Below are 57182 nucleotides of genomic sequence, written 5' to 3'. Positions count from 1 at the left end.
GGTCAGCCTGAACTCGGCGAACTTCCAGTCCGCCCGCCTGATCGGTCCCGCCGTCGCGGGGCTGATGATCACCGGCGTCGGCACCGGCTGGGCGTTCCTCGCCAACGGCCTGTCCTTCGTCGCCCCGATCGTCGGCCTGCTGCTGATGCGCGCCCGTGAGCTGCACGTGGTCGAGCGTGCGCCGCGCGGCAAGGGCCAGCTCCGTGAGGGCCTGCGCTACGTCGCCGGACGCCCCGACCTGATCTGGCCGATCGTCCTGGTCGGCTTCATCGGCACCTTCGGCTTCAACTTCCCGGTGTGGCTGTCGGCGTACGCCGACGACGTCTTCCACGCCGGCGCCGGCGCCTACAGCCTCTTCAACACCGTGATGGCGGTCGGCTCCCTGATCGGCGCCCTGCTCGCGGCCCGCCGCGGCACCGCCCGGCTGCGTGTGCTGATCGCGGCGGCCGCCGCCTTCGGCGCCCTGGAGATCGTGGCCGCGCTGGCCCCGTCGTACTGGCTGTTCGCGCTGTTGATGGCCCCCATCGGCATCTTCGGCCTGACGGTCAACGTCACGGCGAACACCGCGATCCAGATGTCCACCGACCCCGCCATGCGCGGCCGGGTGATGGCCCTGTTCATGATGGTCTTCGTGGGTGGCACACCGCTGGGCGCCCCCGTGGTCGGCTGGGTCACCGACGCCTACGGCGCCCGGACCGGCTTCGCGCTCGGCGGCGCCGTCTCGCTCACCGCTTCGGTCACCATCGGTATGGTCCTGGCCCGCGTGGGCGGCCTGCGCCTGGCCGTCGGCTGGCACCGCGGACACCCGCGGGTGCGGTTCGTCCCCAGGGAGGAGCTGGCCCCGGCGGCGTGAGGCCGCCGGGTGCCCCGGCTTCCCTCAGCGGGCGAGTACAGCCGCAAGCAGTACGACGATAGGCACGGTGCCAGGACGCGCGTCTTCCAGGCGCCCGGCGACGGACACTGGCCCCATGAGACTCTTCGCCGCCGTACTGCCCCCCGAGGACGTCCTCGGCGCGCTCGCGCAGGAGATCGACGCCCTGAAGAAGCTGCCCGGCGCGGACCGGCTGCGCTGGACCGGGCGCCCGGGGTGGCACTTCACGCTCGCCTTCTACGGCGAGGTCGGCGAGGAACTGCTGCCGGAGCTGTCGGAGCGGCTGGGCAGGGCCGCGCACCGCACCGAACCCTTCAGACTCGCGTTGCGCGGCGGCGGCCAGTTCGGCCGCGGCAAGGTGCTGTGGGCGGGCGCGGACGGCGACCTGCGCACCATGGGGTTCCTCGCCGAGCGCGTGGAGGCCGCGGCGCGCAGGGCAGGCGTGGAGATGGGGGAGCATCGCCGCTACCAGGCCCACCTGACGGTGGCGCGCGGCCGGTACGTCACGGACGTACGGCCGCACGTCCAGGTGCTCACGGCGTTCACCAGCCGCACCTGGACGGTGGACGAGTTGCTCCTCGTCCGCAGCAACCTGCCGAAGTCGGGCATCGAGGGCGAGCGGCCCCGCTACGAGGCGGTCGCCCGCTGGGCACTCGGCGGGGCCGGTTAGTCTCGATACGTGGACCCGAAAACCCGGAACCGGATCATGGCCGTCACGCTCGTGCTGATGCTCGCCGTCGTCGCCGTGGCGGCCGCGCTCGGCAAGTGACGCCGAGCACACCCGGCATCCCGAGCACGGCCGCCGCGGTCGGTCGGTGACCGGCCGGTCTCACCAGGCGAAGGCCTCCGGGGACGGCCCGGTACCCGGGAAGATCTCGTCCAGCTCGGCCAGCAGCTCCGCGCCCAGCTCCAGCTCGACGGCGCGCAGCGCGGACGCCAGCTGCTCGGCGGTGCGCGGGCCGACGATCGGACCGGTCACTCCGGGCCGGGTGAGCAGCCAGGCCAGCGCGACCTCGCCGGGCTCCAGCCCGTGCTTGTCGAGCAGGTCCTCGTAGGACTGGATCTGCGCGCGGGCGGCGGGGTCGGCCAGCGTGGTGGCGGCCCGCCCGGACGCGCGGCGCCCGCCCTGGACCTCCTTCTTGATGACCCCGCCCAGCAGCCCGCCGTGCAGCGGAGACCAGGGGATGACGCCGAGGCCGTAGTCCTGGGCCGCCGGGATGACCTCCATCTCGGCGCGGCGCTCCGCGAGGTTGTACAGGCACTGCTCGCTGACCAGGCCGATGGTGCCGCCCCGGCGGGCCGCGATCTCGTTGGCCTGAGCGATCTTGTAGCCGGGGAAATTGGAGGAGCCGACGTAGAGGATCTTGCCCTGCTGGACGAGGACGTCGACGGCCTGCCAGATCTCCTCGAAGGGAGTGCTGCGATCGATGTGGTGGAACTGGTAGACGTCGATGTAGTCGGTCCGCAGCCGCTTCAGGCTGGCGTCGACCGCGCGCCGGATGTTGAGGGCCGAGAGCTTGTCGTGGTTGGGCCAGGCCTCGCCGTCGGGGCCCATGTTGCCGTAGACCTTGGTGGCGAGCACGACCTTGTCGCGCCGGTCGCCGCCCTTGGCGAACCAGTTGCCGATGATGGACTCGGTACGGCCCTTGTTCTCGCCCCACCCGTACACGTTGGCGGTGTCGAAGAAGTTGATCCCGGCGTCCAGCGCCGCGTCCATGATGGCGTGACTGTCGGCCTCGTCGGTCTGCGGCCCGAAGTTCATCGTCCCGAGGACGAGTCGGCTGACCCTGAGGCCCGTGCGTCCGAGCTGTGTGTACTTCATGGTCTCCAAGCCAACGGCGTGGAGTGCGCTCTAGGCAAGGGGGATCGGGCCGGTACGCCGTCAGTCGCGGGGGAAGCCGTCCGTCTTGAGCACGAGGTCGACCACGGTGCCGGTGAGATCGATGGCGCTGCCGAAATCCACCCTCGTCGGCTCGTCGTAGTCGCCCTGCTTGGGGTCGGTGTAGACGTGGCACCGGCCCTGGTAGGGATCGGCGACGACGTAGAGGGGGACCTCGGCCTCCGCATAGGCGAACCTCTTCGGACCGTAGTCGTTGGCGGCGGTGCCCTGGGAGATGACCTCGGCGACGAACACGACGTCCTGGTAGCGCCAGTGGCCTGTTCCGTCCTTCTTCGCCGAGTCCTTGAGCAGGACGACGTCGGGGCAGAGGCCGTTCTCGTGGCCCGGGAAGTCGATGCGGACGTCCGAGAACACCCTGTCCATCCCGAACTTGGCCGCGACAGCTGCTGCGATCCGAAAGGTGATGTTCCAGTGAGTGTCCCGCTGCGGCGTCATGTGGACGTTGCCCCCGACGATCTCGACCTTGTATCCCTCGGGGACGGGCATGCGCTCAAGACGTTCGAACCACTCGTCCAGACGCTCGGTGTTGGCGTCGGCGTCGGCCATCTCGATCCTGTCTTCAAGGACGGTCACGGTCGCGCTCCTCCCCGGCCGCACCACGGTCAGGTGCAGCCGCGCAGTACAACGATACGCACAGTGACCAGGACACGCCGGAATTCGGTCAGCACGTTCCGGCCGCGTACGGCTGTCCGACCCCCCACGCCTCCCACATCGCCCCCGCGAAGGCCCCCGCGATCCGGTGCTCGCCGCGCGCGTTGGGATGCGTGCCGTCGTAGGTGTCGGTGTGGATGTCGTACGGCTCGGGAGGGGAGGCGAGCAGGACGGGCGAACGGGGCTCGTCCAGGTCGGCGGCCGCCTTCGCGAGCAGGGCGTTGAAGAGGTCCACCTGGGTGGCGAAGAGCTGGTCCGCCTCCGCCCGGATGTTCGGGATCACCGGCAGCAGCACCATGCGGATGCGCGGGTTCGCCTCCCGCGCGCCCGCGACGAACACCCGTGCGTTCTGTGCCGTCTGCTCGGCGTTCGTGTAGAAGCCGAGGTCTATCAGGCCCAGCGAGACCAGCAGCACGTCCGCGCGGCACTCCCGCACCGCCCCGCCGATCAGCGGCGCCATGTGCAGCCAGCCCTCGCCCCAGCCGGCCAGATGGGCGCGGGGGAAGCCGGGGTCGGCGTAGGCGTACGAGGTCGGCGCGTCGGCCGTCTTGTCGTAGAGCGTCTCGCGCGGCCCGACGAAGGTGAACGGGCCGCCGTACGTCGCGCACAGGTGCTGCCACAGCCGGTGACGCCATGTGTGTTCCCCCGCACTGCCGATCGTCATGGAGTCGCCGACGGGCATGAACCTGAGCATCCGCTCATGATGGACGATCGGCGCGGCGCGTGCGATGTGAGGCCTGCCACCTCATGTGAACGGGCCTGTGCAATGGCAGGCTTGAGGGATGCGCCGACCGTTCGCCCTCCTCGCCGGAGCCCTCCTCGTGGGCGCCTTCGCCCTGCCCGCCGCGCCCGCCTCCGCCGCCGACGGGGACGGCGGCTTCACCATCAAGGACCCACGGATCAAGGAGTCCAGCGGGCTGGCCGCCTCACGCCTGCACCCGGGCGTCTACTGGACGCACAACGACAGCGACGACGGCCCCTACCTCTACGCCGTGGACTCCAGGACCGGCAGAACGGTCGCCACCGTCACGCTCAGCGGCATCGGCCGCCCCCGCGACGTCGAGGCCGTCTCCATCGGCCCCGGCAACCAGATCTACGTCGGCGACATCGGCGACAACCGCGACGGCACCTGGCCGTATGTGTGGATATACCGGTTGCCCGAACCGAAGGTGCTCAAGAACCAGACGATCCGGGCCACGCAGTACGTGGTGAAGTACGCGGACGGCCCCCGCAACGCCGAGTCGCTCGTCGTGCACCCGAAGACCGGGCGGGTGTACATCATCGACAAGAAGGAGGACGGCGGTCACCTGTTCGAGGGGCCGGCCCGTCTGTCGCCCACCGGGACCAACGTCTTCAAGCCCATCGCGCCGGTCGACCTGTGGGCCACCGACGCGGCCTTCTCCCCGGACGGCACCCAACTGGCCGTACGCGGCTACTTCGGCGGGATCCACTACGACTGGAACGGCGGGAGGATCAAGCGCGAGGGCAGGCTGGAGGTGCCGTTGCAGAGGCAGGGCGAGTCGGTCACGTACAGCACCGACGGCACCAAGCTGATGTACGGCAGCGAGGGAGCGGACAGCCCCGTTCAGGCGGAGCCGGCACCCGGCGGCGGTGGAGCCGCGAAGCCGTCCCCGGGCGCCCGCGGCCCGGGCGCGCAGGCGTCCGGGGGGAACGGCGGGGGCCTCTCCGGCGAGCTGAAGACGGGCGCGGTCGCGGTCGTCGTGGCGGCGGTCGCGGTGTTCGGCCTGGGGCGGATGCTGCGTCGACGGTCTTGACGGGCCTCCGTCAATTCGCGTTCCATGGTGACGCGGGATATGGGAGCGCTCCCATTCTGTTCCGGCCCGCGCCTCCGAGAGGACAGCAGCGACATGTTCCGCAGTTTGCGAAGAGCGCTGTGCACGGCCGCCGCGGCGCTCCTGATACCGCTGGGGGTGGGCGCCGGTCTCGCCGCGCCGACGGCAGCCCACGCCGCCCAGGCCGCCGGCACGGCGGCGGGCGCCGGCTACTGGCACACCAGCGGACGCCAGATCCTGGACGCGGCCGGGAACCCGGTCCGTATCGCCGGCATCAACTGGTTCGGTTTCGAGACCGGCAACCACGTGGCCCACGGCCTGTGGTCCCGCGACTACAAGAGCATGATCGACCAGATGAGGTCGCTGGGCTACAACACCATCCGGCTGCCCTACAGCGACGACATCTTCAAGGCCGGCACGACCGCGGACAGCATCAACTTCAACGGCATGAACACCGATCTGCAGGGACTGACCCCCCTTCAGATCATGGACAAGATCGTGGCGTACGCGGGCCGCGACGGCCTGAAGGTCATCCTCGACCGCCACCGGCCGGACTCCGGCGGCCAGTCGGCCCTCTGGTACACCTCCGCCGTCCCCGAGTCGACCTGGATCGCCGACCTGAAGGCGCTGGCCGGCCGCTACCGGGGTCAGGACGCCGTCATCGGCATCGATCTGCACAACGAGCCCCACGATCCGGCCTGCTGGGGCTGCGGCGACCAGTCGACCGACTGGCGCCTGGCCGCCGAGCGGGCCGGCAACGCCGTCCTGTCCGTCAACCCCGACCTGCTGATCTTCGTGGAGGGCATCCAGACCTTCGACGGCGTCTCCGGCTGGTGGGGAGGCAACCTGATGGGCGCCGGGCAGTACCCGGTCCGCCTCGACGTCGCCGACCGCCTCGTGTACTCCGCCCACGACTACGCCACCAGCGTCGCCCAGCAGACCTGGTTCAGCGCCCCGTCCTTCCCCGCCAACATGCCCGGCATCTGGGACACGTACTGGGGATACCTGTTCAAGCAGAACATCGCGCCCGTGTGGGTGGGCGAGTTCGGCACCACGCTCCAGTCGACGGTGGACCAGAAGTGGCTGTCAGCGCTGGTGAGTTACCTCCGTCCGACGTCGACGTACGGCGCCGACAGCTTCCAGTGGACCTTCTGGTCCTGGAATCCCGACTCCGGCGACACCGGCGGCATCCTCAAGGACGACTGGCAGACCGTGGACACCGTCAAGGACGGCTACCTGGCGAGCGTCAAGGCGCCCGGTTTCCCGGCGGGCGGGGGGGACGACGGCGGCGGTGACGACGGCGGCAGCGGATCCACCCCGGCCTGCACCGCGGCGTACACCGTCACCGACGACTGGGGCAGCGGCTTCAACGCCCAGGTGACGGTGACCGACACGGGCACCACGGCCATCACGTCCTGGAAGGTGACCTGGACCTGGAGCGGCTCCCAGAAGGTCACCAACATGTGGAACGCCACGTACGCGCAGAGCGGTTCGACCGTGACGGTGACGAACGCCGACCACAACGGGTCGATCCCGGCCGGCGGTTCGGCCGGCTTCGGCTTCGGGGGCGCACCCGGGGGCGGCAGCGTGCCGAGCCTGACCTGTACGGCGTCGTGAACGGCGAGGGCGCCCGGTGTTCGCCGGGCGCCCTTCACCGTCCTCGCGTCGGGTCCGGGAGTCAGAGCCTCTCGATCACGTAGTCGACGCACTTCGTCAGGGTCTCGACGTCCGCCGGGTCGATCGCGGGGAACATCGCGATGCGCAGCTGGTTGCGGCCCAGCTTGCGGTAGGGCTCGGTGTCGACGATGCCGTTGGCGCGCAGGACCTTGGCGACGGCGGCGGCGTCGATCTCGTCGGAGAAGTCGATCGTGCCGATGACCTGGGAGCGCTTGGCCGGGTCGGCGACGAACGGCGTCGCGTACTTGGACTCGTCCGCCCAGGTGTACAGGCGGGTCGAGGAGTCCTTGGTGCGGGCCGTGGACCAGTCGAGGCCGCCCTGGCCGTTGAGCCACTCCAGCTGCTGGTTCAGCAGGAACAGGGTGGCGAGGGCCGGGGTGTTGTACGTCTGGTTCTTGCGGGAGTTGTCGATCGCCGTGGGGAGACTGAAGAACTCCGGGACGTGGCGGCCGGAGGCGTGGATGCGCTCGGCGCGCTCGATGGCGGCGGGCGAGAAGAGACCGATCCACAGGCCGCCGTCGGAGGCGAAGGACTTCTGCGGGGCGAAGTAGTAGACGTCGGTCTCGGCGACGTCGACCGGGAGGCCGCCGGCGCCGGAGGTGGCGTCCACCAGGACCAGGGCGCCCTCGTCGGCGCCCTCGACCCGCTTGATGGGCATGGCCACGCCGGTCGAGGTCTCGTTGTGGGTGAAGGCGTAGACGTCCACGCCCGCCTCGGCCTCCGGCTCGGGGTGGGTGCCCGGGTCGGTGGCGATGATCGTGGGCTCGGCCAGCCAGGGGGCGAGCTTGGCCGCCTTGGCGAACTTCGAGGAGAACTCGCCGAAGCTCAGGTGCTGGGACTTGTTCTCGATCAGGCCGTGGGTGGCGATGTCCCAGAAGGCGGTGGAGCCGCCGTTGCCGAGGACCACCTCGTAGCCGTCGGGGAGCGAGAAGAGCTGGGCGATGCCCTCGCGCACCTTGCCGACCAGGTTCTTGACGGGGGCCTGGCGGTGGGAGGTGCCCATGAGGGACGTGCCGGTGGCGGCGAGGGCGTCCAGCGCCTCGGTCCGCACCTTGGAGGGGCCAGCGCCGAAGCGTCCGTCGGCGGGCTTGATGTCAGCGGGGATCTGGATGTCGGCCACGAGTCGGAGAGTATCGCGCTGGGCGAAACCGGGCGGAATCATGTCCGTCCGATGAGACGAGTCCACCGGGCTCTGGACTTGTGGACTCGTACGACGATATGCGCGTGGCTGTGGAAAACTCCGGGTGACTGTCCGTGAGCGGATGCATCCTGGACGCATGACGGATCTCTCGGGTCTTCAGGCGGAGCTGCGCGGGGTCGTCCGGGGCGAGGTCGCCTTCGACACCACCGCCCGGGCGCTGGTCACCATGGACGCGTCGAACTACCGGCGCGTCCCGGTGGGTGTGGTGGCTCCGCGCGACGCCGACGACGTGGCCGCGGTGCTCGCGGTGTGCCGGGCGTGTGAGGTCCCGGTGGTGGCGCGGGGCGGCGGGACGTCGATCGCCGGGCAGGCCACGGGGACGGGCGTGGTGCTGGACTTCACCCGGCACATGAACGGCCTGCTGGAACTGGACCCGGCCACCCGTACGGCCGTCGTCCAGCCGGGTCTGGTCCTGGACCGGCTCCAGGAGGCCGCCACGCCGCACGGGCTGCGCTTCGGCCCCGACCCGTCCACGCACAGCCGGTGCACGCTCGGCGGGATGATCGGCAACAACTCCTGCGGCTCGCACTCGGTGGCCTGGGGGACCACCGCGGACAGCGTGCGGGAGCTGTCGGTGATCACCGCGCGCGGCGAGCGGCTGCGGCTCGGTCAGGGCTGGGCCGGGGCGCCGGACGGGTTGCGGGAGTTGGTGGAGGGCGGGCTCGCGCGGCTGCGCACGGGCTTCCCCGAGCTGCCCCGGCGCATCTCCGGGTACGCGCTGGACGCCCTGCTGCCGGAGAAGGGCGCGGACGTCGCCCGCTCCTTCTGCGGTTCGGAGGGCACGTTCGGCGTGCTGACCGAGGCGGTCGTGGAACTGGTTCAGGCGCCCCGCGCGCGGGCGCTCGCCGTACTGGCGTACACCGACGAGGGTGCGGCAGCGGAGGCGGCGGCGGGCCTGCTGCCGCACGGGCCGCTGACCGTGGAGGGCATGGCGGCCGACCTGGTGCCGGCGGCGGCCGGGCTGCCCAGGGGCGGAGCCTGGCTGTTCGTGGAGACCGGCGGCGAGACGCAGGAGGAGGCACGCGCGCGTGCGGAGGAGATCGTGCGGGCGGCGGACGTCGTCGACGCGCTGGTGGTGACCGACCCGGCCGCACAGCGGGCGCTGTGGCGGATCCGGGAGGACGCGAGCGGTACGGCGACGAGGATGCCGGACGGCTCGGAGGCCTGGCCGGGCTGGGAGGACTGCGCCGTGCCGCCCGCCCGGCTCGGCGCGTACCTCCGCGACTTCCGCGGGCTGCTGTCGGCCCACGGCCTGAGCGGCGCGCCGTACGGGCATTTCGGGGACGGCTGCATCCACGTCCGGATCGACTTCGACCTGCTGACCCCGGCCGGGATCGGCCGTTTCCGGCGCTTCTCCGAGGACGTCGCCGAGCTGGTCGTCTCCCACGGCGGCTCGCTGTCGGGTGAGCACGGCGACGGGCAGGCGCGGGCCGAGCTGCTGCCGAAGATGTACGGCACCGGGACGGTGGCCCTGTTCGAGCGGGCCAAGCGGGTCTGGGACCCGGACGACCTGCTCAACCCCGGGATGCTGGTCCGTCCGGACCCCCTGGACGCGAACCTCCGCTTCTCCGTCCTGCCGCGCGAGCCGGTGGACGTCGCCTTCGGCTATCCGGCCGACGGCGGGGACTTCGCGGCGGCGGTGCGCCGCTGCGTGGGGGTCGCCAAGTGCCGTACGACGCAGGTGTCCGGACCGGCGGTGATGTGCCCGTCCTTCCGGGCCACCGGGCAGGAGCAGCACTCCACGCGGGGGCGTGCCCGGCTGCTGCACGAGATGCTCGCCGGCGAGCTGGTGACCGACGGCTGGCGGTCCACCGAGGTCCGTGACGCGCTCGATCTGTGCCTGTCGTGCAAGGGCTGCCGCTCGGACTGCCCCGTCGACGTCGACATGGCCACCTACAAGGCGGAGTTCCTGCACCACCACTATGCGGGCCGGCGCCGCCCCGCCGCCCACTACTCCATGGGACGGCTGCCGGTGTGGCTGCGCTGGGCGGCCCGTACGCGCACGGCACGGGTGGTCAACGCGCTCGCCTCGGTGCGGCCCCTGGCCCGGGCGGCGAAGCGGCTGGGCGGGATCGCACCCGAACGGACGATCCCCCGGCTGGCGGCCGAGCCGTTCACCCGGTGGTGGGAGCGACGGCGGGGCAGGAGCGCCGCGGGCGGTGGCGCTCTGGTCGTCCTGTGGCCGGACACCTTCACCGAGCATCTCTCGCCCTCCGTGGGCCGGGCCGCCGTACGGGTGCTGGAGGCCGCGGGCCTGCGGGTGGCGCTGCCGCCGACGGTCCGCCTCGAGCGGCCGCCGGCCGGCGACGGCCGCACGGTCGCCCTCGATCCCGTCAGCCTGTTGCGGGGCCGGGGCCGGGTCTGCTGCGGTCTGACGTACGTCTCCACGGGCCAGCTCGACCGCGCCCGTACGGTCATGCGGCACACCCTCGACCTGATGGAACCGGTGCTGGAGACGGCCGCCCCGGTCGTCGTCCTGGAACCGAGCTGTGCGGCGGCGCTGCGCACCGACCTGCCCGAGCTCCTCCACGACGACCCGCGCGCCGCCCGCCTGGCCGCCCGTGTGCTCACCTTCGCGGAGGCCCTGGAGCGACACGCCCCCGGCTGGACGCCGCCCCGCGTCGACCGCCCGGTCACCGGCCAGACCCACTGCCACCAGCACGCGGTCCTCGGCGACGCCGCCGAGTGCCGGCTGCGCGAGGCGGCCGGGCTCACCGGTGAGCTGACGGGCGGCTGCTGCGGTCTCGCGGGCAATTTCGGTTTCGAGGCGGGGCACTTCGAGGTGTCGCGGGCGTGCGCGGAGGAGCAGCTGCTGCCCGCGGTGCGCCGGGCCCCGGACGACGCGGTGGTCCTGGCGGACGGATTCTCCTGCCGGACGCAGCTGGAGCAGCTGGCGGGGGTGCGGGGCAGGCACCTGGCGGAGGTGCTGGCCCAGGCGCTGGCGCGGGAGGCGGGGGAGCGGGACGGCTGAGGCGGGCCGAGCCAGGGCTCAACCCGCCTCGCCGGCGCGGGGACCGTTCCCCGCGCCGGTGACCTTCGGGCTGCGTCAGCCCATGTGGTTGTACGGGTAGGGGTTGCCGGCGTTGTCCGGGGACGCCGAAGAGATACGGGCCTTGAACGGGGCCCGCCAGTCGCCGGTGCCGCGGTAGAAGTACGTCCGGTTCGCGCGCTTGTCCCAGGCGAAGAGATCCGGGCGGCCGTCGCGGTCGCCGTCGCCGATGCCGACCAGGTGGCTGTAGGCGTTCCAGCCGCCGCCGATCTTCGTGCGGGAGGCGAAGGTGCCGTTGTCGTAGCCGAGGTAGAGCCAGAGCACGCCGTCGCGGTCCCGGGCCACGAGGTCGCCCGCGGCGGCGCCGCCGACGTCGCCCACGGCGGTGATCTCGGTGTAGACCTTCCAGCCGCCGCCGACCCTCACCCGGGAGGCGAAGGGCGCCCGCCAGTCGCCGGTGCCCTTGTAGAGCCACAGCACGCCGGAGGTGTCCCTGGCGAGGAGGTCGGCCCTGCCGTCACCGGTGTAGTCGGTGCCTCCGGTGAGCTGGTCGTAGATGTTCCAGCCGCCGCCGATCCGGCTGCGGGAGGTGAAGGTGCCGTCGCCGTAGCCGAGGTAGAGCCACAGCACACCGCTGCCGTCACGGGCGACCAGATCGGCGTGGGCGGCGCCGCCGACGTTGCCGACGGTCTCGATCTGGTTGTAGATGTTCCAGCCGCCGCCTACGAGCTTCGTCTCGTGTTCCGACAACTGTCCGCGGTTGTAGGGGTCGAAGTAGGTGTCGCTGTTCCACAGCCGGCCGGAGGTGTCCCGCGCCAGCACGTTCGGTGAGCCGTTGTCGTCGAAGTCGTGCGGCTTGGGGGTGCGGACCACCTTGAACGTGCCGGAGGTGGTGAGGTCCGGGCCGATGCCGTTGAGCGGCTTGGCGACGAGCGTCCACGTGTAGTCGCCGTTGTGGGCACTGCCAGGCGGCATCGAGCCCATGGCGCCCTCCCAGTCGTAGCGGACGGAGGTGCCCGGGTCCGTGAAGGAGACGCTGCGCGTCTCGCCGGTGCGGACGTGACGGAGGGTCACCCTCGCCTCCACGTTGCCGCGCGACAGGTTCCACCCCAGCGACGCCCGGCCGCCGTTCTGATCCAGGTCGACGACGGCCGGCACGGTGTGACCGGTCAGGGTGACCCGGGTGGGCTCGCCGCTGCTCGCCACCAGGGTGGCGGCCGGGACGCCGTCCTGACCGGGTGCGATCCGGTACACGCCCTCGTTCTCGGCGACCGTGCCGCCGCGCGCGTACAGCGTGCCGTCGGGGGCGGTGGCGGCGGAGGTGAGGTGGTCGAGGAGCTTGCGGGTGGCGTGGGTGGTCAGGTTGTACGCGGTGAACGCGTTCGAGATGTACGCGTCGACGGACGTCAGGCCACCGCGGTTGCCGTACGTCAGCCAGTCGCCCTGGAAGCCGATCGACACGGCCTCCGGCCACACCTTGCCCACCTGGACGCTCTGGCGGGCACCCGTGGAGCGGTCGGTGACGACCACCGTCGCCTCGTAGGAGCTGTTGTACTGGACCCACGCCACATGCGTCGCCGAGACCGCGACGTCCGCGTCCTTCACGGCGCCCGGCAGTTCGAAGGCGTCGGTCACGGCGCCGGCGGTGAGGTCGAGCAGACCGAGGACGTGCTTGGTGCCGGTGGAGTAGGTCACCTGAGCCTGGCCGGCGGTGCCGGGCGTGACCTTGATCCCGGTGGCGTCCTGCGGAAGGCCGGTCACCGTGCGCGGGGACGTTCCGGCCCGGTGCATGCGGAGGTCCTTGCCGCCCGCGCCGTTGTCCAGCGTGGTGAAGAGGGCCGTGCCGGCGGCACCCGCGTACTCGACCCCGCTCACGGAGGGGCCGAGGTAGTAGCTGTAGACCTTCGATCCGGTCGCCATGTCGGTGAGGGCTGCCGTGAGGTCGGCGCGGTCGTACGTGGCCACGAGGTCGCCGGACCCGGTGGCCTGGACCGCGACGTACGAGATCCACTGGGCGGCTGGCGCGCCGCCGTCGGCCGGGTACCAGCTTCGCGTACCGCTGGTCTTGTTCCAGGTGACATAGCCGGAGGCGGTGGCCCCGGCGATGACGTCGCCCTTCGGGAAGGCGACGACGGACTGGGTCCCGGCCGTCGCGGTCGCGGAGGCGCCGGCGGGCGCGGCCACCGCGGGGGCGGCCAGGCCGGTGCCGCCGGCGGTGAGGGCGAGGACGGCGGCGACGGCCGCGGTGAGGCGTCTGCGCCTGATGCGCGCGTGCTGCACAGAGGGTTCCTTCGTGTCTGACGACGATTGCGTGATGGGGAGTCAGATGTAGAGGTCGTAGGACCGGAGCGCGTAGAAGGGCGCGGTGACCGGGACACGGCCGGCGAACGGCGTCTTCCACAGACCCGTGCTCGCGTAGAAGTACGGGTCCTCGCCCCCGTACCGCACCCCCATCGCGTACAGGTCGGGGATGCCGTCGAAGTCGGCGTCGCCGAAGCCGAGGAGGTGCTTGTAGGCGTTCCAGCCGCCGCCGATCCGGGTGCGCGGGGCGAAGGTGCCGTCGCCGTAGCCGAGGTAGAGCCAGAGCACGCCGTCGCGGTCGCGGGCGACGAGGTCGCCGGCCGGGGCGCCGGCGATGTTCCCGGTGGCGGTGATCTGGTCGTACATGCCCCAGCCACCGGTGCCGATCTTCACCCGGGCGGCGAACGGCGCCCGCCAGTTGCCGGTGCTCTTGTAGAGCCACAGGGCGCCCGCCTTGTCGGTGGCGACGAGGTCGGCGCGGCCGTCGCCGTTCAGGTCGCTGCCGCCGGTGAGCTTGGTGTAGATGTTCCAGCCGCCGCCGATTCTGGAACGGGTGGCCAGCGGGGACTTGGCGTCGCCCTTGCCCAGGTAGAGCCAGAGCACGCCGTCGCGGTCCCGGGCGACCACGTCGCTCACCGCGGCACCGCCGAGATCGCCGGCCGCCTCGATCCGGTCGTAGACGTTCCAGCCGCCGCCGACGAGTGTCTCGGGGTTCTGCGTGAAGGAGCCCTCGTGGCGGGCGTCGTACACGTCCTTGAGCCACAGCCGCCCCGAGGTGTCCCGCGCGAGGACGTCCGGGGACCCGTCGGCGTCGTAGTCGTGCAGACCGGGCTTGCGGGCGACCGTGAACGATCCGGAGGCGACCAGGTGCGGGCCGATCCCGTTGAGCGGCGTGGCATCGATGGTCCAGGTGTACGGGCCGCTGGGCGCGGCCGTGTACTGGCCCTGCACGCCGTTCCACAGGACGTCGCCGTGCCAGTCGAGGTAGGCGCGGTGCGGGTCGTCGATGCTGACGGACAGCGGGTAGACGTTCTCCCGCCGGGTCTCCCCGGTGCGGGTGTTGCGCAGGGTGACGGCCATCACCACGTTGATGTCGGACAGCCGCCATTCCAGCCGGAACCGGCCGTTGTTCTCGTCGAGGTCGACGGCGTCGGGGATCTTGTCGCCGAGCAGCGTCAGCTTCGTCGGCTCGCCGCTGCTCGCCACCAGGGTGGCGGCCGGCGCTCCGTCGGCCCCGAGAGCGATCCGGTACAGGCCCTCGCCGCCGGCCACGGTGCCGCCGCTCGCGTACAGCGTGCCGTCGGGCGCCGCGGCCGTCTGGGTCGTGGTGTCGAGGACCTTGCGGGTGGCCCCGGTGGTGAGGTTGCGTGCCGTCAGGGCGTAGAGCGGATCCGGTTCACGCGCCATCTGGGCGCCCTGCACGCCGTACGCCACCCAGTCACCCGTCAGACCGAGTGCCACCTCCCCCTCGGGCTTGCCCAGGCGGATGCGCTGGACGGCGGAGGTGTCGCGGTGGGTGACATACACCGAGGTCTCGTCCGGATCCGCCTCGACCCAGGCGACGTACTTGTCGGACACGGCGACGGCGCTGGGCGGGACCTGCGTGTCGAAGTGCTGGGCGGCGGTGCCGGCGGCCAGGTCGACCAGCGCCCACGACCCGCCGCGCGGAGTCCGGTAGCCCAGCACGGCGTAACCGGGGGTGCCCGCCCAGAGGACGATGTCGGTGGCGTCCGCCGGGAGACGGGTCACCGTGCGTGTCGTCACCTCGCCGTCCACCGTGCCGACCAGGTGGACGTCCTGGCCGCCGGTGGTGTTCGAGGTCCGCACGAGGACCGTGCCGCCGACCGCGCCGACGACCTGGCCCGTCGGATCGATGTCACGCGGGTCGACGGTCATCAGACGGGTGTGCGTGCTCATGTCGGTGAGGTACACGCCGTCGTCGGCCAGGCGGGTCAGCACCACGTCGGACGCCTTGGAGCCCATGACGGGTCCCCAGGAGTCCGGCAGGGCGGTGGACGAACCGTCGGCGAAGCTGGTCCACAGGCCCTTGCTGGCGTCGGTCCAGGTCAGGAACCCGGTCGCCCCGACGCTCACGAGCCGGGTGCGGCCCGCCGGGTACGGAATCGCCGCCTGCGCCGTCGCCCCGGTGGTGGCCGTCACCGTTGCCGGGGCCGTCACGGGCGCCGCCACGGCGACGGCCTGGCCGGCCACGAGCGTCGCCGCGAGGACCACGCCTGTCGCCGCGGTCAGGCGCAGCCGGGAAGCACGAGCACGGCTGAGGTGCAATGAGATCCCTCCCCTGAGAGGACCATGGGCGCGCCGGGCGCGCGGCCGGGTCGCGTGCGGGGGCGGCCGGAGCGGGATCCCCCCCATAACCGGAACCTTGCCCCTCGCAATGATCCGCAGGAGGATACCCCGCCCAACGGCACAGGGCACCAGGGTTGTGCCGGACTCGTGTTCGAAGGTCTTCGCGGCCCCGGAAAAGTCCATTGCCATAGACTGGGCGGTGCACCATGATGAACGAGTCCGCATGCGAACCCCGAACCGAGCACCTGGACCGCCCGTGACCGCCCCCGACGCCCTCCCTCTCGCCCCCTCGCAGGCCGCGCCTTCGGGCGCACCCGCGCCGACGGGCGCGCCGCGCCGCTTCGGCTCCCTCGGCCCCGTCGGGCTGGTGCTCGCCGGCGGTGTCTCGGTGCAGTTCGGCGGCGCGCTGGCGGTGACGCTGATGCCCCGGGCGGGTGCGCTCGGCGTGGTGAGCCTGCGGTTGCTGGTGGCCGCGATCGTGCTGCTGCTGGTCTGCCGGCCCCGGCTGCGCGGGCACTCGCGCGCCGACTGGGGCACGGTCGTCGTCTTCGGCGTCGCGATGGCCGCGATGAACGGCCTGTTCTACCAGGCCGTCGACCGCATCCCGCTCGGCCCCGCGGTCACCCTCGAGGTCCTCGGCCCGCTCGCCCTGTCGGTCCTCGCCTCCCGCCGCGCGGTCAACGTGGTGTGGGCGGCCCTCGCGCTGGCCGGTGTGTTCCTGCTCGGTGGCGGCGACTTCGGCAGCCTCGATCCCGCCGGGGTGGCCTTCGCGCTCGGCGCGGGCGCGATGTGGGCGGCGTACATCCTCTTCAGCGCCCGCACCGGCCGGCGCTTCCCGCAGGCCGACGGTCTGGCCCTGGCGATGGCGGTCGGCGCGGTGCTGTTCCTGCCGCTGGGGATCGCGGAGTCGGGTGCGAAGCTGGCCGACCCGACGACGTTCGGGCTGGGCGCGGCGGTGGCGCTGCTCTCCTCCGTCCTGCCCTACACCCTCGAACTGCTGGCCCTGCGCCGCCTGCCCGCCTCCACCTTCGCCGTTCTGATGAGCCTGGAACCGGCCCTCGCCGCCACCGCCGGCTTCCTCGTCCTGGGCCAGTCCCTCACCCCCGCCCAGGGCCTGGCCATCACCCTGGTCATCGCGGCGAGCATGGGCGCGGTCCGCACCCAGGTGGGACGGGGGAAGCTCACCTCCTGACCGTCGCCACGGCCGGGCGGCGGCCTGCCGTGTGTCGCCCGTCGGACGGACGCGCGCCGTCGTCCGCCCGGATCCGGCGAGGGCGGCCGAGCGCGCTCCGGCGAGCACCTCCACGCCTTTCGGAGCGAGCCCCGGACGCTCCGCTCAGGGCGCGACCGTGCCCCGCACGACGGCGATCCGCCCGGCCGCGTCGAAGGCGACCTCGACCGCACTGCCGTCGGGCAGCCCGGCGACGATCCGGTCGCCCTCGGTGCGGTGCGCGACGCCGTGGTGGTCGAAGTAGCCGCTGACCACGTGCCGGGCCGAGTACCCGATCAACTGCGTGCCCGTGAGCAGCGTCCGCGGCAACGCGACCGCGTCCAGGGCGGCGCGCGGCACCTGTGTGTCGGTGGGAAGGAAGTAGACGCGCGTGCCCGGCCCCGCCGCGACGCCGATGTAGCCCGGCGCCCCGGCCACACCCATGCCGGTGAGGGCGAGCGTCTCCGCCGCGCGCCGCGGGTCCGCGAAACCGGAGAGGTCCAGGACCTCCTCGGTCAGTTCGACGATGCCGTGCGCCCGCCCGTACCGTTCGACGGCGGAGGCCGGGGAGACCACCTCGGTACCCCGCAGACCCGGATTGGCCCAGCCCCACACCCAGGACCGCTCCTGCGTGTCGTACGTGCCCAGCACGGCCACGCGCAGTTCCAGCTCTCCCTGCCGGTACCGGCAGGACGGCAGGTCGGCGCTCCAGGGCCCGTCGGGCAGGAACGCGGTCAGAGCCTGAAGCTGAGCCGCGCCCCAAGCGGCATGCCGTTCCGCCTCGAGGAGGAAGGCATCGCTGAACTCACTCGCCATGGCGCAACCTTAGGTGCCAGAAATCATGCAAGCATGCTTGATTGTTTCCAGGCCCGGTGCCATGCTCCCCCTCATGGCCGATCCGACGCCCGTCATCGACGACCTGTGTGCGGAGAGCGACGAACTCGACCGCTTGGTAGCCGAGTTGGAGCCGGAGCGCTGGACGCTCCCGACCCCCGCGCCCCGCTGGACCATCGCTCACCAGATCGCCCACCTCGCGTGGACCGACCGCTCGGCGCTGCTGGCCGTCACCGACGCGGACGCCTTCCGGATGCTGGTCGACAAGGCCCTCGCCGCCCCCGGCTCCTTCGTCGACGCGGGTGCCGAGGAGGGCGGGCGGCTGCCGCCCGCCGAACTCCTGGCCCGCTGGCGGGAGGGGCGCGCCGCACTCGCGCGGGCCCTGCGCTCCGCCCCGCCCGGTGCCCGCCTGCCCTGGTACGGGCCGCCCATGTCGGCCGCCTCCATGGCCACCGCACGGCTCATGGAGACCTGGGCCCACGGGCTGGACGTGGCGCAGGCCCTCGGTGTCGTCCGTCCCCCCACCGGCCGGCTCCGGCACATCGCCCGGCTCGGGGTACGGACCCGCGACTTCTGCTTCGGCGTGCGCGGACTCACCCCGCCCGCCGCCGAGTTCCGCGTCGAACTCACCTCACCCGGGGGCGAGACGTGGGCCTATGGACCCGAGGACGCCCCGCAGCGCGTCACCGGCCCCGCCCTCGACTTCTGCCTGCTGGTCACCCAGCGCGCCCACCGTGCCGACCTCGCCCTGACCGCCGAAGGCCCGGACGCGGACCGCTGGTTGGACATCGCCCAGGCCTTCGCCGGCCCGCCCGGCGCCGGACGCCCGCCGAAGGGGGAACCGGCATGACGGTCCTGCGCGTCGGCAACTTCTCCGGCTTCTACGGCGACCGCTTCGACGCCCTGCGGGAGATGCTCACCGGCGGTGAACTCGACGTCCTCACCGGCGACTACCTGGCCGAACTCACCCTGCTCATCCTCGGCCGGGACCGGCTGAAGGACCCTGCCGCCGGCTACGCCCGCACCTTCCCGCGCCAGTTGGAGGAGTGCCTCGGCCTCGCCCACGAGCGGGGGGTGCGGATCGTCACCAACGCCGGTGGACTCAACCCGGCCGGACTCGCCGACGGCATACGGGAGTCGGCCGGGCGACTCGGCATACCGGTCAAGGTCGCGCACGTCGAGGGCGACGACCTCACCACGACCCCGCCTCCGGCTCTCGGCGCCGCGCGAGCAGGCAAAACCCCCGCGGGCGTCCTCGCCGCCCACGCCTACCTCGGCGGCTTCGGGATCGCCGCCTGCCTGCGCGCGGGCGCCGACATCGTCGTCACCGGGCGGGTCACCGACGCGGCCCTGGTCACCGGGCCCGCCGCCGCCCACTTCGGCTGGCAGCCGGAAGAGTACGACCGGCTCGCGGGCGCCGTCGTCGCCGGGCACGTGCTGGAGTGCGGCGCCCAGGCCACCGGCGGCAACTACGCCTTCTTCACCGACCACAGCCTCGACCGGCTGCGCCGGCCCGGCTTCCCGCTCGCCGAGATCCACGCCGACGGCACCTGCGTCGTCACCAAGCACCCCGGCACCGGCGGCGTCGTCGACACCGGCACGGTCACCGCCCAACTGCTGTACGAGACGGGGGGCGCCCGGTACGCCGGGCCCGATGTCACCACGCGGCTGGACACCGTACGGCTGCGCCAGGACGGACCCGACCGGGTGCGCGTCGAGGGCGTGCGCGGTGAGGCCCCGCCGCCCACCCTCAAAGTGGGGCTGAACCGCCTCGGCGGCTTCCGCAACGAGGTCACCTTCGTCCTGACCGGGCTCGACATCGAACGCAAGGCCGAGCTGGCGCGCCGGCAGATGGAGGACGCCCTCGCGGCCGCCAAGTCGCCGCCGGCCGAGGTCCGCTGGGACCTGGTGCGCACCGACCGGGCCGATGCCGACTCCGAGGAGACCGCCAGCGCGCTGCTCCGGCTCGTCGTGCGCGACCGGGACGCGGAGGCAGTGGGACGGGCGTTCAGCGGGGCCGCCGTGGAGCTCGCACTGGCCGGATACCCCGGCTTCCACCTGCTCGCGCCGCCCGGGAAGGGCGCCCCCTACGGAGTCTTCGAGGCCGCGTACGTCCCCCAGGACGCCGTGGAACATGTGGCCGTCCTCCACGACGGCCGCCGTATCACCGTGCCGCCGCCCCACGACACCCGTGGGCTCGACGACGTACCCGAGCCGCCCTTGCCGGACCCTCTTCCCGGCGGGCCCGCACGGCGTGCCCCGCTCGGACTCGTCGCCGGGGCCCGCAGCGGCGACAAGGGCGGGGACGCCAACGTCGGCGTGTGGGCGCGGTCGCAGGACGCCTGGCGGTGGCTCGCCGACGAGCTGACCGTCGACCGGTTCCGGGAGTTGATCCCGGAGAGCCGGGCGCTGCCCGTCACCCGGCATGTCCTGCCCCGTCTGCGCGCCCTCAACTTCGTCGTCGAGGGGTTCCTCGGCGAGGGGGTCGCCGCCCAGCACCGCTTCGACCCGCAGGCCAAGGCCCTCGGCGAATGGCTGCGCTCCCGCCACCTGGACATCCCGGAGGCCCTGCTGTGACGGTCCTGTCCTCCTCCCTGGACACCCGCTCGCCCGCGTACCGGGCCAACCGCGAGACCATGCTCGCCAGGCTCGCCGACCTCGAGGCCGAGCACGCCAAGGCGCTCGCGGGCGGCGGCGCCAAGTACGTCGAACGGCACCGCGGGCGCGGCAAACTGCTCGCCCGGGAACGGGTCGAGCTGCTCCTCGACCCCGACACGCCGTTCCTGGAGCTGTCCCCGCTCGCCGCCTGGGGCAGTGACCACACCGTCGGCGCCTCGCTGGTCACCGGCATCGGGGTCGTCGAGGGCGTCGAATGCATGATCACGGCCAACGACCCGACCGTGCGCGGCGGCGCCAGCAACCCCTGGAGCCTGAAGAAGGCGCTGCGCGCCAACGACATCGCCCTCGCCAACCGGCTGCCCTGCATCAGCCTGGTGGAGTCGGGCGGCGCGGATCTGCCGTCCCAGAAGGAGATCTTCATCCCCGGCGGCGCCATCTTCCGGGACCTGACCCGGCTGTCGGCGGCCGGCATCCCCACCATCGCCGTCGTCTTCGGCAACTCCACCGCCGGCGGCGCCTACATCCCCGGCATGTCCGACCACGTGATCATGGTCAAGGAGCGGGCCAAGGTGTTCCTCGGCGGGCCGCCGCTGGTGAAGATGGCCACCGGCGAGGAGAGCGACGACGAGTCCCTGGGCGGCGCCGAGATGCACGCGCGCGTGTCCGGCCTCGCCGACCACTTCGCCGTCGACGAGCGGGACGCCCTCCGACAGGCGCGCCGCGTCGTCGCCCGCCTCAACCACCGCAAGGCGTACCCCGATCCCCCTTTCGCAGCGCCCCCGAAACACGACGGCGAGGAACTTCTCGGCGTCGTCCCCGGCGATCTGAGGACCCCCTTCGACCCGCGCGAGGTGATCGCCCGCGTCGTCGACGCCTCCGACTTCGACGAGTTCAAACCGCTGTACGGGACCAGCCTGGTCACCGGCTGGGCGAACCTCCACGGCTACCCCGTCGGCATCCTCGCCAACGCCCAGGGCGTGCTGTTCAGCGAGGAGTCGCAGAAGGCCGCCCAGTTCATCCAGCTCGCCAACCAGCGCGACGTCCCCCTGCTGTTCCTGCACAACACCACCGGCTACATGGTCGGCCGCGCCTACGAACAGGGCGGCATCATCAAGCACGGTGCCATGATGATCAACGCGGTCTCCAACTCCCGCGTCCCCCACCTGTCCGTCCTCATGGGCGCCTCCTACGGCGCCGGGCACTACGGCATGTGCGGACGCGCCTACGACCCGCGCTTCCTGTTCGCCTGGCCCAGCGCCAAGTCCGCCGTCATGGGCCCGCAGCAGCTCGCCGGCGTGCTGTCGATCGTCGCCCGGCAGTCCGCGGCGGCCAAGGGGCAGCCGTACGACGACGAGGCGGACGCGGCGCTGCGGGCCATGGTCGAGCAGCAGATCGAGTCCGAGTCGCTGCCGATGTTCCTGTCCGGCCGGCTGTACGACGACGGCGTCATCGACCCGCGCGACACCCGCACCGTCCTCGGCATCTGCCTCTCGGCCATCCACACCGCGCCCTACCAGGGCGTGCGCGGCGGCTTCGGCGTCTTCCGGATGTGAGGTCCATGATCCAGACACTGCTCGTCGCCAACCGGGGCGAGATCGCCTGCCGGGTCTTCCGCACCTGCCGGGAGGCGGGCATCCGCACCGTCGCCGTGCACTCGGACGCCGACGCGAACGCCCTCCATGCGCGCGTGGCCGACGCCGCCGTACGCCTGCCGGGCGCCACGCCCGCGGAGACGTATCTGCGCGCCGACCTGATCGTGAAGGCGGCGGTCGCGGCCGGCGCGGACGCGGTGCACCCCGGCTACGGATTCCTGTCCGAGAACGCCGACTTCGCGCGCGCCGTCGTCGACGCCGGCCTGATCTGGATCGGCCCGCCGCCCGACGCCATCGAGGCGATGGCCTCCAAGACCCGCGCCAAGGCCCTGATGGGCCTCGCGCCCCTGAACGAGGCCGACGTCACCGCGGCCGGCCTGCCCGTGCTGGTGAAGGCCGCCGCCGGCGGCGGCGGGCGCGGGATGCGGATCGTGCGCCGCCTGAAAGAGCTGCCCGCCGCGCTGGAGAGCGCGCGCGCCGAGGCGGCGAGCGCCTTCGGTGACGGCGAGGTGTTCATCGAGCCCTACATCGAGGGCGGGCGCCACGTCGAGGTGCAGCTCCTCGCCGACGCCCACGGCACCGTGTGGCCGCTCGGCACCCGCGACTGCTCCCTCCAGCGCCGCCACCAGAAGGTCATCGAGGAGGCTCCCGCGCCCGGCCTCTCCGACCGGCTCACCCAAGAGCTGTACACGCTGGCCGTACGTGCCGCGCGTGCCGTCTCCTACGTCGGCGCCGGCACCGTCGAATTCCTGGTCGAGGGCGAGCGCGCGCACTTCCTGGAGATGAACACCCGCCTCCAGGTCGAACACCCCGTCACCGAGGCCGTGTTCGGCCTCGACCTGGTGGCCGAGCAGATCCGCGTCGCGGAAGGCCAGGCCCTCGACACCACGCCCCCGCACCCGCGCGGCCACGCGATCGAGGCCCGCCTGTACGCCGAGGACCCCGCCCACGACTGGGCCCCGCAGACCGGCACCCTGCACCGACTCGCCCTGCCGCCCGGCGTCCGCCTCGACACCGGCTACGACGACGGCGACACCATCGGCGTCCACTACGACCCGATGCTCGCCAAGGTCGTCGCCCACGCCCCCACCCGCGCGGAGGCGATCCGCAGACTCGCCGGCGTGCTCGAGACCGCAGTGATCCACGGCCCCGTCACCAACCGGGACCTGCTGGTGCGCTCCCTGCGCCACGAGGAGTTCACCCGGGCCCGCATGGACACCGGCTTCTACGACCGCCACCTCGCCGGCCTCACCGCACCGGCCCCCGACCCGTACGCCCCGCTCGCCGCCGCCCTCGCCGACGCCCACGGCCGCTCCCGCTTCGGCGGCTGGCGCAACGTCCCCTCCCAGCCCCAGGCCAGGCGCTACCTGATGGCGGGGGAGGAGCACGAGGTCCGCTACCGCCACACCCGCCGGGGGCTCGCGGCCGACGGAGCCCGGGTCGTGCACGCCGACACGCACCGGGTCGTCCTCGAGAGGGACGGCGTGCAGCGCCGCTTCGACGTCGCCCGGTACGGCGACCAGGTGTACGTCAACACCACCTGCCTCACCGCCCTGCCCCGCTTCCCCGACCCGGCCGCCCGAGTCGACCCCGGCTCCCTGCTCGCCCCGATGCCGGGCACGGTCGTACGCGTCGCGGAGGGCCTCGCGGAAGGGGCCCCCGTCCGGGCCGGACAGCCCCTGATCTGGCTGGAGGCCATGAAGATGCAGCACCAGATCTCGGCACCGGCCACCGGGACGCTCAGCGCCCTGCACGTCAGGCCCGGCCAGCAGGTGGAGCCGGGCACGGTGCTCGCCGTCGTGCAGGAAAGCCCTTCTCGACCAGCCTCTTCCTAGGAGTCCCATGACCGCCGTCATCGAATCCGAAGAACACAAGGCCCTCCGGTCCGCCGTGGCCGCGCTCGGCAAGCGCTACGGCCGCGGCTACTTCACCCGGAACGTCGCCGAGGGCAAACCCCCCACCGCGCTGTGGACCGAGGCAGGAAAACTCGGCTACCTCGGCGTCAACCTCCCGGAGGAACACGGAGGCGGAGGCGGCGGCATCACCGAACTCTCCATAGTCCTCGAAGAGCTGGGCGCCGCGGGCTCCCCGCTCCTCATGCTCATCGTCTCGCCCGCCATCTGCGGCACCGTGATCTCCCGCTTCGGCACCGAGGCCCAGAAACGGCAGTGGCTGCCCGGACTCGCCGACGGCACCCGCCTCATGGCCTTCGGCATCACCGAGCCCGACGCCGGCTCCAACTCCCACCGCATCACCACCACCGCCCGCCGCGACGGCGCCGACTGGCTGCTCACCGGCCGCAAGGTGTTCATCTCCGGCGTGGACATCGCCGACGCCGTACTGATCGTCGGCCGCACCGAGGACGCCCGCACCGGCCGCCTCAAGCCCTGCCTGTTCATCGTCCCGACCGACGCCGAAGGCTTCCACAAGCGGCGCATCGACATGGAACTCAGCGCCGCCGAGAAGCAGTTCGAACTGACCCTGGACGACGTACGGCTGCCCGCGGACGCGCTCGTCGGTGGGGGCCCCTCCCACGCTCTCGGCAGTGGGGGAGAGGACGCGGGCCTCCTCCAGCTGTTCGCCGGCCTCAACCCCGAACGGATCATGACGGCCGCCTTCGCGATCGGCATGGGCCGCTACGCGCTCGCCAAGGCCGTCGAGTACGCCCGCGACCGCGCCGTCTGGAAGACCCCCATCGGCGCCCACCAGGCGATCGCCCACCCCCTCGCGCAGGCCCACATCGACCTCGAACTCGCCCGGCTGATGACGCAGAAGGCGGCCCACCTCTACGACGCCGGCGACGACATCGGCGCCGGGGAAGCCGCCAACATGGCCAAGTACGCGTCCGCGGAGGCCTGTGTGAAGGCCGTCGACCAGGCCGTGCACACCCTCGGCGGCAACGGTCTCACCCGCGAGTTCGGGCTCGCCTCACTGGTGACCGCCGCGCGCGTGGCGCGTATCGCCCCGGTGAGCCGGGAGATGATTCTCAACTACGTCTCCCACCAGACCCTCGGTCTGCCCAAGTCGTACTGAGCCGCAGCCGCTTGGAGGAACCGTGTTCCACAGCGAGTACGCAGACGTCGCCCCCGTCGAACTGCCCATCCACGACGCCGTCCTGGGCCACGCCGCCGAGTTCGGCCCGCAGCCCGCACTGATCGACGGCACGGACGGCACCACCCTCACCTACGACCAGGTGGACCGGTTCCACCGGCGCCTGGCCGCCGAGCTCGCCCGGACCGGCGTCCGCAAGGGCGACGTCCTCGCCCTGCACAGCCCCAACACCGTCGCCTTCCCGATCGCCTTCTACGCGGCCACGCGCGCGGGCGCCTGCGTCACCACCGTGCATCCGCTCGCCACCCCCGAGGAGTTCGCCAAGCAACTGCGCGACAGTGCGGCCCGCTGGATCATCACCGTCTCCCCGCTGCTGGACTCCGCCCGCCGCGCCGCCCAACTCGCCGGCGGCATACGGGAGATCATCGTCTGCGACAGCGCGCCCGGACACCGGTCGCTCATCGACATGCTCGGCTCCACCGCACCCGAGCCGCACCTCGACGTCGACCCCGCCGAGGACGTCGCCGCACTGCCGTACTCCTCCGGCACCACCGGCACCCCCAAGGGCGTCATGCTCACGCACCGGCAGATCGCCACCAACCTCGCCCAGCTCGATCCGGCCGTCACCACCGGCCCCGGCGAACGCATCCTCGCCGTCCTGCCGTTCTTCCACATCTACGGCCTCACCGCCCTGATGAACGCCCCCCTGCGCAAGGGCGCCACCGTCGTCGTCCTGCCCCGCTTCGACCTGGAGACCTTCCTCGCCGCCATCGAGACCCACCGCATCACCGGTCTCTACGTCGCTCCGCCGATCGTCCTCGCCCTCGCCAAACACCCCGCGGTCACCCGCTACGACCTGTCCTGCCTGAAGTACGTCATCAGCGCCGCCGCCCCGCTCGACGCGGCACTCGCGCGCGCCTGCGCCGAGCGGCTCGGACTGCCCCCCATCGGCCAGGCCTACGGCATGACGGAACTGTCCCCGGGCACCCACGTCGTCCCCCTCGACCGGCTGCACGACGCCCCCGCCGGCACCGTCGGCAGGCTCATCGCCGGCACCGAGATGCGCATGGTCTCCCTCGACGACCCCGGCAAGGACCTCGGCACCGGCGAGTCCGGCGAGATCCTCATCCGCGGCCCCCAGGTCATGAAGGGCTACCTCGGCCGCCCCGACGCCACCGCCCAGCTGATCGACACCGACGGCTGGCTGCACACCGGAGACGTCGGACACGTCGACGAGGACGGCTGGCTCTTCGTCGTCGACCGCGTCAAGGAACTCATCAAGTACAAGGGCTTCCAGGTGGCCCCCGCCGAACTGGAGGCCCAGCTGCTCACCCACCCCGGCATCGCCGACGCCGCTGTCATCGGCGCCCACGACGGGGACGGCAACGAGATCCCGCACGCCTTCGTCGTCCGGCGGTCCAGCGCCGACGGCCCGAACGAGAACGAGATCATGCTGTACGTCGCCGAGCGCGTCGCCCCTTACAAGCGCATACGCCGGGTCACCTTCGTCGACGCGGTCCCCCGCGCCGCCTCCGGCAAGATCCTGCGCCGCGAACTCAGGGAGCGGCCGTGACCTTGATCCCGCGCCGGAAACCCCGGGAGCGGCCGTGAGCCTGATCAGCCGCAGCCGCGAGCGTGGCGTCGAGACCCTCAGCCTCGACGCCACCGACACCCGCAACGCCCTCTCCGCCGCCCTCGTCGCCGACCTCGCCGGCGCGCTCACCGACTGCGCCGGGGACCCCGGCGTACGCGCCGTCGTCCTCACCCACACCGGCACCACCTTCAGCGCCGGAGCCGACCTGCGCGACCCGCCGCACCCCGACACGCTGGTCGGCGTGCTGCGGCAGATCGTCGAACTGCCCCGGCCCGTGATCGCCCGCGTCACCGGGCACGTCCGCGCCGGCGGCCTCGGCCTCCTGGCCGCCTGCGACCTCGCCGCCGCCGCCACCACGGCCACCTTCGCGTTCACCGAAGTACGCATCGGCGTCGCACCGGCCGTGATCTCCCTGACCGTCCTCCCGCGCGCCGACCCGCGCGCCCTGGCCCGCTACTACCTCACCGGGGAACGCTTCGACGCGTCCGAAGCGGTACGCCTCGGCCTGCTCACCACCACCGCGGACGACGTCGACAAGGCGCTGGCCCCCGTCCTCGACGGCCTGCGCCGCTCCTGCCCGCACGCTCTGGCGGAGACGAAACGGCTGCTCACGGCTAGGGTGCTGGAGACGTTCGACCGGGACGCGGCCGACCTGACCGCGCTCTCGGCCCGGCTGTTCGGCTCCCCCCAGGCCCGGGAGGGGATGACGGCCTTCCTGGAAAGACGGGATGCGGCATGGGTGGTGTGAGTACGGCGGAACGCGATCGCGTACCCAAGCAGGACCGCAGCCGGGCCACCCGGCAGCGCCTCCTGCAGGCCGCCGTGGCCTGCCTCGCCGAGCACGGCTGGGCGGGCTCCACGGTGTCCGCCGTCGCCGAACGCGCGGGCGTCTCCCGCGGCGCCGCACAACACCACTTCCCCACCCGCGAGGACCTCTTCACCGCCGCCGTCGAATACGTCGCCGAGGAACGCTCCACCGCCCTGCGCGCCCTCTTCCCCGAGGGCGCGTCCGGCGACCGGCGCGCCGTCGTCCGGGCCGTCGTCGACCTCTACACCGGCCCCCTCTTCCGTGCCGCCCTGCACCTGTGGGTCGCCGCCTCCAACGAGGACCAGCTCCGCGCCCGCGTCACCGAACTGGAGGCCCGCGTCGGCCGCGAGGCCCACCGCATCGCCGTGGAACTGCTCGGCGCCGACGAAACCCGCCCCGGCACCCGCGAAACCGTCCAGGGCTTCCTCGACATGGCCCGCGGCCTGGGCCTGGCCAATCTCCTCACCGACGACACCGTCCGCCGCGAACGCGTCGTCACCCAGTGGGCGGCACTGCTGGACCAGGCCCTGGCCTGAGCGGGGACACACGCGCGCACGGCACACGGGAGACGGCGCGCGCGAGGACGCGGCGCACCCGGGGACGACGTACGGGGACGACGTACGGGGGCGGCGCGCGGAACCGGGCCCGTGCGCCGCCGAAGTCCCCGCCGGCGTCCCGTCAGTGCGCGATCTCGTCGTATCCCGCGATCTCCCGCGGACTGCGCGGACCCGGACCGATGTAACGGGCGGAAGGACGCACCAGACGGCCCGTGCGCTTCTGCTCCAGGATGTGCGCCGACCAGCCCGCCGTCCGCGCACAGGTGAACATCGACGTGAACATGTGCGCCGGGACCTGGGCGAAGTCCAGCATGATCGCCGCCCAGAACTCCACGTTCGTCGCCAGCACCCGGTCCGGACGACGGTTGTGCAACTCCTCCAGAGCCGCCTTCTCCAGCGCCTCGGCCACCTCGAACCGCGGAGCGCCCAGTTCCCGCGCCGTACGACGCAGCACCCGCGCACGCGGGTCCTCCGCCCGGTACACCCGGTGACCGAAACCCATCAGCCGCTCACCGCGGTCCAGCGCCCGCCGCACGTACCCCTCGGCGTCCCCGGTCCGCTCGATCTCCTCGATCATGCCGAGCACCCGGGACGGCGCACCACCGTGCAACGGCCCGGACATCGCACCCACCGCACCCGACAGCGCGGCCGCCACATCCGCACCTGTGGAGGCGATGACCCGAGCGGTGAACGTCGACGCGTTCATGCCGTGCTCGGCGGCGGACGACCAGTAGGCGTCCACGGCCGCCACGTGCTTGGGGTCCGGCTCACCCCGCCAACGGATCATGAACCGCTCGGTGATGGTGCTCGCCTTGTCGATCTCCCGCTGCGGCACCATCGGCAGTCCCTGCCCACGCGCCGACTGGGCCACGTACGACAGCGCCATCACCGCCGCCCGCGCCAGATCCTCCCGGGCCTGCACGGCATCGATGTCCAGCAGCGGTTTCAGCCCCCACACCGGAGCGAGCATCGCCAGCGCCGACTGCACGTCCACGCGGATGTCACCCGAGTGCACCGGGATCGGGAACGGCTCGGCCGGCGGCAGCCCCGGGTTGAACGCGCCGTCCACGAGCAGTCCCCAGACATTGCCGAAGGACACATGGCCGACGAGATCCTCGATGTCGACGCCTCGGTAGCGGAGGGCGCCGCCCTCCTTGTCCGGTTCGGCGATCTCCGTCTCGAACGCGACGACTCCCTCGAGCCCGGGTACGAAGTCGGACATCAGGCGGCTCCTCATGGTCAGTGCGACAAGTGGTGCGACGGGGGACGACGACCAGGTGTCGGATGTCGGAGATGTCGGCAACGGGCGATTTTCGCAAGGGGCGACCGCGGGACCCGGACAGGCTCACGAACTCCGCCGGACCCTCGGACGCCCTCGGACTTCCTCAGGTTCCTCGGCACCGCCGCCCGTACGGATCCGCGGTCGTGTCCACCGACTCGCGGTCCGGGACGGTACCCCTGTCATGCCCCGTGCGGTCGCAGCTCACCCAACCGGCACGGCACCAGCACGATAACCCCGGGTGCCACCGATGGGGAGACCGTCCGGCACCCGGTGCCACGCAGTGACGAAGGACACCTCCTCCGGACGGACGCCACCGATACGGCAAGATGACCGCGTGACCGACCAAGAAGACGGAGAGACCGCGCCCTTCGACCTCGCCGCCATGCGCATGCACTACCGGGCCGAAGGCCTGTACGAGGCGGACCTGGCCGACACCCCGGTCGAACAGTTCGCCCACTGGTTCCAGCAGGCGGCCGCCGAGGCCCATCTGTTCGAACCCAACGCCATGGTCGTCTCCACCGCCGACGCCCAGGGCCGCCCCAGCTCCCGCACGGTCCTGCTGAAGGCCTTCGGCGAGCGCGGCTTCGTCTTCTACACCAACTACGGCTCCCGCAAGGCCCGCGACCTCGCCGAGAACCCCCACATCTCCCTGCTCTTCCCCTGGCACCCCATGGCCCGCCAGGTCATCGTCCAGGGCACCGCCCACCGCACCGGCCGCGACGAGACCGCCGCCTACTTCCGCACCCGCCCGCACGGCTCCCAACTCGGCGCCTGGGCCAGCGCCCAGTCCACGGTCATCGCCACCCGCGACATCGTCGACAGGCAGTACGCCGAACTCGCCGCCCGCTACCCCGAGGGCGAACAGGTCCCCGTCCCACCCCACTGGGGCGGCTTCCGCGTCGTCCCCCACACGGTCGAGTTCTGGCAGGGCCGTGAGAACCGCCTCCACGACCGCCTCCGCTACACCGCCCGGCCGGACGGCACCTGGCACGTGGAACGACTGAGCCCCTGAGCGGGCCTTCGGGAGCCCCCGCCGGGCCGTCGAGGGGCCCGCGAACGCAGACGACCCGCGAGCTGGGTCCCCCCGCCTGACGGCGGGGAAGCCGGCCGGACGTACCGGCAGCTCGCGGGTCGGGTGACTGCTTGGGATTGGGCCGGCTGCACGCGTCTCTCACGTGCCGGTCCGGCACCGCACTGGGTGGGGTGACGGGCCGCTAGCCCGCAGCCACCTCACGCGTCCGGGTCTCACTCATCTACCGGATCACCTCCTTTCAGTGTGAGCCACACTCTAGGAACCGATCGGGCGCCCATCAACAGGTTTTTCGCCGCGCCCACCTCCCTGGTTCCAGCCGGCTGCCGTATCCGTGTCCGTCGCCCCTTGCGAGAGCCGTGGATTCCGGTGAGAGACGTGGATCCGGCCCTGCCGCGTTGTGAGGCTGTGCTGTCCGCGCGACGCGTTCGAAGATCGCCTGTCGGTGCGGATCTCTCACATCCCTCGTACAGACCGGCGGCCTCCCCGGTACAGGACGGTGGCTCCCGCTCGACGTCTGTTCGCTGCCGTACCTGGCGCCCAAGGCCGTACGGAAGCGGGCGACGCGCTCACCCCCGGTCCCCTACCGTTCCCCGCATGACAGAGCGACGGGCGATTCTCAGCGGTTCGGTGTTCGAGGAGCGGATCGGGTACGCGCGGGCCGTGGTGGACGGGGAGTGGGTGCACGTCTCCGGGACGACCGGGTACGACTACGCGACGATGACGATCTCGGAGGACGTGGTGGAGCAGGCCGAGCAGTGTCTGCGCAACATCGGGGCCGCGCTGGAGGAGGCGGGGTGCGGGTTCGGGGACGTGGTGCGGGTGCGGTATCTGCTGCCCGTGCGGGAGGACTTCGAGCCGTGCTGGCCGGTGCTGCGGCGGGTGTTCGGCGAGGTGCGGCCGGCGGCGACGATGATGGTGTGCGGGCTGGCGGACCCGCAGATGAAGATCGAGATAGAGGTGTACGCGCGGCGACGGACCGCCTGACCTCGCGCGGACGCCTTTGCCGTGCTCACGGCCGGCCGCTGCGGCCTGTCACGGCCGCTCCTGCTCCAGCAGCCCCGCCAGGTCCAGGGCCGTCGCGATGCGCACGGCCACGTCTTCGGCGTAGGCCGCGTCGGAGCGTTCGAAGGGGCTGCGGCCGGAACCGCGCAGGAAGGTGACGACGCCCAGGGTGCGGCCGCGGCTGCGCAGCACGGCGCACATCGCGTGCACGGTGTCCGCGGGCCACTGGCGGGCGAGGGCCCAGTCGCGTGCCTGGTCGGCGGGGACCGTGCCGACGGTGGCGCGGACGGCGCCGGTCCGTTCGACGCACTGCAGGGCGGGGTGTCCCTCGCCGTAGCGGACGGGCAGTCCGGCCCGGCCGGTGAGCAGACTGGGGCCGGGGCCGTCGGAGGGCGTTGCGGCGACCCGTACCAGCCGCAGCGGGGTCGCGGGCTCGCCGTCCTCGGGGGCGGTGCCGCCGGCCACCCGGTCGACGAGGGCGTGGTCGGCGAACCCGGCGAGCGCGAAGTCGAGGTGGACGGTCGCTGCCTCCGCCGGGTCCTCGCACTCGGCGGCGGCGCGGGCGGCCCGGTGCAGCTGGTTGCCGCGGAACCGCAGCAGGGCCGCCTCCTGCTCGCCGTGCTTGGCGTCGGTGACGTCGACGAACAGCCAGGCGACGCCGAGCGGCACCGGTTCCTCGGCGAGCGGTGAGGCGAGCCGGACGAATCCGCTGCGCCAGCAGCGCCGCCGGTCGCCCTCCGACGCGCGCACGCTCACCCAGATCTCGGCGGGCGCGGGCGGCGCGCCTTCCGCCAGGACGTGGGTGAGCGCGCTCTCGAGTTCTTCCACGCCCTGGGAGAGGAGTTCACCGAGGGGACGTCCGAGCGCGGCGGCGCGGCCGGTGCCGAGGGCCCGGGCGGCGTGGGCGTTGACGACGGCGGGCCGCAGGTCGGCGTCGACGAGGACGACGCCCCAGGACGCGTCCTCGAACAGGGCCTCGCTGAGCGCGATGGACCGCTCCAGATCGATCTGCGCGTGCACCTCGCTGAAGGCGCAGTACAGGCCGGCAGGTTCGCCGTCGGGTCCGCGTACGGCGGCGGACTGGGTGCGGACGAGGACGCGGCCGCCGTCCTTGGTGAGGAGGGCGAACTCGTGGACCTGGCGTCCGCGAGCGTGCATGGCGGACATCAGCCGCCGTTCGACCTCCTCGGCGTCCGCGCTGCGCACGGCCCATCCGGCGAAGCCGTGCCGGCCGACCGCCTCGGCGGCCGTCCAGCCGAGGATGCGTTCGGCCTCGCGGTTCCAGTGCGTGACGACGCCGCTCGCGTCGAAGGCGCAGAGGGCGGCGTCCATGCCGTCGAGCAGGGCGGCGAGCAGGTCGGAGCCGTCGGGCCCGCCAGGGCCACCGGGGTCGTCGGAGGTGTCGAGGACCCCTGGACCGCCCCGGTCCGGCTCGGGCTCGTCCGGCCCGAGCTCGTCGGTGGTCCCACTACGCCGGGAAGCACTCACCTGGACCCCCTGCAGGCTGCGTCCGCACGCACGGCGCGTCGGTCACTCACTGGCCTTCGTTCACTGGCCCTCATTCAACTTGAACGTGACGCAGCGCACATCGGGTTCCCGCAAGATTGAAAAAATCGTTGCACGCGGCACATCCCGTGGCCCTGGAGCGAACCGGGGGCGAACACGGGGACCGCGCGCCGGACCGTCTCGATCGCCCGCGCGCCCGGTACGCGCGGGGTCAGCCGCGTCAGCGCCGGTAGAAGATCCGGTCCGCGTACTGCTCGAAGACCTTGGCGTTCCACTCGTGACCGCCGTCGACGTTGCCGGAACGCAGCAGCGGGGGCTCGATGCCGCGGTCGGCCAGGACGCCGGCGGCGGTGGCCATGACCGCCTGGAGCAGGGCCGAGGTGACGACGGTGGAGGCCGGGGCGAAGGGTGCGGGGACGGTGTCGAGGGTGAGTTCGGCGTCGCCCACGGCGATCTTGGAGTCCAGGACGAGGTCGCAGTGGTCCTTCAGATACGTCCCCGACGCATGCCGGGACGTGGTCCGGGCGGCGTACGCCACCGACGTCACTCCGATGACCTTCACGCCCAGGGCGCGGGCGGTCATGGCCATCTCGACGGGAAGGGCGTTGCGGCCGGACAGGGAGACGATCACCAGCACGTCGCCCGAGCGGATGGGTGAGCTCTCCAGGACGGCGGTGGCGAGGCCGTCGACGCGTTCGAGGGCGGAGCCCAGGGTGGCGGGCATGACGTCGACGCCGACGGCGCCGGGGACGGCGAGGAGGTTCATCAGGGCGAGGCCGCCGGCCCGGTAGACGACGTCCTGCGCGGCGAGGGAGGAGTGTCCGGCGCCGAAGGCGAACAGGCGGCCGCCGTCGGTCACGGTGTCGGCGAGCAGGGTGCCGGCGGCGGTGACGGACTCGGCCTCCTCGTCGCGGACCCGCTGGAGCAGGCCGATGGCCGCGTCGAAGAACTGGCCGGCCGGCGTGCGGTCGCTCATGCGGGGTTCCTCCGGATGCCTGTGATGCTGTGGATGCGGTGGTGGCCACGGGTGGGCGTGCGGGTGTCCGCGGGGCGCCGGCCCGCGCCCGGGTGCCGCGGATCACGGTGAGGTCTGGACCAGAGTCCTGTCAATACGACCGTGCGCGCGCCGGGCGTGCCACCGGCCCCACGGCCGTCCGGGACCGCGGTCCGCACCCCGGGGTTCCGCCGACGCGCCCCGGTTGTCAGTGGTATGCGTCAGAATTGAGTTCAGGGCCAGCGCACGCGCCTGGGAGCCGCCGGGTTCCCGGCAGAGGTAATCGAGGGGCACGTATGTCCGGACTGATCGACACCACGGAGATGTATCTCCGCACCATCCTCGAGCTGGAGGAGGAAGGCGTCGTCCCCATGCGCGCCCGGATCGCCGAGCGACTGGACCAGAGCGGGCCGACGGTGAGCCAGACGGTCGCGCGGATGGAGCGCGACGGCCTGGTCTCGGTGGCTCCGGACCGGCACCTGGAGCTCACGGACGAGGGCCGCCGGCTGGCCACACGTGTGATGCGCAAGCACCGGCTCGCGGAGTGTCTGCTGGTCGACGTGATCGGCCTGGAGTGGGAACAGGTGCACGCCGAGGCGTGCCGCTGGGAGCACGTGATGAGCGAGGCCGTCGAGCGCCGGGTGCTGGAGCTGCTGCGGCACCCGACCGAGTCGCCGTACGGCAACCCGATCCCGGGTCTGGAGGAGCTGGGCGAGAAGGACCACGCCGACCCGTTCCTGGACGAGGGCATGGTGTCGCTGGCCGACCTCGACCCGGGCCCCGACGGCAAGACGGTCGTGGTCCGCCGGATCGGCGAGCCGATCCAGACGGACGCGCAGCTGATGTACACGCTGCGCCGCGCCGGCGTGCAGCCCGGCTCCGTGGTGAGCGTGACGGAGTCGGCCGGCGGTGTGCTGGTCGGCAGCGGCGGCGAGGCCGCCGAGCTGGAGGCGGAGGTCGCCTCCCACGTCTTCGTCGCCAAGCGCTGACCACTGGTTCCTCCGGCCCCCTGCCGTTCGCACCCCTCTTGCGGTCGTGGATCGCAGCGCGTCGAAGCGCGGCGCGCGGGCGCCCGGCGTGCGAGGCTGTCGCGAGAGGCATATGACTCGTGGGGGTGGGGGAGGATGTGCCGAAGATGTGTGGAGAGCCCCGGCGCCGTGTGGTGGCGCCGGGGCCTGTCCTCCCCTGTCGCGACCCGGAGCCCCGAGCTCTCGGGGTCGCACCCCGCGGACCCCTTTTCCCCGAGTGGTCCGCCTCCCGTTGAAGATCTCCCCCGGGGGGCGACGATCATGCGTTGTGGGGGGTCACTCGAACGAGGGGTGTTGCGGGCGGGAACAGCGTTTTCGAATGGGTATTCGATAACCTGTGGGTGATGGGCCGCACGGCCCGCGCTACGGGAATGGGCAGCGAGCTAGGGGGGTGCCAGGGCCAATGGCGCGGCGCATCGAGGTGACCGGGGCGGGCGGTGTACGGCTCGCTGCGTGGGAGTTCGCGGAGCCCCGGAAGACAGCACCAGGCGGCTCGGCACCGGACAGCACCGCACCGCAGGCCTTCGTGCCGTCCCAGGCGGAACCACGCGGCACACGCCACGCCCACCGGCCGCGCCAGGACCCCGAGCCGCACGGAGCCCACCGACCGCATACCGGCCGCGAGGCCGGATCCCGCCCGCCCACCGGCGTGCTCTTACTCCACGGACTGATGGGCCGGGCCTCCCACTGGGCCGCCACCGCCCGCTGGCTCTCCGAGCGGCACCGGGCCGTCGCCCTCGACCAGCGCGGCCACGGCCAGAGCGAGAAACCCCCACAGGCCGCCTACACCCGCGACGCCTACGTCGAGGACGCCGAGGCCGCCCTGGAGCAGCTCGGCCTCGGCCCGGCCGTCCTCGTCGGACACGCCATGGGCGCCCTGACCGCCTGGCAGCTCGCGGCCAAACGCCCCGACCTCGTGGGCGGCCTGATCATCTGCGACATGCGCGCCTCCGCGCTCGGCGCGGCCTCCCAACGCGAATGGGAGGACTGGTTCAGGACCTGGCCCCTGCCCTTCGCCACCCTCGCGGACGTCCGCAAGTGGTTCGGCGAGGACGACCCCTGGGTGGAGCGCCCGAACCCGGCCCGCGGCGAGTTCTACGCCGAGGTCATGCACGAGTGCCCGGACGGCTGGCGCCCCGTCTTCGATCCCGCCCGGATGCTCGCTTCCCGCGAGACCTGGGTCCACGACGCCCACTGGGAGGAACTGGCCCAGGTCCAGTGCCCGGCCCTCGTCGTACGCGGCCTCGACGGCGAACTCGGCCGCGCCGAGGCCCAGGAGATGGTGCGCGTCCTTCCCCGCGGCCAGTACGCGGAGGTCGCCGACGCCGGCCACCTCGTCCACTACGACCAGCCGGACGCATGGCGCGCGGCGATCACTCCGTTCCTGGAAGCGGTCCTCACCGGGTGAGGACCCGGGATCAGGTCCACCAGGCCTGTCGCCACCTCCCTGCCCCTTGCCCACCCGGGCTCGCCCGGCTCACCCCTGGCTCACCGAGGTCAGGATCTCCGGTAGCCGGGCCGCCGTGCGGGGGGCCGCCAGGCGGAGCCCCGCGAAGGTGATCGCGGCGCCGTAGGCCGCGCCCACCGGGAGCAGCAGCCAGCTCCAGGTGTCCCCGGACGCGCTGACGTTCGCCCAGATGGCCAGGGCGATGACGGGGGAGGACAGCAGGGCCGCCGAGACCATGCCCCCGGCGATGGCGATCCAGGCCAGGCCCGCCTGGCCGGGAGCCACGTTCTTGTGGCCCTCCTGCGGGATGGAGTACGGGAAGCGCGCCGAGGTCCACGCGCCGGTCGCCAGCATCGCGCCGAGCAGGGCGAAGGACAGGCCGAGCACCTCGGGCAGCCGCGGCCAGTCGCCGAGCAGTGCCGTCGTCACCACGGTGACCAGGGTGGCGTAGGGGAGGGTCACCACCAGCAGGGCCAGGGCACGGCCGCGCAGTTCGAGGTAGGCGTCGCGCGGAGTGGAGATCGTGAGCGCGACCATCCAGAACGCGGAGGTGTCCTGCCCGAACTGGTTGTACATCTGAATGCCGAGCATCCCGGCGGCGAAACAGGCGAAGTAGAGCGACCCGGTGCCCTGGAGGGCGTTGAACACGGGCACGATCAGACCGATGGCCAGCGAGGTCACCCAGGCCGCCTTGGTCTTCGGGTCGCGCCAGACGTAGCGCAGGCTGCGCTCCATGACGGTGCCGGTGCGGCCGGAGGGCAGCAGCCGGGTCGGTCCGCCGGTGCGGGACCGGTCGCGGGCGGCGGGGTCGGCGCTCTGGAGCGTGGAGGCGTCGGGGGCGGTCATCAGGCGGGTCAGGGTGCGCGCCCACACGGTCAGGAGGGCGGCCAGGGCGGCCGCGGTCAGCGCGAGCTGGGCCACCGCGACGCCGTACGAGCCGTCGCTCGCCGAGTCCACCGCGCCCACCGCCGACGCGGGCGGCACCCAGCGGACCACGTCCGCCACCGGGTCGAGCCGGCCGAGTCCCGACGAACCCAGTTTCTGCATGCCGAAGTTGACCAGCTGTGCGCCGATCGCGACGACCAGTCCGCTGAGCACCGCGAGGTCCCGGCCCTTGCGGCTGGTCAGCAGCCGGGTGTTGGCGGCGGCCACGGCCCGGGCGAGGGCCACGCACACCAGCAGGGCGAGCAGCAGGGCGACGACCGCGACGGCGTACGCCGCCGCCCCGCGCGCCACCGCGACCACACAGCCCGCCAGCAGCAGCACCGTGACCAGCGGACCGATGCCGACCAGGGAGGCCGCCAGCAGCGCCCTGACGAGCGGCTGGGGGCGCAGCGGCAGCATCACCAGGCGGGTGGGGTCCAGGGTCTCGTCGCCGCTGGGGAAGAACAGCGGCATCACCGCCCAGCCCAGGGCCAGTACGGCGGTGCCCAGCACGGCCACGGAGGCGATGTGCGCGTGTCCGCGCAGCAGGATCATGCCGAGCAGCTGGGACAGGGCGAACAGCAGCGCGACGACGGCCGAGGCGATGTAGGCGGCACGCCGGCCGCCGGACCGCCGCAGCCCGGAGCGCAGCAGCGACAGCTTCAGCCGTACGACGACAGGGGTGATGGAGCCGCCGGCGGCGCTCGGCGGGGCGGTGCCGGTGGCGGTGCTCATCGGGTGCCTCCGCCCAGCCAGTCGAGGTCGGAGCCGGGTTCCCGGCCCTGCGCGCCGACGAGTTCGAGGAACGCCCGCTGGAGGCTGGGGGCCCGGCCGCACACCTCGGCGAGGGTGCCGTGGGCGCGGATGCGGCCCGCGGCCATGACGGCCACCCAGTCGCAGAGGGACTCGACCAGTTCCATGACGTGCGAGGAGAACACGACGGTCGCGCCGGAGGCGGTGTACCGCTCCAGGACGCCCCGGATGGTCTGCGCGGACACCGGGTCGACGCCCTCGAACGGCTCGTCCAGGAAGAGGACTTCGGGGTTGTGGAGAAGCGCGCAGGCGAGCCCGATCTTCTTGCGCATGCCGGTCGAGTAGTCGACGACGAGTTTGTGCTGGGCACCGGACAGATCGAGCACGTCGAGCAGTTGGGCGGCCCGCCGGTCCACCTCGGCTCCGGGCAGCCCGCGCAGCCGCCCGGAGTACGACAGCAGTTCCCGTCCCGACAGCCGCTCGAAGAGCCTGAGTCCCTCGGGCAGCACCCCGAGCCGCGCCTTGACCGCCACCGGGTCACGCCACACGTCGTGCCCGACGACCTCGACGGTCCCCTGGTCGGGCCGCAGCAGCCCGGTCACCATGGACAGCGTGGTGGTCTTGCCGGCCCCGTTGGGTCCCACCAGGCCGATGAACTTCCCGGCGGGCAGTTCGAGATCGATCCCGGCGACGGCGACCTGCTGCCCGAACCGCTTCCAGAGCCCTTGGACACGTACGGCACTGTTGCTCACCACTGCTGCTCCCTCCGTCAGGTGAACCCTACGAGGAAGCCCGGTGCGGCTACGGCCCCCGGTACGCCGCGGCCCTCGGCGCGTCATCGGTCCTCGGCGCCTCCGCCGGCCTCCGCGCGTCCACCGCCGTCACCGTCCCCCTCGCCGCCGCCGCCCGCGCCGCCGCCGCCCGCGCCGCCGGCGCCTACCGGTCCCTGCCGCAGGCGTAGGCCAACGCCGAGATCAGTTCCTCCGCGTCCGGCAGCCACCGGTTCGCCGGTGTCGGCCGGCAGGCCCACTGGACGGCGCCCCGCGACCCGTACCGGGTGGGCGGCGCGGCCACGTACGCGCCCTCGCCCAGCGCGAGCAGGTCCAGGACCCCGGGCGTCCAGCCCAGTCCGCGCAGCAGGTCCGGCAGTTTCGCGCAGGCCCCCGGCAGCACGAAGAACTGCATCCGCCGCTCCGGGGTCAGCGTCACCGGCCCGAGGGTCAGCGCCATCCGTTCCATCCTGGCCAGCGCGAGGAACCCGGCCGTCTCCGGGACGCAGATCGCGTCGAAGGTCCGCCCCGTGGGGAGCAGGATCGAGGCGGTCGGCTGCTTCTGCCACATCCGGCGGGCGACGGTGGCACTGCCGGTCGCCTGGCTCGCCCAGTCCTCGCGCGCCGGGTGCGCGCCGGGCGCGGCGCACGCCGGGTCGCCGCAGGAACAGCGCTGCACTCCGTCCACGGCCTCCAGCCAGGTGCCGGGGAACACGTCCCAGTGGCGTTCCTCGGCGTAGCGAACGGCGGTCTCCAGCAGCGAGTCCCCGCGCTGCTTGGGGATCTGACCGGCAATCTGTGCGGCGTGAGTGCCCGGGATCGTCTCTTCCACGCCCCACTCAACTCCCGCGCCCACCTGGAGTTACGGGTGGTGCGGGAGTCTCGCGGCGAGGTGGCGCGCGCGGGAGGGGGCATCGATCCGGTGCCCGGGGCGCATGGGTGCATGGGTGGGGGCGCGCGGGAGGATCGTCGGCAGACGCTGGGTAATCCTCTGTGCGGGGGTGTCCGCCTTTACCCCGGCAATCTTCGTATGTCCCGCATTTTCGTCATGTCGGTGGGGCATTGATCTTCACGGCCGGGTTCTCCACCGGGAGGCGGACGGGTCCGGCCGTGCGGAACACGTCAACGTCGGTGCACGGGCAGGGCACCGGAGCCACACGGCGAGTGAGCCGAAGGGGCGAGCCGCCACGAGGGCAGGGGGTTAACGCCATGGCCGCAAGGCCTCTCGTCGCGCGGCAGCCGAACGAACGGCTGCAGGCGCTCATCCAGGAAGCGGGCTGCTCGAACGCCGGACTGGCCCGCCGGGTCAACATGTGCGGCGCCGAGCACGGCCTCGACCTGCGCTACGACAAGACGTCCGTGGCGCGCTGGCTGCGCGGGCAGCAGCCGCGCGGGCGGGCCCCGGCGATCATCGCCGAGGCACTGGGCCGCAAGCTCGGCCGTACGGTCACGATCGACGAGATCGGCATGGCCAACGGCAAGAACCTCGCCTCGGGCGTGGGTCTCCAGTTCTCGCCGACGGTACTGGGGGCCATCGAGCAGGTCTGCGAGCTGTGGCGCAGCGACGTGGGCCGGCGGGACTTCCTGTCCGGCTCCTCCGTCGCCGCCTCCGCGCTGGTCGAGCCGAGCCGCGACTGGCTGATCACCGCACCGGACGGGCAGGTCGCCCGCTCGGCCGGGCCCCGGGTGGGCCAGTCCGACGTGGCGGCCGTACGCGCCATGACGCAGGCCCTGGTCGACCTCGACCACACCTACGGCAGCGGACATGTGCGCCCGGTGGTCGTCCACTACCTCAACAGCGTGGTCTCGGGGTTGCTGGCGGGGTCGTACCGGGAAGCGGTGGGCCGCGATCTGTTCGGCGCCGTGTCGCGGTTGACGGAACTCGCCGGCTACATGGCCGTGGACACCGGTCAACCCGGTCTGGCCCAGCGGTACTACATCCAGTCGCTGCGGCTCGCCCAGGCGGCCGGGGACCGCGGGTACGGCGGCTACGTGCTCGCCGCCTCCATGAGCCACCTGGCCGCGCAGCTCGGAAACCCCCGGGAGATCGCGCAGTTGGCGCGGGCGGCGCAGGAGGGGGCGCGGGGGCGTGTGACACCGCGCGTGGAGGCGATGTTCCACGTGGCGGAGGCGCGCGGGCACGCGCTGCTGGGCGACGCGCGGGCGGCCGAACTGTCCGCGGGCCGGGCGGTGAGCGCGCTGGAGTCCGCCGCCGGGACGGACTCCGGGGACGACCCGCCGTGGATCGCGCACTTCGACGAGGCCTACCTCGCCGACGAGTTGGCGCACTGCTACCGGGACCTGGGCCGGCCGGAGGAGGCGGCACGGCAGGCGGAGGCGTCGCTCGCCGGGCATCCCGCCTCGCGGGTCCGGCGCCGGGCGATCGGCTATGTGCTGCTCGCCACGGCGCAGGTGCAGCGACGAGAGGTCGAACAGGCCTGCACCACCGGCCTGAAGGCCGTGGAGCTGCTCCAGACCCTGCGGTCCGACCGGGGCATGGAGTACCTGGAGGACTTCCAGCAGCGTCTCGACCCGTACCGGGAGGAGTCGGTGGTAAGGGAGTTCGGGGCGCGGCTGGAGGTGCGTGCGGCGGCCTGAACGCGCGCGTGGGCCGGGTACGGCGCGTACGGGGGCCACATACAGCGCCGTACACGCGGGTTTTGTTACTGCTGTCACAGGGGAGAAGCGCACGCCCGGTGCTGCGTGGCACCGGGCTCAGGGGACCCGGTAGCGTGAGCCGACGATTCCGAAGGTCCCCCAATCGTAGGAGTCCCGGTGACGCAGAGTGGACAGGGCGAGGAGCCCTCGGCGCGGCCCGCGCGCGAAGGCATCGTGCTGCCCTCCGACGGTGGGCAGCCCCTGCTGCCGGGCATGACGGGCGGCCAGGCCGGTGCCGGCGCGCCCGGCGGCCTGCCGCCCGCCCAGCCGGCCGGTCAGGGCGCGGCACCGGCCGGCGGACAGGCCTGGGGCCAGCCGTGGGGACCCGACGGCGGGCAGACGATGGCGCCGCAGCCCGGACAGGGCTGGCAGTCTCCGCCCGACCAGTCCTGGGGCCAGGGCGCCCCGGAGGCGTACCCGCAGAACCCGCAGGCTTCGTGGGGAGCTCCCGGCCGGTCGGCCGGCCCGCTGCCCCCCGAGGGCGCCCCGGCCCACGCCCCCCTGGCCGGTGCCCCGCTGTCTCCGGCCGCGGACCCCTATGCCCCTCAGGACACCCCGCAGAACCCTTACGGCACCGGCGCGCACGGCGGCCCGCTGCCGCCGGCGGCCGCCCCGGACCCGTACGGCTCCCCGGCCGGACAGCAGGCCTACGGTGCGCCCGGCGGCGACGAGGGTGCCACCCAGTACCTGCCGCCGGTTGCGGCTCCCGTGCACGAGGGGGCGACGCAGTACCTGCCGCCCGTGGCCACCGCACCGGTGGACGAGGGCGCCACGCAGTACATTCCGCCGGTGGCGCCGGGAGCGATGCCGCCCGAGGCGCACGGGGGCGACCCCTCGAACCGGTTCGTGGGCGGCGCACCGCAGGGTGGGGCGGGCCCGCTGCCGGGTGGCGACCCGGACGCCCAGGCCACCCAGTTCATCGCACCCGTGGACGCCCAGGCCGCCGCGGGGCCGGGAGCCCCGTACGGCGGCGGACCCGGCGCCGGGGCAGGCGGGCGGCAGACGCCCGCCGAGTTCGACAACCTGTTCCGCAGCGAGACCGGAGGCGGCGCCCCGGCCACCCAGCAGCTGCCCCGCTTCCAGTCCCCCGAGGTGTCGCCCGGCTGGGCGGGCGCCCCCGGTCCGGGCGGGCCGTCCTCCTACGCGCGGCAGGACGGCGACGATGACGGCGGCTCCGGCCGCGGGGGCGGACGGAGCGGCTCGCGCGTACCGTTGATCGCGGCGGTCGGCATCGGCATCGTCGTGCTCGGCGTCGGCGCGGGCGCCATGCTCGGCGGGGGCGGCGGAGGCGACGGCGACAGCGCCGACAAGCACACGAACGTCTCCGCCACGGCTCCCGCCACCGACTCCTCCGCCTCGCCGTCCGCCGATCCGGCCCGTGCGCAGGCGGTCGCGCTGGACAAGCTGCTGGCCGACAGCGGCAGCAGCCGCACCTCCGTGATCAACGCGGTCGCCGGCGTCCGCAAGTGCGACAACCTGGACAAGGCGGCCGCCGATCTGCGCGACGCCGCCAGGCAGCGCAACGGCCTCGTGACCCGGCTGGGGCAGATCTCCGTCGACAAGCTCCCCGGCAACGCCGAACTCTCCAGCGCGCTCACCAGCGCGTGGAAGGCCTCGGCGTCGGCCGACCAGCACTACGCGGCCTGGGCGACGCAGGTCAAGGGCAAGAAGGGTTGCAAGAAGGGGCACGCCCGCTCCACCGCCGAGACCCAGCAGGGCAACCGCCAGAGCGGTATCGCCAGCGCCCAGAAGGTCAAGGCCGCGCGGCTGTGGAACACGATCGCGAAGAAGTACGGCCTCACCCAGCGCCAGCCGACCCAGCTCTGAGCGTCCCGCCGCCGGCTCCGGGCGGCGGGGCCGGCGGCGGATCACTCCACGTCCGCGTCCCGCAGTGTCTTCGTCACGTCGACGAACCCCTGCGTGGCCGACACCAGCCGTCCCCGGCGCACCACCTCGAGGGTGACGTCGGCGTTGACCAGGCGGGCGAAGCCGGCGCCGGAGAACGGCCCCGACAGCTTCCAACTCAGCGGCGGGGTGAGTCCGCCGGTGTCCACCCGCAGTCCGCCGTCGAGGGCGTGCCGTACGGTCTCGGTGCTCACCTCGCCGGGGCCGAGCTTCTCCAGGACGGCCCGGAGCACGGTGTAGGCGATCCAGGTGGTCTGCACCCCGGCGTCCGCGGGGTCGACGCGGTTGTCGCCGAAGGCCTCCTCGTTGATCACCTTCTTCATCGGGTCCCAGCGCGGGTCGCCGGCCACCGGGTACCAGCCGGTGACGTACGAGCCCTCGTAGGGTCCCGACGGCCCCCCACCGGCGTCGATCACCGTCTGGTCGACGTTGCCGAGCACGGCGTCGGTGCGCACCGCCGGATAGTTCTCCCGGCCGCGGCGGAAGGAGTCCATGAAGGTGCTGGTGCGCTCGCCCAGGGCCGGTATCACGCAGCCCTTCCTGCCCGGGTCGGCGGTCGCCTGCCGCAGTGCCCGGTCCGCCTCGGCGGAGTACTCGGTGGCGTCCTCGGGGGCCATCTGGTCGTGGGCGGGGCTGTGCCCGCCGGCCTTCAGGCCGGCGTCGAGCAGGCCGGGCAGTTCGTCGCCCGCGATGCTGTCGGGGCGCACGAGCGTGACGGGGCCGCAGTCGGCGGCCAGTTCCCGGCCGAGGCCGACCAGCAGGGTGAGCTGACCGCCGTTGACCGGGTAGGACAGCGCCCGGGTGAACTCGGTGCTGGTCACGCCGTAGCCGCCGATGTACGGGATGCCCGCGCCCTCCAGGGGAGGGAAGAAGGAGTCGCTGAACTGGCTGTAGGAGCCGACGACGGCGACCACGTTCTCCTCGACGGCGCGCCGGGCGCACTTGCCGGCCTGCACGCCGTCGTTGCCGTCGTTGCAGGTGAGGACCTTCAGTCTGTGGCCCGCGATGCCGCCGTGGGCGTTGACCCAGCGGGCGTAGGCACGGGCCATGGCGGGCATGCCGGGCTTGTTCGTCGCCTTGGTCCTGTCCGGTGCCCAGGTCATCACGGTGACGGTGTCGTGCCCCGAGCCCCCCGTGGCACCGGGCACGACACCGCAGCCCGCGGCGAGCGACGCGCACGCCGCCAGGGCGCCCGCGGACAGAAGGGCTCCGCGCCGTCCGACGGGTCGGGTCGGGGCGGGGAGGTGCATGCTGCGCGTACGTCGCCTGCCGGTCATGCTCACGCACGATTCCCACACCTCCCCAACCCCCGAGTGACCCGAGGTCGACAGTGGGTGACGGGCGGGTGAATTACAGGGGCCGGTGAGCGCGCCGGGAGCAGGAACGTACGATCGATGACCGTGCAAGGTTCGGAGAACTCTTCCCGTCGCGGCCGTCGCTCATCCACCATGGGCGGCATGCCACTCAACGACATGCCGTGGTGGCGCTGGCGCAGCAATGTGCGCTCCGCGCTGCACATGCTCTCCGACCCGGTGTTCCAACGCGACGTCTGGCTGGCGGGGATCGAAGGCTACGGCGACGTCACCGACGCCGTCTACCGCCTGGTCGAGGACACCTGGCTGGACAACTGGTCCGCCGAGAAGTACGTCGGCACGATCTTCCGGGACTCCCAGGAGGCGGCCCTCGTGGACACCGCCGTGCTGCGGGTGCTGCGGATCATGCACCAGGTGGGCCCGGACGCGCCGGTGGCCGCCTACCTCGAGGACCCGGGCTGGCCGGAGGCGGTCCGGGCGGCACGGGACGCGCACGTGCGGATGGCGGTGAGCGACGGCGAGGACCCCGACGCCCCGCCGCGCAGCCTCGATGTGCTGCGCATCCTGACCCGCGCCGCGTAGGCGGCGGCCGCCGGGCCCACCGTCCCGTCCTGCGGGACGGCCGCCCACGGCGGGCGGACCGTGTGGGATTCTGTGCTGCATGAGTGAGCAGTCCCACCGAGCCGCGGCGGCCCATCCGGCCGACCAGTACCTCCTGACGCTGTCCTGCCCGGACAAGCAGGGCATCGTGCACGCCGTGTCGAGCTACCTGTTCATGACCGGCTGCAACATCGTGGACAGCCAGCAGTTCGGCGACCAGGACACGGGACTGTTCTTCATGCGGGTCCACTTCTCCGCCGAGGCCCCCGTGACCGTGGACAAGCTGCGCGCCAGCTTCGCCGCGATCGGCGACTCCTTCGCCATGGACTGGCAGATCCACCGGGCCGACGAGAAGATGCGGGTCGTGCTGATGGTCAGCAAATTCGGGCACTGCCTGAACGACCTGCTCTTCCGCGCCCGGATCGGCGCGCTGCCGGTGGAGATCGCGGCGGTGGTGTCCAACCACACCGATTTCGCGGAGCTGGTGGGCTCGTACGACATCCCCTTCCATCACATCCCGGTGACCCGGGACACCAAGGCCGAGGCCGAGGCGCGGCTGCTGGAGATCGTGCGCGAGGAGAACGTCGAACTGGTCGTCCTCGCCCGCTACATGCAGGTCCTCTCGGACGACCTGTGCAAGGAGCTCAGCGGCCGGATCATCAACATCCACCACTCCTTCCTGCCGAGCTTCAAGGGTGCCAAGCCGTACCACCAGGCGCACGCCCGGGGCGTGAAGCTGATCGGCGCGACCGCCCACTACGTGACCGCGGACCTCGACGAGGGACCGATCATCGAGCAGGAGGTCGAGCGCGTCGGACACGGCGTCACGCCGGACCAGCTGGTCGCGGTCGGCCGGGACGTGGAATGCCAGGCGCTGGCCCGCGCGGTGAAGTGGCACGCGGAGCGCCGCATCCTGCTCAACGGCCGCCGCACCGTGGTGTTCGCCTAGGGGCCGGCCACTGGTACCACCCCTGGGGGAAGGGGCATCCGCCCGGCACCCCGGGTCAGGGGCGCGTCACATCCGGCTCAGGGACGCCGCCGCGTACAGCACGTCCCTGATCGCCTCCCGGTCGCCGACCTGGCCCACCGCCGCCTCGCGCGGTGCGATGTGGCCAGCCGCGAGCCGGCAGAACTCCACCCCGTCCAGTGCGACATGGGCCACCTCGTGCTCCGCGGAGCCCACCGCTCCCGGCGAGTCGAGCGGGATCAGCCACTCGCCGCCGGCCAACCCCTCGATCTCCAGCCGCAGGCTGCGCCCGGGCCGTCCGGCGGCCACGAGATGCCGGGTACGGGCGGGGGAGGAGAGGCCGGCCCGGCGCCGTACGGCCAGCATGCCCGGCAGCATCCGGGCGGCAAGGTCGATCATGCGGCGCAGATGGCGCGGTGCGGGCGGCTCGTAGGGGTAGTCGACCGCCTCCGCGATGTCCTCCGCGTGGACCCAGCACTCGAAGGCCCGGTCGAGCAGGGCGTCCCGCAGCGGCAGTTCGAAGTCGCCGTACGACACGGCCCGCGCCGCGGCGGCGGCGCCCTCGGTCCCGCCGGCGCGGTTGCGGCCGGCGTCCGTGCCGCCGGCGTCGGTCCCGCCCGCCGCACCTGTCCCGCCGGCGGCCGACACCGTCCGTACCAGGGTGTGCGTCTGCTCCCGCCACGGCACCCGTACGGAACCGGCCGGGGGAAGGCGCGTGGACCGCCAGTACGCCTCGGTGCGGGCCTCGGGGGTCGGCCCGGCGTCACCGGGGCCGTCGGTGGCCCCCAGTGGGTCCTCCAGGCCGACGGCGACCGCGACCAGCCCGTCGACGCTCGTCAGGTGCGCGATCACCCCGGCGACGGTGGTACGGCGGCTCGCCGTCTCCTCGCCGTCGAACCAGCGCAGCCGTACCGGCGCGTCCCACTCGACGTCCCCGATGTCCTGGAGCAGTGCGTCCAGTCGCGCGGTCTCCGCGTCGTAGGGCGCCGCCCAGTCGGGCACCGGGAAGCGCGCCGGCCGGCGCTCCAGGCAGCTCGCCAGGACGCGGGTGCGCAGACCGGGATCGGGATCGAGGCTCTCGGGCCGGTGCAGCAGGCCGACCGCGTCCCGCAGTCGCAGCGCCTCCTCCGCGCAGTCGCCGCACTCGCCGAGGTGTTCCTCGACGGCCGCGGTCTCCTGCGGCGAGCAGGCGGCCAGCGCCCACGCCCCGAGGAGCGACCTCAGCACGTGGTGCTCCAGCCCGGTGCGGGCCGTCGGCCCGGCGGCGGCCGACGGCTCCGTGTAATGCTCCGTTTCCGGCGGAATGTCCACGTTGTCCAGGGCGGGCAGCGGCAGCCCGGTGTCCTCCACGGAGACGCGGGGCATGGGTATGCGCGGCGGCCGTCCGGAGCCGCCGTGTTCCCCGTCCCCGCCGCCTCTGTTGCCGCCGCCCCGTTCCTCGCGCGCGCCGTCCTCCTCGAAGTACCCGTCGCCCTCTTCGTGCGGTCCCGCTCCGCTCATGCGACACCCCCGTGTCCGGGCGGCACGCCGAGGACCGCGGCGTCGTGCGCGGTGGACAGAAGCTGGAGGCCGAGGCGGAGCCGGCGGCGGGCCTCGTCCTCGGTGACGCCGAGGCGGACGGCGGTCCGGCGGTAGTCGTGGCGCTGGAAGTAGGCCAGTTCCAGGGCGGCGCGCAGCGAAGCCGGCATGGAGTGGACGATGTAGTCGGCGCGGGCGGCGACCGAGGCGCGGCGCACCTTGCTCTCCAGCTCCTCGGGCGAGCCTGTGCCGCCGCGGACCAGGGCGGCGGTCTCGGTGGTGCGCAGCCGCTGCACGGCGAGCCGGTGGGTGAGCGCGGCCACCCAGGAACGCAGGGGGCCCTGGCGGGGGTCGTAGGCGTCGGGGTGCTGCCAGACATGGGTGAAGACCTCGCCGGTGACGCGGTCGGCGGCCTTCTCGTCACCGAGCACGCGATGCGCGAGGCCGTGCACGAGCGAGCCGAACCGGTCGTAGAGCTCGCCCAGGGCGGCCGCCTCCCCGCGGGCGAGCCGCTGTTGCATCCCTCGGTCCCAGCGGGGCGGTGCGTTCTTGTCCGCCATGCGTCCCCCTTCACGCCCGGCTCTGCTGCCCTTGCCGTGGCGTTGCCTGCGGTCCTGTTGTCTTGTTTCTGTCCCGGTCCGTCCCGGTCCAGCCTGTCTGTCTGGTCACATCGAATGTAGTCGGCATGCCTTACGGCGCACGCCCCTTTGTCGCATTGCGCGCCCCCGGGCGGCCGCAGGTGGTAAAGGCCGTGGTGAACGCCGGTGGGCGGGGCCGGTGATGAAGGCCGCGCGCGTCGGCCCACTCCGTGCCGTCCGACCAAGTCTGATCGAACACGATTGGATATGACCGAAACAAGCCCCTTGATGAATGGCATCGGTTTGTCGTCCGGCGTTTGGGGGAACGGCCGCTGGGCAGCCGCGCGGACAGAAGTGTAGGGACTGCTTCCGTTTCCAGGCGGTTGCGGGGAATTCCGGCGAGCGGAGGGCAGCCGTGGCGTTCAAGGTGACCGGCGACGGGCAGGGCGGCTGGAGCGTGCTCCAGGTCGCGGGCGAACTCGATCTGGTGACCTCACCGGTGCTGCGCCAACGGATCCACGACGTGGTGGCCGAGGGCCGGCACGATCTCGTACTGGACCTCTCGGACGTCTTCTTCTGCGACTCCAGCGGCGTCGGCGTCCTCATCGCGGCCCGCCGTCTGATCCGCTCCTGCCAGGGCCGGCTGCGCCTGATCCTGCCGGCCGGCGGAGCCGTGGAGGGCTCCCACGTCAACCGGGTCCTCGGCGCGCTCGGCGTGCGCCGCCTGTTCGACGTCTACCCGGACCTCGCGGCGGCGGTGGACGAGGAACCCCTGTCCGCGTGAGGGTGTGACGGTGCGCGAGAACCCGTAGGTGGCACAACCCGTGGGTTTCCCGCCTGCGGAGACCTCCGGCGTCGTACGCTCCCTGCCGGACGCAACCCACACGTGAGGCAGCCGGAGAAGAGATGGTCAGCAGCGAGTACGAGCGCAGGATCGCGGCCCGGTTCGCCATCTTCGACCAGGACGGCAACGGCTGGATCGACCGCGAGGACTTCAGCGCGGCGGCCAAGTCGCTGCTCGCCGAGTTCGGCACCACCGCCCGCTCGGACAAGGGACAGGCCCTGTACGCCGGCGCTGAGGCGTTCTGGCAGGGCATGGCCGGGATCGCGGACCGCGACGGCGACCAGCGCATCACCCGCGAGGAGTTCGTCACCGGCGCGGTCAAGCGGCTGCGCGACAACCCCGAGCGGTTCGCCGAGATCGCCCGGCCCTTCCTGCACGCCGCCCTGGCCGTCGCGGACACCGACGGCGACGGCGCCGCCACCGTCGCGGACACCGTGCGCGTGCTGAAGGTGCTCGGCGTGGCGGAGGACGTCGCGGCCGCCACCGCCGCCGCGCTCGACACCGACTCCGACGGCAGGGTGGGCGAGCCGGACGTCGTCCCGGCCTTCGCTCGCTACTTCACCGTGCCGGAACAGCACTGAAGCCTCACCGTCCCGGCACAGAACTCGCCGCCCGGGCACGGAACTCCACCGTCCCGGGACGGCGCCGGAGGGCCGGTCGCGGCCACCGCGCCCGCGCCCGCCTCCGGGCGCCGGTGGGCCGGTCGGGAGCCGGTGGGCCGGTCGGGACGCGGATGTCGGTGATCGTGGCACTCGGTGGTCGCGGAGCGTAGTCGGCAGGTCGTTTCGCCGACCGGGCTCGTCACGTCCCGGAGTCGCCGCCTCGCTCCGGTACCTTGTGGGAGATGGAGAGGTTCGGAGCGCCGGCTGTCCCGGTGCTGCCCCTGGGGCGGCTCCGGATCCGGCGGTGCGCGCCGCGGCTCGCGAGGTCGGGCGGCCTTCGCCGCCCATCTCTACGACTCCCCGTGGCAAGCGTCGCACAGTATGCCGCACGGGTACTCCTTCGCGCGGGAATATGCCCGAAGCGCTTGTTGCGGTGACGGTACGTCAACCATGCTGTCTGGCAAGGGAGTCACGGTCCGTGACCCTTGCTCTGGCCGTTGTTATGGCCATGCAGAAAATGGCTAGGATCGTGGCCCTCGTGTGGCGCGAGGCCAGGTGTCCGCCGGTTCGGATGGTGTGAGCGGTGCAGGTGCTTCAAGTGCAGCTGGAGATCCGGCCCGACCCCGCGGAAGTGGGGCGAGCTCGCAGGTGGGCCCGCTCGCGTCTGGCCGGGTCGGGGATAGCGGCCGACGAGCCGCTCGCCGAGACGCTGGTCCTGCTCGTCTCCGAGCTCGTCACCAACGCCGTGCTGCACACCGGCTCTCCGGCCGTGCTCAGACTGTCACTGCCGGGTGCGGCGGCGGAAGCGGCCACCGTGCGTCTGGAGGTGGCGGACGCCAGCACCCGGGCTCCGGTGCCGCGCTGCGCGGGCGACGACGCCATGAGCGGCCGTGGCCTCGCCCTCGTCGACGGCCTCGCGGACCGCTGGGGCTGGAGCGCCGAGGGTGCGGGCAAGCGCATCTGGTGCGAACTGGACCGCTGCGCACCGTCCCCGCCGCCCCTCGCGGCCCCGGTGACCTGCGGCACCCGAACGCCGGCGACGACCGACTGCGCAGCCCCGGCCCGCACGGCCCCGGCGGGTGCCACCGCCTACCAGCAAGCCGCCCGCACCGGCCCGGCGTTCGACGGACTGGCCTACGGGGCGGTGTAGCCCGCCGGACCGGCGTGCGAGGGGTTGGACGCCCGGTGCTCCTCATGGCCGGGTGGTGGAGTGGGCGTGCGCCGGGGATGCTTCTGTGCGCGGCCGTCGTGATCCCGGCATAACGGGTAAGTCGCTGAACGCCTGTTGACGGTTGGTGTCCGTTTGATCACGCTTGTGGCAGCGATTCGCCGTGAGGGGACGACGAGGGCCTGGCTGCCGGAAGCCCTCGACGAGTGTGAGTCGTCAGATCGGCGTCGGCCGGTCCCCTCAGGGTCGAGGGGGGTGGGACCGGAACGCCGGAGCCGGATGGCGGCGCGCGGTGCCGTGCTCGGGGCGGGCATGGGCGCGCCGCCACCCGGACTCGCCGTGACCGGGGCGGCGGGATTCGCCCGCACGCTGTCCACAGGCTGTGGACAGATGTTTCACGCGCCGGACGGGGGCCTGGGCGCGGCGGCCGTCGTGGTGCGGAACGTGCGCCGGTAGGCCGTCGGCGTCACCCCGAGCGCCGCCTGGAGGTGCTGGCGCATCGACTGCGCCGTGCCGAACCCCGCGTCCCGCGCCACCCGGTCGACCGACAGGTCGGTGGACTCCAGCAGTCGGCGGGCCCGTTCGATGCGCTGCTGGGTGAGCCACTGCCCCGGGCTGACCCCGGTCTCCTCGCGGAAGCGCCGGGTGAACGTCCGTACGGACATGGCCTCCTGCTCGGCCATGTCGCGCAGCTGGATCGGCTCGTGCAGCCGCCCCAGCGCCCATGTGCGCGCGCTGGTGGTCGTGGCCAGCTGAGGGTCGGGAACGGGCCGGTGGATGTACTGCGCCTGCCCGCCGTCGCGGTGCGGCGGTACGACGGTGCGGCGGGCCACCTCGTTGGCGACCTCGGTGCCGTGGTCGCGGCGCACCATGTGCAGGCACAGGTCGATCCCGGCGGCGACCCCCGCCGACGTCAGCACGTCGCCGTCGTCGACGAACAGCACGTCGGGGTCGAGGTCCACCCGCGGGAAGAGCCGCTGGAAGTGCTCGCAGTCCGCCCAGTGGGTGGTGGCGGGACGGCCGTCCAGACGGCCGGTGGCGGCCAGTACGTACACGCCCGTGCAGATCGAGGCGAGCCGTGTGCCGGGCCGGACACGGGCGAGCGCGGCGGCCAGCTCGTCGGTCAGCCTGCCCTCCTCGTACACCGGCCCCAGCTCGTACGACGCCGGGACGATCACCGTGTCGGCGGTGGCCAGGGCCTCGGGCCCGTGCGCGACCTCGATCGCGAAGTCGGCGTCCGTCCGCACCGGCCCCGGCGGCCGGACCGAACAGGTGACGACCTCGTACAGCCGGCGCCCCGCCTCGTCCCTGGGCCATCCGAAGATCCGGTGCGGGATGCCCAGCTCGAAGGGGAGCAGCCCGTCCAGGGCGAGGACGACGACGCGGTGCGGCCGGAACTCCTGAGCGGGATGCATGCTCCGATCCTAGTGGCCCGATCCTTGTGAATACTGGCCTTCGGGCCACTCGATGCGGGCGGCCCGGCACCGCAAGCTGGGTGGCGTGACCCAGACGACCGACAGCGCAGCCGCCCCGGCCACAGCCGCCCTGAGCACACCTCCCGGCGAGAAGGGCACGCACCGCGTCCACCGTGCCTGGTTCGTCGCGGCCGTCACCTTCGTGACGATCATCGGCGCCGCCGCCTTCCGCTCCCTGCCCGGCCTGCTCATCGACCCGCTGAACCACGACTTCGGCTGGTCGCGCGGCACGATCGGCGCGGCGGTCTCCATCAACCTCGCGCTGTACGGGCTGACGGCCCCCTTCGCGGCCGCGCTGATGGACCGCTTCGGCATCCGGCGGGTCGTCGCGGCCGCCCTGACGGTGATCGCGCTCGGCTCGGGGCTGACGGTGTGGATGACGGCCGCCTGGCAGCTGCTGCTGTGCTGGGGTCTGCTGGTCGGCCTCGGCACCGGCTCGATGGCGCTGGCCTTCGCCGCGACGGTCACCAACCGCTGGTTCACCGAGCGGCGCGGCCTGGTCACCGGCATCCTCACCGCGGCCTCCGCCTCCGGCCAGCTGATCTTCCTGCCCCTGCTGTCCTGGATCGTCGAGAAGCACGGCTGGCGCCCGGCGTCCGTCACGGTCGCCCTCGCCGCCCTCGCGGTCGTCCCCTTCGTCTGGCTGCTGCTGCGCGACCACCCGGCCGACGTCGGCGTACGGCCTTACGGCGCACCGGAGTTCGTGCCGAAGCCCGGGCCGGTGCCCGGAGCCGCGCGTCGGACCCTGACCGTGCTGTTCTCCGCGGTGCGCACCGGCCCCTTCTGGCTGCTGGCCGGCACCTTCGCCATCTGCGGCGCCTCCACCAACGGCCTGATCCAGACGCACTTCGTGCCCGCCGCCCACGACCACGGCATGCCCATCACGGCGGCGGCCTCGCTGCTCGCGGTCATCGGTGTGTTCGACGTGGCCGGCACGATCGCCTCCGGCTGGTTCACCGACCGCTTCGAGCCGCGCCGCCTGCTGGCGGTGTACTACGCCCTGCGCGGCATCTCCCTGCTGTTCCTGCCGATGCTGCTGGCCCCGAGCGTGCACCCGCCGATGATCTTCTTCATCGTCTTCTACGGCCTGGACTGGGTCGCCACCGTCCCGCCCACGCTCGCCCTGTGCCGTGAGCAGTACGGCGAGGACAGCGCGATCGTCTTCGGCTGGGTCCTCGCCTCCCACCAGGTCGGCGCCGCCCTGGTCGCCTCCCTCGGCGGTGTCGTACGGGACGTGACCGGCTCGTACGACATCGTCTGGTACGCCGCCGGGGCGCTGTGCGCCGCGGCCGCGCTGATGGCCCTGGTCATCCGGCGCAGTCCGGCCACGCGGGAACTCGCGGTGCCCACCGCCTGAGGGCTGTCCCGCCGGGGATTGCGGGACAGCCCTCAGTTCACCGCCTTCGCGATCGCTCTGGCGATCCGTTCGGCGTCGAGGGCCAGTTCGCGGAGCATGCCGCTGATGGGGTTGGTGAAGCCGGTGAAGTACAGGCCGGGGGCGTCGGCGGTGGTGCGGGGGCCGTGGACGACCGGCTTGCCGCGCGAGTCCAGTACGCCGAGGTGGCCGACCAGGTCCTCCAGGCCACGCGAGTAACCGGTGGCGGCGATGACGGCGTCCGGCTCGATCCGGCCGCCGTCGGCGAGCGCGACCTTGCCGTCCTCGAACCCCTCGACCGCGCCCACGATCTCCACCCTGCCCTCCCGCACGGCGTCGACGAGACCGACGTCCTGGACCGGGATCGCCCCCTCGCGGACGCGGGAGTACAGGCCGGTGCCGGGACGGGGCAGGCCGTGCGCCGACAGGTCGGGCACGCTCACCTTCGCCAGCGGCCTGGCGAGGCGGTCGACGAGGGGGACCGGCAGCCGCCGGCACAGCACGCCCGTGTACTGCGCCGCCCACCCCGCGGTCGACCGGCGCACGATGTGCGGGACGGTCCGCACGGACAGCCGCACCCGAGCGGCCCCGCCCTCCACCAGGTCGACGGCGATCTCCGCGCCGGTGTTGCCGGCGCCGACGACGAGCACGTCACGGCCCAGGTAGGGCTCGGGGTTGCGGTACTCGGAGGCGTGCACGAGTCGGCGGGGCTCACCGAGCCCGCCGGTGTACTCGGCGCGGCCGGGCCAGTCCGGCAGCCGCGGTGTGTGGTTGTAGCCGGTGGCGACGACCACCGCGCTGCCGGTCAGCTCCCGCCCGCCGGTGGCGTGCAGCAGCCATCCCGCGCCGTCGGCGGCGCGCGTCAGGCGGGAGACCTCGACACCGGTCACGATCTCCAGCTCGTGGTGCTCGGCGTACTTCTCCAGGTAGCGCACCACGTCGTCGCGCGAGACCCACCTGCCGAACCGGCGCGGCATCGGCAGACCGGGCAGCGCGGACAGACGGCGGGTGGTGTGCAGGTGCAGCCGGTCGTAGTGGCGCCGCCAGGACGCCCCGACCCGGTCGGACCTCTCCAGGACCACCGCGCGTGTCCCCCGCGCGCGCAGCGCGTAGGCGGCGGCCAGACCGCCCGGCCCGCCGCCGACGACGTAGACGGGGTGGTCGGCGCGCCGGTGTGCGGGAACGGTGGACGTCGTGGACGTGGAGTCGGTCATGTGCGCGAGCGTAATCAGGCGCCCTGTTGATGGGTCTCGGTCAAGACCGGAATTGGTTGCGGATCGATCACGGATGCGCGTGATTGTCGCTCCCGGTGGCCGCACCGCCGCCGGTGCCTCGGACAGAATGATCCGATGGCCGACATACGTGAGACGTCCCTCGCCGCCCCCGCCCCCGTGCTGTCCGGGCACGGCCTCCGGCTGCGCGTGTGGGACCCGGAGTCCGAAGCCGACGTCGAGACCTGGCTGCGCGGACGGACCGAGCCCGAGTTCCGGCGCTGGAACACGCCCCTGGTCCTGGAAGAGGGCCCGGCCGACGCGCGCGAGTCGCTCACCGCCCACGTGCACAGGGCCGTCGACGGCGCGGGCGTGCCCTTCTGCGTCACGGACGAGACGACCGGCGCGACGCTCGGGCACGTCGGCGTCGAAGTCGTCAACCGCCCCCTGCGGACCGGGCGGGTCGGCTACTGGGTGCTCCCGGAGGCCCGCGGACGGGGAGTCGCCACGCGGGCGCTGCTGCTCGCCGCGGACTGGGCCTTCGCCGGACTCGGGATGCACCGGCTGGAGTTGGACCACGCGCTCGGGCACGAGGCGTCGTGCCGCGTCGCCGAGCGGTGCGGCTTCACGTACGAGGGGACCCTGCGCGGCGCCATGTGGGAGGCGGGCCGTCACGACGCCTTCCGCGACTGCCACCTGCACGCACGACTGGCCACGGATCCGCGACCGGAGGGGTAGCCGGGCCAGGGACCGGCAGCGGCAGGCGGGAACAGGGGGAGCAGGGGGGGCACGGACGCGTCGGGCCGCGGCGGGGCGGCCTTGATTCGCAGGCGCCCCCCGCGTCCCCGGCGGAATCATGAAGCATGGCTTCCGACGACTGGCACCCGACCGACGACGTCGGCGAAGTCCTCGCCCGCGCCGGAGAGTTCCTCCGCTCCCGGCCCGCCCCGCACACCCTGCATCTGACCGTGACCGAGAACCTGCGCGTGCACGGCGGACACTGCTACGGGGACGGCGCCCCGAGTTCGGTGTCCTGGGCGGAGACGGGGCACCGGGAGTGCGCGCCGCCTTCTTCCGGACACCGCCCTTCCCGATCGCCCTCACCGTGCTGACCGAGGAGGAGGCCGACGCGCTCGCGGGGCGGACGGTCGCGTCCGGCGCGGTGACGCCATGCTCTGGGAGACACCCGGCGGAACGCCCGTCTCCATGGCCGCGAGGACCCCCGAGGTCGCCGGGCAGACACGCGTGATCGGGGTCTGCACGCCGGCGGGCCTGCGGGGCCGGGGACACGCGGGAGCCGTCACGGCGGTGGTCAGCCGGGCCGCGCTCGAGTCCGGAGCGGCCGAGGTGCTGCTCTTCACCGACCTCGCCGACCCCACCAGCAACGCGCTGTACCGGCGGATCGGGTATCGGCCGGTGTGCGACTTCGCGGCGTACGACGTCGGGTGAGGACCCCGGCCCGAGGGCTCCGGGCCCTCAGGGCCAGAGCAGCTCGCGGGACCAGGCGCCGTCGCCCGCGCGGTGGTAGCGGAGGCGTACGTGCCGGCGGCCGGAGTCGCCCTGGAAGAACTCGGCCTCGGTGGGCCGCAGGCGGTACAGGGTCCAGGAGGGGACGTCCGCGCCGGGATCGCGCCGAGCCCGGTCCCATGCCTCGCGCGAGGCCCGCGCCAGCTCGTGCAGGGAGTCCAGGACCTCGCTCTGGTGACCGGTGAGGGCGGCGGCCAGGGCTCCCGCGGAGCGGGCGTGCAGGTCCGCCCGGGCCTGCTCCGGCGGGGCCGTCGTGACCGGGCCCCGGACCCGGACCTGGCGGCCCAGCACCGGCCAGTAGAAGGCCAGCGCCGCGTGCGGGCGGGCGGCCAGGTGCCGGCCCTTGCGGCTGCCCGCATGGGTCGCGAAGGACCAGCCCGAGGCGTCCGCGCCGTGCAGCATCACGATCCGTACGTCCGGACGGCCCTCCTCGTCGGAGGTCGCGAGGGACATCGTGTGCGGCTCCCGCTCGCCGGCCGCCACCGCCTCCGCGAACCACCGCCCGAAGAGGGGGAGGGGCTCCGGGGGCGCGGTCGCCGGGTCGAAGCGGGGCAGCTCGGTGACCTCCGGGTCCCAGACGCGCAGCGACCTCAGCAGCTCATCAAGATCCGTGTGCATGACCCGAGTATCGCGGTGTGCGGCACGGCGCGGCCCCACAAGCAGCGGGCGGGGGGGCCCCCGGGGGGGGCGCCCCCCCGCCGGACCGACGAGGGGGGGGGGGGGGGTGGCGGGGGGGGGGGGGGGCGC

The 57182-nt window shown here is 73.0% G+C and carries 46 protein-coding genes and 1 pseudogene (1 of these 47 running past the window's edge); 28 read left to right on the top strand and 19 right to left on the bottom strand.

The genetic code is table 11. The features are described from left to right. Both ACWDUZ_RS21620 and thpR read left to right on the top strand, forming a co-directional pair. Positions 1-853 carry the 3' portion of an MFS transporter gene (locus tag ACWDUZ_RS21620; RefSeq protein WP_451633413.1) on the top strand. Its footprint begins 518 nt before the window's first position, so only the last 853 of its 1371 coding nucleotides appear in the window; its start codon lies off the left edge, out of view; its stop codon occupies positions 851-853. Positions 854-968: 115 nt separating this feature from the next. Further along, a complete protein-coding gene (gene thpR / locus ACWDUZ_RS21615) occupies positions 969-1541 on the top strand; it encodes an RNA 2',3'-cyclic phosphodiesterase (RefSeq protein WP_451633412.1) in 573 nt (190 codons plus the stop codon). 159 nt (positions 1542-1700) lie between these two features. Here thpR and ACWDUZ_RS21610 read toward each other — a convergent pair whose 3' ends face one another. The 3 genes from ACWDUZ_RS21610 to ACWDUZ_RS21600 form a co-directional block, all read right to left on the bottom strand. Then, positions 1701-2693 (bottom strand): aldo/keto reductase, encoded by a 993-nt coding sequence (locus tag ACWDUZ_RS21610; protein WP_451633411.1) that lies wholly within the window; start codon positions 2691-2693, stop codon positions 1701-1703. Positions 2694-2753: 60 nt separating this feature from the next. Then, on the bottom strand, positions 2754-3344 hold the full coding sequence (locus ACWDUZ_RS21605; RefSeq protein WP_451633410.1) for a Uma2 family endonuclease: 591 nt from the start codon (positions 3342-3344) through the stop codon (positions 2754-2756). Positions 3345-3432: 88 nt separating this feature from the next. After that, positions 3433-4116, bottom strand: coding sequence for a GDSL-type esterase/lipase family protein (locus ACWDUZ_RS21600; protein WP_451633409.1), 684 nt, complete (start codon positions 4114-4116; stop codon positions 3433-3435). An 88-nt stretch (positions 4117-4204) separates the two neighbouring features. Here ACWDUZ_RS21600 and ACWDUZ_RS21595 point away from each other — a divergent pair, with 88 nt between their 5' ends. After that, positions 4205-5197, top strand: a complete 993-nt coding sequence (locus tag ACWDUZ_RS21595; RefSeq protein WP_451633408.1) for a WD40 repeat domain-containing protein — start codon at positions 4205-4207, stop codon at positions 5195-5197. A gap of 93 nt (positions 5198-5290) precedes the next feature. Next, entirely contained in the window at positions 5291-6832 is a 1542-nt protein-coding gene (locus ACWDUZ_RS21590) for a cellulase family glycosylhydrolase (protein WP_451633407.1), read from the top strand. A gap of 61 nt (positions 6833-6893) precedes the next feature. On the opposite strand, the gene serC is transcribed toward ACWDUZ_RS21590, so the two are convergent. Beyond that, the gene (gene serC / locus ACWDUZ_RS21585) at positions 6894-8012 is read right to left on the bottom strand and encodes a phosphoserine transaminase (protein ID WP_451633406.1); all 1119 of its coding nucleotides are present in this window, start codon (positions 8010-8012) and stop codon (positions 6894-6896) included. A gap of 157 nt (positions 8013-8169) precedes the next feature. Between serC and ACWDUZ_RS21580 the strand changes: the two genes are divergently transcribed. Beyond that, positions 8170-11064 carry an FAD-binding and (Fe-S)-binding domain-containing protein gene (locus tag ACWDUZ_RS21580; protein ID WP_451633405.1) on the top strand — a complete coding sequence of 965 codons (2895 nt, stop codon included), beginning with the start codon at positions 8170-8172 and terminating at the stop codon, positions 11062-11064. A gap of 75 nt (positions 11065-11139) precedes the next feature. Here the strand turns inward: ACWDUZ_RS21580 and ACWDUZ_RS21575 are convergent, their stop codons facing one another. After that, on the bottom strand, positions 11140-13362 hold the full coding sequence (locus ACWDUZ_RS21575; protein WP_451633404.1) for an FG-GAP repeat domain-containing protein: 2223 nt from the start codon (positions 13360-13362) through the stop codon (positions 11140-11142). Between the two features lie 42 nt (positions 13363-13404). Next, entirely contained in the window at positions 13405-15669 is a 2265-nt protein-coding gene (locus ACWDUZ_RS21570; RefSeq protein ID WP_451633403.1) for an FG-GAP repeat domain-containing protein, read from the bottom strand. A gap of 244 nt (positions 15670-15913) precedes the next feature. On the opposite strand from ACWDUZ_RS21570, the gene ACWDUZ_RS21565 reads away from it, so the two are divergent. Further along, positions 15914-16882 carry an EamA family transporter gene (locus tag ACWDUZ_RS21565; RefSeq protein ID WP_451633402.1) on the top strand — a complete coding sequence of 323 codons (969 nt, stop codon included), beginning with the start codon at positions 15914-15916 and terminating at the stop codon, positions 16880-16882. A gap of 144 nt (positions 16883-17026) precedes the next feature. Here ACWDUZ_RS21565 and ACWDUZ_RS21560 read toward each other — a convergent pair whose 3' ends face one another. Next, entirely contained in the window at positions 17027-17716 is a 690-nt protein-coding gene (locus ACWDUZ_RS21560; RefSeq protein ID WP_451633401.1) for a DUF6882 domain-containing protein, read from the bottom strand. Between the two features lie 73 nt (positions 17717-17789). Between ACWDUZ_RS21560 and ACWDUZ_RS21555 the strand changes: the two genes are divergently transcribed. The 8 genes from ACWDUZ_RS21555 to ACWDUZ_RS21520 are packed head-to-tail and all read left to right on the top strand — an operon-like array spanning position 17790 to position 27934. Next, positions 17790-18584 carry a TIGR03084 family metal-binding protein gene (locus ACWDUZ_RS21555; RefSeq protein WP_451633400.1) on the top strand — a complete coding sequence of 265 codons (795 nt, stop codon included), beginning with the start codon at positions 17790-17792 and terminating at the stop codon, positions 18582-18584. Further along, a complete protein-coding gene (locus ACWDUZ_RS21550; RefSeq protein WP_451633399.1) occupies positions 18581-20311 on the top strand; it encodes an acyclic terpene utilization AtuA family protein in 1731 nt (576 codons plus the stop codon). The genes ACWDUZ_RS21555 and ACWDUZ_RS21550 overlap by 4 nt, the downstream gene beginning before the upstream one ends. After that, positions 20308-21906 (top strand): acyl-CoA carboxylase subunit beta, encoded by a 1599-nt coding sequence (locus ACWDUZ_RS21545; RefSeq protein WP_451633398.1) that lies wholly within the window; start codon positions 20308-20310, stop codon positions 21904-21906. Before ACWDUZ_RS21550 ends, ACWDUZ_RS21545 begins: the two co-directional genes overlap by 4 nt. 5 nt (positions 21907-21911) lie before the next feature. Continuing rightward, positions 21912-23780, top strand: a complete 1869-nt coding sequence (locus ACWDUZ_RS21540) for an acetyl/propionyl/methylcrotonyl-CoA carboxylase subunit alpha (protein ID WP_451633397.1) — start codon at positions 21912-21914, stop codon at positions 23778-23780. A 7-nt stretch (positions 23781-23787) separates the two neighbouring features. After that, positions 23788-24978, top strand: a complete 1191-nt coding sequence (locus ACWDUZ_RS21535) for an acyl-CoA dehydrogenase family protein (RefSeq protein WP_451633396.1) — start codon at positions 23788-23790, stop codon at positions 24976-24978. A 22-nt stretch (positions 24979-25000) separates the two neighbouring features. Then, positions 25001-26569 (top strand): 4-coumarate--CoA ligase family protein, encoded by a 1569-nt coding sequence (locus tag ACWDUZ_RS21530; RefSeq protein ID WP_451633395.1) that lies wholly within the window; start codon positions 25001-25003, stop codon positions 26567-26569. 34 nt (positions 26570-26603) lie between these two features. Continuing rightward, positions 26604-27338, top strand: a complete 735-nt coding sequence (locus ACWDUZ_RS21525; RefSeq protein WP_451633394.1) for an enoyl-CoA hydratase family protein — start codon at positions 26604-26606, stop codon at positions 27336-27338. Continuing rightward, positions 27326-27934 carry a TetR/AcrR family transcriptional regulator gene (locus ACWDUZ_RS21520; protein WP_451633393.1) on the top strand — a complete coding sequence of 203 codons (609 nt, stop codon included), beginning with the start codon at positions 27326-27328 and terminating at the stop codon, positions 27932-27934. The genes ACWDUZ_RS21525 and ACWDUZ_RS21520 overlap by 13 nt, the downstream gene beginning before the upstream one ends. A 142-nt stretch (positions 27935-28076) precedes the next feature. Here ACWDUZ_RS21520 and ACWDUZ_RS21515 read toward each other — a convergent pair whose 3' ends face one another. Next, positions 28077-29177: a citrate synthase 2 gene (locus tag ACWDUZ_RS21515; protein ID WP_451633392.1), complete on the bottom strand. Its 1101-nt coding sequence runs from the start codon at positions 29175-29177 to the stop codon at positions 28077-28079. Between the two features lie 442 nt (positions 29178-29619). Between ACWDUZ_RS21515 and pdxH the strand changes: the two genes are divergently transcribed. Together pdxH and ACWDUZ_RS21505 are read left to right on the top strand one after the other, a co-directional pair. Then, the gene (gene pdxH, locus ACWDUZ_RS21510) at positions 29620-30249 is read left to right on the top strand and encodes a pyridoxamine 5'-phosphate oxidase (RefSeq protein ID WP_451633476.1); all 630 of its coding nucleotides are present in this window, start codon (positions 29620-29622) and stop codon (positions 30247-30249) included. Between the two features lie 615 nt (positions 30250-30864). Next, the gene (locus tag ACWDUZ_RS21505) at positions 30865-31254 is read left to right on the top strand and encodes a RidA family protein (RefSeq protein ID WP_451633391.1); all 390 of its coding nucleotides are present in this window, start codon (positions 30865-30867) and stop codon (positions 31252-31254) included. 48 nt (positions 31255-31302) lie between these two features. On the opposite strand, the gene ACWDUZ_RS21500 is transcribed toward ACWDUZ_RS21505, so the two are convergent. Both ACWDUZ_RS21500 and ACWDUZ_RS21495 read right to left on the bottom strand, forming a co-directional pair. After that, positions 31303-32760 carry a PAS domain-containing protein gene (locus ACWDUZ_RS21500; RefSeq protein ID WP_451633390.1) on the bottom strand — a complete coding sequence of 486 codons (1458 nt, stop codon included), beginning with the start codon at positions 32758-32760 and terminating at the stop codon, positions 31303-31305. A gap of 238 nt (positions 32761-32998) precedes the next feature. Beyond that, on the bottom strand, positions 32999-33754 hold the full coding sequence (locus ACWDUZ_RS21495) for an SIS domain-containing protein (RefSeq protein WP_451633389.1): 756 nt from the start codon (positions 33752-33754) through the stop codon (positions 32999-33001). 314 nt (positions 33755-34068) lie between these two features. Between ACWDUZ_RS21495 and ACWDUZ_RS21490 the strand changes: the two genes are divergently transcribed. Then, positions 34069-34761, top strand: a complete 693-nt coding sequence (locus ACWDUZ_RS21490; RefSeq protein ID WP_451633388.1) for a metal-dependent transcriptional regulator — start codon at positions 34069-34071, stop codon at positions 34759-34761. A gap of 442 nt (positions 34762-35203) precedes the next feature. After that, positions 35204-36208, top strand: coding sequence for an alpha/beta fold hydrolase (locus ACWDUZ_RS21485; protein WP_451633387.1), 1005 nt, complete (start codon positions 35204-35206; stop codon positions 36206-36208). Positions 36209-36277: 69 nt separating this feature from the next. Here the strand turns inward: ACWDUZ_RS21485 and ACWDUZ_RS21480 are convergent, their stop codons facing one another. The 3 genes from ACWDUZ_RS21480 to ACWDUZ_RS21470 form a co-directional block, all read right to left on the bottom strand. Beyond that, positions 36278-37906, bottom strand: a complete 1629-nt coding sequence (locus tag ACWDUZ_RS21480) for a transporter (RefSeq protein ID WP_451633386.1) — start codon at positions 37904-37906, stop codon at positions 36278-36280. Continuing rightward, positions 37903-38697, bottom strand: coding sequence for an ABC transporter ATP-binding protein (locus ACWDUZ_RS21475; protein ID WP_451633475.1), 795 nt, complete (start codon positions 38695-38697; stop codon positions 37903-37905). Before ACWDUZ_RS21475 ends, ACWDUZ_RS21480 begins: the two co-directional genes overlap by 4 nt. Before the next feature lie 163 nt (positions 38698-38860). Beyond that, positions 38861-39526, bottom strand: a complete 666-nt coding sequence (locus ACWDUZ_RS21470) for a bifunctional DNA primase/polymerase (protein ID WP_451633385.1) — start codon at positions 39524-39526, stop codon at positions 38861-38863. Positions 39527-39903: 377 nt separating this feature from the next. On the opposite strand from ACWDUZ_RS21470, the gene ACWDUZ_RS21465 reads away from it, so the two are divergent. Next, the gene (locus ACWDUZ_RS21465) at positions 39904-41292 is read left to right on the top strand and encodes a transcriptional regulator (RefSeq protein ID WP_451633384.1); all 1389 of its coding nucleotides are present in this window, start codon (positions 39904-39906) and stop codon (positions 41290-41292) included. A gap of 177 nt (positions 41293-41469) precedes the next feature. Next, entirely contained in the window at positions 41470-43179 is a 1710-nt protein-coding gene (locus tag ACWDUZ_RS21460) for a hypothetical protein (protein WP_451633383.1), read from the top strand. A 41-nt stretch (positions 43180-43220) separates the two neighbouring features. Here the strand turns inward: ACWDUZ_RS21460 and ACWDUZ_RS21455 are convergent, their stop codons facing one another. Beyond that, positions 43221-44534 carry an ABC transporter substrate-binding protein gene (locus tag ACWDUZ_RS21455; RefSeq protein WP_451633382.1) on the bottom strand — a complete coding sequence of 438 codons (1314 nt, stop codon included), beginning with the start codon at positions 44532-44534 and terminating at the stop codon, positions 43221-43223. A gap of 117 nt (positions 44535-44651) precedes the next feature. On the opposite strand from ACWDUZ_RS21455, the gene ACWDUZ_RS21450 reads away from it, so the two are divergent. After that, positions 44652-45152, top strand: coding sequence for an SCO4402 family protein (locus tag ACWDUZ_RS21450; protein ID WP_451633381.1), 501 nt, complete (start codon positions 44652-44654; stop codon positions 45150-45152). Positions 45153-45231: 79 nt separating this feature from the next. Continuing rightward, entirely contained in the window at positions 45232-46119 is an 888-nt protein-coding gene (gene purU, locus ACWDUZ_RS21445; RefSeq protein ID WP_451633380.1) for a formyltetrahydrofolate deformylase, read from the top strand. Between the two features lie 66 nt (positions 46120-46185). Here the strand turns inward: purU and ACWDUZ_RS21440 are convergent, their stop codons facing one another. Beyond that, positions 46186-47637 (bottom strand): zf-HC2 domain-containing protein, encoded by a 1452-nt coding sequence (locus ACWDUZ_RS21440; protein WP_451633379.1) that lies wholly within the window; start codon positions 47635-47637, stop codon positions 46186-46188. Continuing rightward, entirely contained in the window at positions 47634-48215 is a 582-nt protein-coding gene (locus tag ACWDUZ_RS21435) for a sigma-70 family RNA polymerase sigma factor (RefSeq protein ID WP_451633378.1), read from the bottom strand. Before ACWDUZ_RS21435 ends, ACWDUZ_RS21440 begins: the two co-directional genes overlap by 4 nt. A gap of 433 nt (positions 48216-48648) precedes the next feature. Between ACWDUZ_RS21435 and ACWDUZ_RS21430 the strand changes: the two genes are divergently transcribed. From ACWDUZ_RS21430 to ACWDUZ_RS21420, 3 genes are all read left to right on the top strand, one after another. Then, positions 48649-49017, top strand: a complete 369-nt coding sequence (locus ACWDUZ_RS21430; RefSeq protein ID WP_451633377.1) for an STAS domain-containing protein — start codon at positions 48649-48651, stop codon at positions 49015-49017. Between the two features lie 122 nt (positions 49018-49139). Next, positions 49140-49658 carry an EF-hand domain-containing protein gene (locus tag ACWDUZ_RS21425; RefSeq protein ID WP_451633376.1) on the top strand — a complete coding sequence of 173 codons (519 nt, stop codon included), beginning with the start codon at positions 49140-49142 and terminating at the stop codon, positions 49656-49658. A 619-nt stretch (positions 49659-50277) separates the two neighbouring features. Continuing rightward, positions 50278-50829: an ATP-binding protein gene (locus tag ACWDUZ_RS21420; protein WP_451633474.1), complete on the top strand. Its 552-nt coding sequence runs from the start codon at positions 50278-50280 to the stop codon at positions 50827-50829. A gap of 413 nt (positions 50830-51242) precedes the next feature. Here the strand turns inward: ACWDUZ_RS21420 and ACWDUZ_RS21415 are convergent, their stop codons facing one another. Next, entirely contained in the window at positions 51243-52262 is a 1020-nt protein-coding gene (locus tag ACWDUZ_RS21415; protein ID WP_451633375.1) for a GlxA family transcriptional regulator, read from the bottom strand. A gap of 85 nt (positions 52263-52347) precedes the next feature. On the opposite strand from ACWDUZ_RS21415, the gene ACWDUZ_RS21410 reads away from it, so the two are divergent. Next, the gene (locus ACWDUZ_RS21410; RefSeq protein WP_451633374.1) at positions 52348-53679 is read left to right on the top strand and encodes an MFS transporter; all 1332 of its coding nucleotides are present in this window, start codon (positions 52348-52350) and stop codon (positions 53677-53679) included. Between the two features lie 32 nt (positions 53680-53711). Here the strand turns inward: ACWDUZ_RS21410 and ACWDUZ_RS21405 are convergent, their stop codons facing one another. Then, positions 53712-54911 carry a flavin-containing monooxygenase gene (locus ACWDUZ_RS21405; protein WP_451633373.1) on the bottom strand — a complete coding sequence of 400 codons (1200 nt, stop codon included), beginning with the start codon at positions 54909-54911 and terminating at the stop codon, positions 53712-53714. A 135-nt stretch (positions 54912-55046) separates the two neighbouring features. On the opposite strand from ACWDUZ_RS21405, the gene ACWDUZ_RS21400 reads away from it, so the two are divergent. Next, positions 55047-55646 (top strand): GNAT family N-acetyltransferase, encoded by a 600-nt coding sequence (locus ACWDUZ_RS21400; RefSeq protein WP_451633372.1) that lies wholly within the window; start codon positions 55047-55049, stop codon positions 55644-55646. Between the two features lie 125 nt (positions 55647-55771). After that, positions 55772-56357 (top strand): annotated as a pseudogene (locus tag ACWDUZ_RS21395) (GNAT family N-acetyltransferase). Between the two features lie 27 nt (positions 56358-56384). Here ACWDUZ_RS21395 and ACWDUZ_RS21390 read toward each other — a convergent pair. Then, positions 56385-57053, bottom strand: coding sequence for a pyridoxine/pyridoxamine 5'-phosphate oxidase (locus ACWDUZ_RS21390; RefSeq protein WP_451633371.1), 669 nt, complete (start codon positions 57051-57053; stop codon positions 56385-56387). Positions 57054-57182 lie beyond the last annotated feature (129 nt).

The sequence above is a fragment of the Streptomyces sp. NPDC003393 genome (assembly GCF_053589015.1).
This window is presented reverse-complemented; position numbering and strand designations above follow the sequence as displayed.

What these genes read in the sequence shown, in the direction of transcription:
- ACWDUZ_RS21405 (WP_451633373.1), bottom strand. Translation starts at nt 54,911, where the DNA reads ATGACCGACTCCACGTCCACGACGTCCACCGTTCCCGCACACCGGCGC.
- ACWDUZ_RS21515 (WP_451633392.1), bottom strand. Translation starts at nt 29,177, where the DNA reads ATGTCCGACTTCGTACCCGGGCTCGAGGGAGTCGTCGCGTTCGAGACG.
- ACWDUZ_RS21400 (WP_451633372.1), top strand. Translation starts at nt 55,047, where the DNA reads ATGGCCGACATACGTGAGACGTCCCTCGCCGCCCCCGCCCCCGTGCTG.
- ACWDUZ_RS21600 (WP_451633409.1), bottom strand. Translation starts at nt 4,116, where the DNA reads ATGCTCAGGTTCATGCCCGTCGGCGACTCCATGACGATCGGCAGTGCG.
- ACWDUZ_RS21390 (WP_451633371.1), bottom strand. Translation starts at nt 57,053, where the DNA reads ATGCACACGGATCTTGATGAGCTGCTGAGGTCGCTGCGCGTCTGGGAC.
- ACWDUZ_RS21415 (WP_451633375.1), bottom strand. Translation starts at nt 52,262, where the DNA reads ATGCATCCCGCTCAGGAGTTCCGGCCGCACCGCGTCGTCGTCCTCGCC.
- ACWDUZ_RS21595 (WP_451633408.1), top strand. Translation starts at nt 4,205, where the DNA reads ATGCGCCGACCGTTCGCCCTCCTCGCCGGAGCCCTCCTCGTGGGCGCC.
- ACWDUZ_RS21485 (WP_451633387.1), top strand. Translation starts at nt 35,204, where the DNA reads ATGGCGCGGCGCATCGAGGTGACCGGGGCGGGCGGTGTACGGCTCGCT.
- ACWDUZ_RS21480 (WP_451633386.1), bottom strand. Translation starts at nt 37,906, where the DNA reads ATGAGCACCGCCACCGGCACCGCCCCGCCGAGCGCCGCCGGCGGCTCC.
- ACWDUZ_RS21560 (WP_451633401.1), bottom strand. Translation starts at nt 17,716, where the DNA reads ATGGCGAGTGAGTTCAGCGATGCCTTCCTCCTCGAGGCGGAACGGCAT.
- ACWDUZ_RS21555 (WP_451633400.1), top strand. Translation starts at nt 17,790, where the DNA reads ATGGCCGATCCGACGCCCGTCATCGACGACCTGTGTGCGGAGAGCGAC.
- ACWDUZ_RS21520 (WP_451633393.1), top strand. Translation starts at nt 27,326, where the DNA reads ATGGGTGGTGTGAGTACGGCGGAACGCGATCGCGTACCCAAGCAGGAC.
- ACWDUZ_RS21450 (WP_451633381.1), top strand. Translation starts at nt 44,652, where the DNA reads ATGACCGTGCAAGGTTCGGAGAACTCTTCCCGTCGCGGCCGTCGCTCA.
- ACWDUZ_RS21425 (WP_451633376.1), top strand. Translation starts at nt 49,140, where the DNA reads ATGGTCAGCAGCGAGTACGAGCGCAGGATCGCGGCCCGGTTCGCCATC.
- ACWDUZ_RS21535 (WP_451633396.1), top strand. Translation starts at nt 23,788, where the DNA reads ATGACCGCCGTCATCGAATCCGAAGAACACAAGGCCCTCCGGTCCGCC.
- ACWDUZ_RS21610 (WP_451633411.1), bottom strand. Translation starts at nt 2,693, where the DNA reads ATGAAGTACACACAGCTCGGACGCACGGGCCTCAGGGTCAGCCGACTC.
- ACWDUZ_RS21550 (WP_451633399.1), top strand. Translation starts at nt 18,581, where the DNA reads ATGACGGTCCTGCGCGTCGGCAACTTCTCCGGCTTCTACGGCGACCGC.
- ACWDUZ_RS21540 (WP_451633397.1), top strand. Translation starts at nt 21,912, where the DNA reads ATGATCCAGACACTGCTCGTCGCCAACCGGGGCGAGATCGCCTGCCGG.
- ACWDUZ_RS21495 (WP_451633389.1), bottom strand. Translation starts at nt 33,754, where the DNA reads ATGAGCGACCGCACGCCGGCCGGCCAGTTCTTCGACGCGGCCATCGGC.
- ACWDUZ_RS21465 (WP_451633384.1), top strand. Translation starts at nt 39,904, where the DNA reads ATGGCCGCAAGGCCTCTCGTCGCGCGGCAGCCGAACGAACGGCTGCAG.
- ACWDUZ_RS21590 (WP_451633407.1), top strand. Translation starts at nt 5,291, where the DNA reads ATGTTCCGCAGTTTGCGAAGAGCGCTGTGCACGGCCGCCGCGGCGCTC.
- purU (WP_451633380.1), top strand. Translation starts at nt 45,232, where the DNA reads ATGAGTGAGCAGTCCCACCGAGCCGCGGCGGCCCATCCGGCCGACCAG.
- ACWDUZ_RS21565 (WP_451633402.1), top strand. Translation starts at nt 15,914, where the DNA reads ATGCGAACCCCGAACCGAGCACCTGGACCGCCCGTGACCGCCCCCGAC.
- ACWDUZ_RS21440 (WP_451633379.1), bottom strand. Translation starts at nt 47,637, where the DNA reads ATGAGCGGAGCGGGACCGCACGAAGAGGGCGACGGGTACTTCGAGGAG.
- pdxH (WP_451633476.1), top strand. Translation starts at nt 29,620, where the DNA reads ATGCGCATGCACTACCGGGCCGAAGGCCTGTACGAGGCGGACCTGGCC.
- ACWDUZ_RS21490 (WP_451633388.1), top strand. Translation starts at nt 34,069, where the DNA reads ATGTCCGGACTGATCGACACCACGGAGATGTATCTCCGCACCATCCTC.
- thpR (WP_451633412.1), top strand. Translation starts at nt 969, where the DNA reads ATGAGACTCTTCGCCGCCGTACTGCCCCCCGAGGACGTCCTCGGCGCG.
- ACWDUZ_RS21455 (WP_451633382.1), bottom strand. Translation starts at nt 44,534, where the DNA reads ATGACCGGCAGGCGACGTACGCGCAGCATGCACCTCCCCGCCCCGACC.
- ACWDUZ_RS21580 (WP_451633405.1), top strand. Translation starts at nt 8,170, where the DNA reads ATGACGGATCTCTCGGGTCTTCAGGCGGAGCTGCGCGGGGTCGTCCGG.
- ACWDUZ_RS21435 (WP_451633378.1), bottom strand. Translation starts at nt 48,215, where the DNA reads ATGGCGGACAAGAACGCACCGCCCCGCTGGGACCGAGGGATGCAACAG.
- ACWDUZ_RS21505 (WP_451633391.1), top strand. Translation starts at nt 30,865, where the DNA reads ATGACAGAGCGACGGGCGATTCTCAGCGGTTCGGTGTTCGAGGAGCGG.